The organism is Brevundimonas sp. Root1423 (assembly GCF_001426805.1).
Map to the genome: position 1 here is coordinate 71,892 of NZ_LMFL01000056.1, position 55,444 is coordinate 127,335.

55 protein-coding genes, 1 other RNA gene and 2 pseudogenes (2 of these 58 only partly in view) are annotated in these 55,444 nt (G+C 69.4%); 27 read left to right on the plus strand and 31 right to left on the minus strand.

Annotated elements, in window-relative coordinates; all coding sequences use genetic code 11:
* The 5 genes from ASD25_RS25795 to ASD25_RS25815 form a co-directional block, all read left to right on the plus strand.
* On the plus strand, nt 1-127 hold the end of the coding sequence (locus ASD25_RS25795; RefSeq protein ID WP_055828283.1) for a glycoside hydrolase/phage tail family protein. Its footprint begins 3,599 nt before the window's first position; only the last 127 of its 3,726 coding nucleotides appear in the window; its start codon lies beyond the left edge, outside the window; the stop codon is at nt 125-127.
* Between the two features lie 127 nt (nt 128-254).
* Nucleotides 255-1,196, plus strand: a complete 942-nt coding sequence (locus tag ASD25_RS25800; RefSeq protein ID WP_055829671.1) for a DnaJ C-terminal domain-containing protein — start codon at nt 255-257, stop codon at nt 1,194-1,196.
* Complete coding sequence (locus tag ASD25_RS25805) at nt 1,196-2,347, plus strand: phosphoserine transaminase (protein WP_055828286.1); 1,152 nt, start codon at nt 1,196-1,198, stop codon at nt 2,345-2,347. Before ASD25_RS25800 ends, ASD25_RS25805 begins: the two co-directional genes overlap by 1 nt.
* Before the next feature lie 82 nt (nt 2,348-2,429).
* A complete protein-coding gene (locus ASD25_RS25810; protein ID WP_055828289.1) occupies nt 2,430-3,725 on the plus strand; it encodes an adenylosuccinate synthase in 1,296 nt (431 codons plus the stop codon).
* A gap of 104 nt (nt 3,726-3,829) precedes the next feature.
* Entirely contained in the window at nt 3,830-4,603 is a 774-nt protein-coding gene (locus ASD25_RS25815) for a two-component system response regulator (RefSeq protein WP_235562886.1), read from the plus strand.
* A 19-nt stretch (nt 4,604-4,622) separates the two neighbouring features.
* On the opposite strand, the gene ASD25_RS25820 is transcribed toward ASD25_RS25815, so the two are convergent.
* Nucleotides 4,623-5,543: a S9 family peptidase gene (locus ASD25_RS25820; protein WP_200943725.1), complete on the minus strand. Its 921-nt coding sequence runs from the start codon at nt 5,541-5,543 to the stop codon at nt 4,623-4,625.
* 88 nt (nt 5,544-5,631) lie between these two features.
* On the opposite strand from ASD25_RS25820, the gene kynU reads away from it, so the two are divergent.
* The gene (kynU, locus tag ASD25_RS25825) at nt 5,632-6,867 is read left to right on the plus strand and encodes a kynureninase (protein WP_055828296.1); all 1,236 of its coding nucleotides are present in this window, start codon (nt 5,632-5,634) and stop codon (nt 6,865-6,867) included.
* A gap of 33 nt (nt 6,868-6,900) precedes the next feature.
* Here the strand turns inward: kynU and rpoH are convergent.
* Nucleotides 6,901-7,799 (minus strand): annotated as a pseudogene (rpoH, locus tag ASD25_RS25830) (RNA polymerase sigma factor RpoH).
* Nucleotides 7,800-8,006: 207 nt separating this feature from the next.
* Nucleotides 8,007-9,035, minus strand: a complete 1,029-nt coding sequence (locus tag ASD25_RS25835) for an RluA family pseudouridine synthase (protein WP_055828302.1) — start codon at nt 9,033-9,035, stop codon at nt 8,007-8,009.
* 125 nt (nt 9,036-9,160) lie between these two features.
* Here ASD25_RS25835 and ASD25_RS25840 point away from each other — a divergent pair, with 125 nt between their 5' ends.
* A complete protein-coding gene (locus ASD25_RS25840; protein ID WP_055828305.1) occupies nt 9,161-9,799 on the plus strand; it encodes a DUF2799 domain-containing protein in 639 nt (212 codons plus the stop codon).
* Between the two features lie 27 nt (nt 9,800-9,826).
* Here the strand turns inward: ASD25_RS25840 and fba are convergent, their stop codons facing one another.
* The 5 genes from fba to ASD25_RS25865 all read right to left on the minus strand — a co-directional run bounded on the left by fba (nt 9,827) and on the right by ASD25_RS25865 (nt 15,848).
* On the minus strand, nt 9,827-10,912 hold the full coding sequence (fba, locus tag ASD25_RS25845) for a class II fructose-bisphosphate aldolase (protein WP_055828309.1): 1,086 nt from the start codon (nt 10,910-10,912) through the stop codon (nt 9,827-9,829).
* Nucleotides 10,913-10,995: 83 nt separating this feature from the next.
* A complete protein-coding gene (pgk, locus tag ASD25_RS25850; RefSeq protein ID WP_055828312.1) occupies nt 10,996-12,192 on the minus strand; it encodes a phosphoglycerate kinase in 1,197 nt (398 codons plus the stop codon).
* Nucleotides 12,193-12,344: 152 nt separating this feature from the next.
* Nucleotides 12,345-13,352, minus strand: coding sequence for a type I glyceraldehyde-3-phosphate dehydrogenase (gene gap, locus ASD25_RS25855; RefSeq protein WP_055828315.1), 1,008 nt, complete (start codon nt 13,350-13,352; stop codon nt 12,345-12,347).
* A 184-nt stretch (nt 13,353-13,536) separates the two neighbouring features.
* Nucleotides 13,537-15,111 (minus strand): ATP-binding protein, encoded by a 1,575-nt coding sequence (locus ASD25_RS25860; protein ID WP_055828318.1) that lies wholly within the window; start codon nt 15,109-15,111, stop codon nt 13,537-13,539.
* Entirely contained in the window at nt 15,108-15,848 is a 741-nt protein-coding gene (locus tag ASD25_RS25865; protein WP_055828322.1) for a response regulator, read from the minus strand. Before ASD25_RS25865 ends, ASD25_RS25860 begins: the two co-directional genes overlap by 4 nt.
* 119 nt (nt 15,849-15,967) lie before the next feature.
* Between ASD25_RS25865 and ASD25_RS25870 the strand changes: the two genes are divergently transcribed.
* The 3 genes from ASD25_RS25870 to ASD25_RS25880 are packed head-to-tail and all read left to right on the plus strand — an operon-like array spanning nt 15,968 to nt 19,214.
* Nucleotides 15,968-16,639 (plus strand): EF-hand domain-containing protein, encoded by a 672-nt coding sequence (locus ASD25_RS25870; protein ID WP_055828325.1) that lies wholly within the window; start codon nt 15,968-15,970, stop codon nt 16,637-16,639.
* Between the two features lie 55 nt (nt 16,640-16,694).
* Nucleotides 16,695-17,984 carry a S41 family peptidase gene (locus ASD25_RS25875; RefSeq protein ID WP_055828328.1) on the plus strand — a complete coding sequence of 430 codons (1,290 nt, stop codon included), beginning with the start codon at nt 16,695-16,697 and terminating at the stop codon, nt 17,982-17,984.
* A 9-nt stretch (nt 17,985-17,993) separates the two neighbouring features.
* Nucleotides 17,994-19,214, plus strand: coding sequence for a S41 family peptidase (locus tag ASD25_RS25880; RefSeq protein WP_055828330.1), 1,221 nt, complete (start codon nt 17,994-17,996; stop codon nt 19,212-19,214).
* Here the strand turns inward: ASD25_RS25880 and purT are convergent.
* From purT to tkt, 3 genes are read right to left on the minus strand one after another with little or no spacing between them, the layout of a single operon-like run.
* Nucleotides 19,211-20,410, minus strand: coding sequence for a formate-dependent phosphoribosylglycinamide formyltransferase (gene purT / locus ASD25_RS25885; RefSeq protein WP_200943731.1), 1,200 nt, complete (start codon nt 20,408-20,410; stop codon nt 19,211-19,213). The two genes, ASD25_RS25880 and purT, sit on opposite strands and share 4 nt — an antisense overlap.
* Entirely contained in the window at nt 20,407-20,799 is a 393-nt protein-coding gene (locus tag ASD25_RS25890; protein ID WP_055828335.1) for a VOC family protein, read from the minus strand. Before ASD25_RS25890 ends, purT begins: the two co-directional genes overlap by 4 nt.
* Complete coding sequence (gene tkt / locus ASD25_RS25895; RefSeq protein WP_055829675.1) at nt 20,799-22,754, minus strand: transketolase; 1,956 nt, start codon at nt 22,752-22,754, stop codon at nt 20,799-20,801. The genes ASD25_RS25890 and tkt overlap by 1 nt, the downstream gene beginning before the upstream one ends.
* Before the next feature lie 143 nt (nt 22,755-22,897).
* On the opposite strand from tkt, the gene ASD25_RS25900 reads away from it, so the two are divergent.
* The 5 genes from ASD25_RS25900 (at nt 22,898) to ASD25_RS25915 (ending at nt 25,180) form a co-directional block, all read left to right on the plus strand.
* Entirely contained in the window at nt 22,898-23,155 is a 258-nt protein-coding gene (locus tag ASD25_RS25900) for a hypothetical protein (RefSeq protein ID WP_055828338.1), read from the plus strand.
* Nucleotides 23,155-23,466, plus strand: a complete 312-nt coding sequence (locus ASD25_RS25905) for a cell division protein ZapA (protein WP_055828342.1) — start codon at nt 23,155-23,157, stop codon at nt 23,464-23,466. The genes ASD25_RS25900 and ASD25_RS25905 overlap by 1 nt, the downstream gene beginning before the upstream one ends.
* A gap of 51 nt (nt 23,467-23,517) precedes the next feature.
* Nucleotides 23,518-23,678: non-coding RNA, 6S RNA (gene ssrS / locus ASD25_RS29850), on the plus strand.
* A gap of 135 nt (nt 23,679-23,813) precedes the next feature.
* On the plus strand, nt 23,814-24,359 hold the full coding sequence (locus ASD25_RS25910; protein WP_055828350.1) for a 5-formyltetrahydrofolate cyclo-ligase: 546 nt from the start codon (nt 23,814-23,816) through the stop codon (nt 24,357-24,359).
* Entirely contained in the window at nt 24,356-25,180 is an 825-nt protein-coding gene (locus tag ASD25_RS25915; protein WP_055828353.1) for a TIGR00282 family metallophosphoesterase, read from the plus strand. Before ASD25_RS25910 ends, ASD25_RS25915 begins: the two co-directional genes overlap by 4 nt.
* 106 nt (nt 25,181-25,286) lie before the next feature.
* On the opposite strand, the gene ASD25_RS25920 is transcribed toward ASD25_RS25915, so the two are convergent.
* From ASD25_RS25920 to purL, 3 genes are all read right to left on the minus strand, one after another.
* Nucleotides 25,287-26,855 carry an alkaline phosphatase gene (locus ASD25_RS25920; RefSeq protein ID WP_055828356.1) on the minus strand — a complete coding sequence of 523 codons (1,569 nt, stop codon included), beginning with the start codon at nt 26,853-26,855 and terminating at the stop codon, nt 25,287-25,289.
* A 62-nt stretch (nt 26,856-26,917) separates the two neighbouring features.
* Nucleotides 26,918-27,262, minus strand: coding sequence for a DUF305 domain-containing protein (locus tag ASD25_RS25925; protein ID WP_055828359.1), 345 nt, complete (start codon nt 27,260-27,262; stop codon nt 26,918-26,920).
* Complete coding sequence (purL, locus tag ASD25_RS25930; protein WP_055828362.1) at nt 27,259-29,469, minus strand: phosphoribosylformylglycinamidine synthase subunit PurL; 2,211 nt, start codon at nt 29,467-29,469, stop codon at nt 27,259-27,261. Before purL ends, ASD25_RS25925 begins: the two co-directional genes overlap by 4 nt.
* A gap of 101 nt (nt 29,470-29,570) precedes the next feature.
* Here purL and ASD25_RS30820 point away from each other — a divergent pair, with 101 nt between their 5' ends.
* Nucleotides 29,571-29,714 (plus strand): hypothetical protein, encoded by a 144-nt coding sequence (locus tag ASD25_RS30820; protein WP_156376909.1) that lies wholly within the window; start codon nt 29,571-29,573, stop codon nt 29,712-29,714.
* On the opposite strand, the gene ASD25_RS25935 is transcribed toward ASD25_RS30820, so the two are convergent.
* On the minus strand, nt 29,711-30,520 hold the full coding sequence (locus tag ASD25_RS25935) for a hypothetical protein (RefSeq protein WP_055828364.1): 810 nt from the start codon (nt 30,518-30,520) through the stop codon (nt 29,711-29,713). The genes ASD25_RS30820 and ASD25_RS25935 overlap by 4 nt on opposite strands.
* 158 nt (nt 30,521-30,678) lie before the next feature.
* On the opposite strand from ASD25_RS25935, the gene ASD25_RS25940 reads away from it, so the two are divergent.
* On the plus strand, nt 30,679-31,713 hold the full coding sequence (locus ASD25_RS25940) for an aspartyl/asparaginyl beta-hydroxylase domain-containing protein (RefSeq protein WP_055828367.1): 1,035 nt from the start codon (nt 30,679-30,681) through the stop codon (nt 31,711-31,713).
* Between the two features lie 25 nt (nt 31,714-31,738).
* Here the strand turns inward: ASD25_RS25940 and ASD25_RS25945 are convergent, their stop codons facing one another.
* From ASD25_RS25945 to purC, 9 genes are all read right to left on the minus strand, one after another.
* On the minus strand, nt 31,739-32,389 hold the full coding sequence (locus ASD25_RS25945) for a hypothetical protein (protein ID WP_055828370.1): 651 nt from the start codon (nt 32,387-32,389) through the stop codon (nt 31,739-31,741).
* A gap of 9 nt (nt 32,390-32,398) precedes the next feature.
* Entirely contained in the window at nt 32,399-33,100 is a 702-nt protein-coding gene (locus tag ASD25_RS25950; RefSeq protein ID WP_156376910.1) for a hypothetical protein, read from the minus strand.
* Nucleotides 33,101-33,191: 91 nt separating this feature from the next.
* The gene (gene purQ, locus ASD25_RS25955; RefSeq protein ID WP_055828377.1) at nt 33,192-33,854 is read right to left on the minus strand and encodes a phosphoribosylformylglycinamidine synthase subunit PurQ; all 663 of its coding nucleotides are present in this window, start codon (nt 33,852-33,854) and stop codon (nt 33,192-33,194) included.
* A gap of 33 nt (nt 33,855-33,887) precedes the next feature.
* Nucleotides 33,888-34,601, minus strand: coding sequence for an HD domain-containing protein (locus ASD25_RS25960; RefSeq protein ID WP_055828380.1), 714 nt, complete (start codon nt 34,599-34,601; stop codon nt 33,888-33,890).
* A gap of 14 nt (nt 34,602-34,615) precedes the next feature.
* Nucleotides 34,616-35,080 carry a YbhB/YbcL family Raf kinase inhibitor-like protein gene (locus tag ASD25_RS25965; RefSeq protein ID WP_055828382.1) on the minus strand — a complete coding sequence of 155 codons (465 nt, stop codon included), beginning with the start codon at nt 35,078-35,080 and terminating at the stop codon, nt 34,616-34,618.
* Between the two features lie 52 nt (nt 35,081-35,132).
* Nucleotides 35,133-35,537, minus strand: a complete 405-nt coding sequence (locus tag ASD25_RS25970; protein WP_055828385.1) for a YkvA family protein — start codon at nt 35,535-35,537, stop codon at nt 35,133-35,135.
* Nucleotides 35,538-35,544: 7 nt separating this feature from the next.
* A complete protein-coding gene (locus ASD25_RS32905; protein WP_255356198.1) occupies nt 35,545-35,676 on the minus strand; it encodes a hypothetical protein in 132 nt (43 codons plus the stop codon).
* A complete protein-coding gene (purS, locus tag ASD25_RS25975) occupies nt 35,673-35,909 on the minus strand; it encodes a phosphoribosylformylglycinamidine synthase subunit PurS (protein ID WP_055828387.1) in 237 nt (78 codons plus the stop codon). The genes ASD25_RS32905 and purS overlap by 4 nt, the downstream gene beginning before the upstream one ends.
* A gap of 1 nt (nt 35,910) precedes the next feature.
* Nucleotides 35,911-36,663, minus strand: a complete 753-nt coding sequence (gene purC, locus ASD25_RS25980) for a phosphoribosylaminoimidazolesuccinocarboxamide synthase (protein ID WP_056621473.1) — start codon at nt 36,661-36,663, stop codon at nt 35,911-35,913.
* A 271-nt stretch (nt 36,664-36,934) separates the two neighbouring features.
* Here purC and ASD25_RS25985 point away from each other — a divergent pair, with 271 nt between their 5' ends.
* Nucleotides 36,935-37,258, plus strand: coding sequence for a DUF1476 domain-containing protein (locus ASD25_RS25985; protein ID WP_055828390.1), 324 nt, complete (start codon nt 36,935-36,937; stop codon nt 37,256-37,258).
* Nucleotides 37,259-37,334: 76 nt separating this feature from the next.
* Here the strand turns inward: ASD25_RS25985 and ASD25_RS25990 are convergent, their stop codons facing one another.
* The 3 genes from ASD25_RS25990 to purB form a co-directional block, all read right to left on the minus strand.
* A complete protein-coding gene (locus tag ASD25_RS25990; protein ID WP_055828392.1) occupies nt 37,335-37,955 on the minus strand; it encodes a fasciclin domain-containing protein in 621 nt (206 codons plus the stop codon).
* A 112-nt stretch (nt 37,956-38,067) separates the two neighbouring features.
* Nucleotides 38,068-38,562: a DNA-deoxyinosine glycosylase gene (locus tag ASD25_RS25995; RefSeq protein ID WP_055828395.1), complete on the minus strand. Its 495-nt coding sequence runs from the start codon at nt 38,560-38,562 to the stop codon at nt 38,068-38,070.
* Nucleotides 38,559-39,860 (minus strand): adenylosuccinate lyase, encoded by a 1,302-nt coding sequence (gene purB / locus ASD25_RS26000; protein ID WP_055828398.1) that lies wholly within the window; start codon nt 39,858-39,860, stop codon nt 38,559-38,561. Before purB ends, ASD25_RS25995 begins: the two co-directional genes overlap by 4 nt.
* Nucleotides 39,861-39,997: 137 nt before the next feature.
* On the opposite strand from purB, the gene ASD25_RS26005 reads away from it, so the two are divergent.
* On the plus strand, nt 39,998-40,648 hold the full coding sequence (locus ASD25_RS26005) for a glutathione S-transferase (protein WP_055828402.1): 651 nt from the start codon (nt 39,998-40,000) through the stop codon (nt 40,646-40,648).
* A gap of 448 nt (nt 40,649-41,096) precedes the next feature.
* Here ASD25_RS26005 and ASD25_RS26010 read toward each other — a convergent pair whose 3' ends face one another.
* Complete coding sequence (locus ASD25_RS26010; RefSeq protein WP_055828405.1) at nt 41,097-42,767, minus strand: lytic transglycosylase domain-containing protein; 1,671 nt, start codon at nt 42,765-42,767, stop codon at nt 41,097-41,099.
* Nucleotides 42,768-42,929: 162 nt separating this feature from the next.
* On the minus strand, nt 42,930-43,715 hold the full coding sequence (locus ASD25_RS26015; protein ID WP_055829678.1) for a uracil-DNA glycosylase family protein: 786 nt from the start codon (nt 43,713-43,715) through the stop codon (nt 42,930-42,932).
* A gap of 98 nt (nt 43,716-43,813) precedes the next feature.
* Here ASD25_RS26015 and ASD25_RS32495 point away from each other — a divergent pair.
* The 6 genes and pseudogenes from ASD25_RS32495 to ASD25_RS26040 all read left to right on the plus strand — a co-directional run.
* A partial coding sequence (locus ASD25_RS32495; protein ID WP_235562887.1) for an NAD(P)/FAD-dependent oxidoreductase occupies nt 43,814-44,506 on the plus strand: 693 nt, incomplete at its 3' end.
* A gap of 1 nt (nt 44,507) precedes the next feature.
* Nucleotides 44,508-45,545: pseudogene (locus tag ASD25_RS32500) on the plus strand (electron transfer flavoprotein-ubiquinone oxidoreductase); the annotation flags it as partial.
* Between the two features lie 1,070 nt (nt 45,546-46,615).
* A complete protein-coding gene (locus ASD25_RS32505; protein ID WP_235562888.1) occupies nt 46,616-47,407 on the plus strand; it encodes a M48 family metallopeptidase in 792 nt (263 codons plus the stop codon).
* A 3-nt stretch (nt 47,408-47,410) separates the two neighbouring features.
* A complete protein-coding gene (locus ASD25_RS26030; protein WP_055828412.1) occupies nt 47,411-48,277 on the plus strand; it encodes a 4-(cytidine 5'-diphospho)-2-C-methyl-D-erythritol kinase in 867 nt (288 codons plus the stop codon).
* Nucleotides 48,278-48,426: 149 nt separating this feature from the next.
* Nucleotides 48,427-49,443: a fasciclin domain-containing protein gene (locus tag ASD25_RS32510; RefSeq protein WP_156376912.1), complete on the plus strand. Its 1,017-nt coding sequence runs from the start codon at nt 48,427-48,429 to the stop codon at nt 49,441-49,443.
* Nucleotides 49,444-49,547: 104 nt separating this feature from the next.
* Entirely contained in the window at nt 49,548-50,471 is a 924-nt protein-coding gene (locus tag ASD25_RS26040; RefSeq protein WP_055828416.1) for a hypothetical protein, read from the plus strand.
* 143 nt (nt 50,472-50,614) lie between these two features.
* On the opposite strand, the gene ASD25_RS26045 is transcribed toward ASD25_RS26040, so the two are convergent.
* The gene (locus ASD25_RS26045) at nt 50,615-51,352 is read right to left on the minus strand and encodes a polysaccharide deacetylase family protein (protein ID WP_055828418.1); all 738 of its coding nucleotides are present in this window, start codon (nt 51,350-51,352) and stop codon (nt 50,615-50,617) included.
* 242 nt (nt 51,353-51,594) lie between these two features.
* Between ASD25_RS26045 and ASD25_RS26050 the strand changes: the two genes are divergently transcribed.
* The gene (locus ASD25_RS26050; protein WP_055828420.1) at nt 51,595-52,482 is read left to right on the plus strand and encodes a glycine--tRNA ligase subunit alpha; all 888 of its coding nucleotides are present in this window, start codon (nt 51,595-51,597) and stop codon (nt 52,480-52,482) included.
* Nucleotides 52,482-54,779, plus strand: a complete 2,298-nt coding sequence (gene glyS, locus ASD25_RS26055) for a glycine--tRNA ligase subunit beta (protein WP_055828422.1) — start codon at nt 52,482-52,484, stop codon at nt 54,777-54,779. The genes ASD25_RS26050 and glyS overlap by 1 nt, the downstream gene beginning before the upstream one ends.
* A gap of 132 nt (nt 54,780-54,911) precedes the next feature.
* On the opposite strand, the gene ASD25_RS26060 is transcribed toward glyS, so the two are convergent.
* Nucleotides 54,912-55,444, minus strand: partial view of a glycerophosphodiester phosphodiesterase family protein gene (locus ASD25_RS26060; RefSeq protein ID WP_055828425.1) — the 3' portion only. The gene runs 436 nt beyond the window's last position; only the last 533 of its 969 coding nucleotides appear in the window; the start codon falls outside the window, past its right edge; the stop codon is at nt 54,912-54,914.

A 55,444-nucleotide genomic window follows, 5' to 3' on the forward strand; every position in this document is an offset into this window, starting at 1 on the left:
GCTCTATCCGGCGGCGGACGTCGCGATCGATTTTCCCGCCGGGCCCGGCCCGGGAGCGACGATCGCCGTGGCGCAGTGGGGGGATGGCTACGGCTGGGGCGTCGAGGCGAGGGCGGCGCTCGGCTGATCGCCACGCCAGAGATTTCGACCGCGCGCCTTTCGGGAATCCCCTCGATGGCCTAACTGATCGTTTCGGTATTGGTGGGCTGATGCGCTTCGCGCTGCTTGAGCCCGGCGCAGGAGCGGTTTCGAACGTGGCGGGCGATCCCTACAAGGAACTGGGCGTTTCGAGGGGCGCGAGCGCTGACGAGATCAAGAAGGCGTTCCGAAAGCTCGCCAAGGAACTGCATCCCGACAAGAACCCCGGCAACACCGTGGCCGATGAGCGGTTCAAGCGGATCACGGCTGCGTTCGACCTGCTGGGCGACAAGGAGAAGCGCGCCAAATTCGATCGCGGCGAGATCGACGCCGACGGCCGTGAGCAGTTCCGCGGCTTCGGCGCGGGTGGACCGACCCGCGGCGGTTCGGGCGGCAATCCGTTCGGCCAGGGCGGGGCGCGGCAACAGGGCTTCGAGAACATCGATCTGGACGAGCTGTTCGGTGGCATGTTCGGCGGCGGGACGAGGCCGGGCGGAGCGAGGGGCGGCGGCTTCTCCAATGCGGGTCTGGGTCGCGGAGCCGACGTAAAGGCGACGTTGGAGATCAGCCTTGAGGATTCGATCTCGGGCGCGACGCGGCGAATCCAGTTCTCGGATGGACGAACCCTGGACGTTACCATCCCCAAGGGCGCGGCGGACGGCCAGACGATCCGGCTGAGGGGTCAGGGCGCGCCCGGTGCCTCGGGCCGCAGCGAGGCGGGCGACGCCCTGATCACGCTGAAGATCGCGCGGCATCCGGTGTTCACGCGGGACGGGGCGGACCTGACGATGGACTTGCCGGTATCCCTGACCGACGCCGTTCTGGGCGGCAAGATCCCGGTGCGGACACCCGAGGGGACGGTTTCGATGACCATTCCCAAGGGGTCGAGCTCAGGCAAGGTGCTGCGGCTCAAAGGGCGAGGCGCGTTCGCCGACGGCAAGCGCGGCGACCTTCTGGCCAGGCTGATGGTCATGCTGCCCGAGGAGGAAAACGCGGCGCTGACCAAGTTGGCGCAGGCGATGCGCGACGCGGGCCCCTACAAGCCGTGGCGCGATTGATGGCCAATCGGCCGAACGTGAAACCGGCGCGGCCGTGGTTCTCGTCCGGGCCGACGGCGAAGCGGCCGGGATGGTCGTCGCAGGCGATTCCTCATGAGCTGCTGGGCCGAGGCATCCGCGCGCCGGAGGTGGTGGAGCGGTTCGCGCACGGCCTGAGACTGACGCGGGAACTGCTGGAGGTCCCGGCGGACTGGGTGCTGGTCTATGTGCCAGGGTCCGACACCGCGGCGGTCGAGGCGGCCATGTGGTCGATGCTGGGCGAGCGGCCCGTCCAGGTCCTGGCGTTCGAGAATTTCGGCAAGGTCTGGGCGAGCGACGCCGTCGAGCATCTGAGACTGGACCCGGAGGTGTTGACGGCGCCGTGGGGCGGGTGGCCCGATACCTCGAAGGTCGATCCGAAGAAGGACCTGGTGTTTCCCTGGAACGGCACGACCTCCGGCGTGTGCGCCCCGAACGGAACCTTCATCGCCGACGACCGCGAAGGCGTGGTGATCTGCGACGCGACCTCGGCGGCGTTCGCCATGCCCTTGCCGTGGGGCAAGCTGGACGTGGTGACGTTCAGCTTCCAGAAGGCGCTGGGCGGCGAGGCGGGCCTGGGGGTAGCGGCGTTGTCGCCACGGGCGGTGGCGCGGCTGGACCGCTATGAACCGCCGCGCAGCGTGCCCAAGGTGCTGCGGCTGCGGGATGCGAACGGCTTCGACCGGATGCTGGCCAACGGGTCGATGCTGAATACCTTCTCGGTGTGGACGATCGAGGACTGGATCGACGCGGTCCAGTGGGGGCTGGCGGCGGGCGGTCTGGACAGCCTGATCGCGCGGACGGCCGCCAACGCGGCGACGCTCGACGCGTGGGTCCGGCGGACGGACTGGGTCGACTATCTGGCGCGAGACCCGGCGACGCGCTCGACGACTTCGGTGTGCCTGAAGTTCGTGGATGCGCGCGTGGCGGCCATGGACGACGATGCGCGCCGGGCGCTGGTCATGCGGATGAAGGCGCTGGTCGAGGATGCGGGCGCGGCCTTCGACATCGAGAGCCACCGCAACGCCCCCGCGGGTCTGCGGATCTGGTGCGGCTGCACCGTGGAGACGGCGGATATCGAGGCGCTGACGCCCTGGCTGGACTGGGCGTTTGAGACGGCGCTGGCGGAATAATCGCTCCGCGGCGGGACACCCGCCGATTCCCCCGCTATAGGCTGCGCCCGCATTCCGAAATCCCGGACAGCGGAGAACAGTCTTGGCGAACGTCGCGGTGGTCGGCGCCCAGTGGGGTGACGAGGGCAAGGGCAAGATCGTCGACTGGCTGTCGAACCGGGCCGACATGGTCGTCAGGTTCCAGGGCGGGCACAACGCCGGTCATACGCTGGTCGTGGACGGCAAGGTTTACAAGCTGGCGCTGCTGCCGTCCGGCGTGGTGCAGGGCAAGCCCTCGATCATCGGCAACGGCGTGGTCGTCGACCCCTGGCACCTGGTCGGCGAGATCGGGAAAATCGAGGCGCAGGGAATCCACATCAGCCCCGAGGTGCTGATCGTGGCCGACAACGCCTGTCTGATCCTGCCCATCCACCCGGCGCTGGATGTGGCGCGCGAGGCAGCGGCGAGCGCACCGGGCGCGCGGATCGGCACTACCGGGCGGGGCATCGGTCCGGCCTACGAGGACAAGGTGGGGCGGCGCGCGATCCGGGTCTGCGACCTGGCCAATGTGGAAGACCTCAAGGTCAAGATCGACCGCCTGCGCTCGCACCATGATCCGCTGCGGGCGGGGCTGGGGCTCGAGCCGATCGATCCGGAGGCGCTGCTGGCGCAGCTGCTGGAGATTGCGCCCAAGATCCTGCCCTATGTGCAACCGGCCTGGCGGGTGCTGGATCAGGCGCGGCGGGACGGCAAACGGGTGCTGTTCGAGGGAGCCCAAGGCGCCTTCCTGGACGTGGACCACGGCACCTATCCCTATGTGACCAGCTCGAACACCGTGGCCGGACAGGCGGCGGCGGGATCGGGCATCGGGCCGCGCGGGGTCGGCTATGTGCTGGGGATCGTAAAGGCCTATACGACCCGGGTGGGCGAGGGGCCGTTCGCCTGCGAGCTGAATGACGAGGTGGGGATCCATCTCGCGACGGTGGGGCGCGAGATCGGGGTCAATACCGGCCGGGCGCGCCGCTGTGGCTGGTTCGACGCCGTGCTGGTCCGCCAGTCGGTGGCGATCAACGGGATTGACGGTATCGCCCTGACCAAGCTGGACGTGCTGGACGGGCTGAAGATGCTCAAAATCTGCACGGGCTACCGCATCGACGGTGAGGTGCTGGACTATCTGCCGTCCAGCCTGAAGGCCCAGGCCGCGGCCGAACCGGTGTTCGAGGAACTTGAAGGCTGGAGCGAAAGCACAGCCGGCGCGCGCAGCTTCCGGGATCTGAATGCGAATGCGGTCAAGTATGTCCGGCGGATCGAGGAGTTGATCGGCGCCCCGGTGGCCCTGCTGTCGACGAGTCCCGAACGCGACGACACCATCATGATGCACGATCCCTTCCGGGGCTGAGGGCGGCCGGGCATTCAACCGGCCTTAACCGGCGCCGGTTAAGGATGACCGTCCCTGAGGAGAGTTGCGTCTTGTTTGCTGCCGATCGTCGAGTGCTGGCAAGAATGGCCCCGATGCTGAGGCGGGTTCTGATCGTCGATCCGAACCCCCATTCCGCACGCATACTGAGCGAGATCATCAAGGGACTGGGCGCCGCCCGGATCCTGGTCGAGCCAACCGAGGATCGCGCGCTTCAGAGGGCGGCGGAACTCGAGCCCGGCATAGTGTTCACTGAGCGGACCGGCGACAAGCTGGACGGAGAATCGTTGGCGCGGAAGCTGAGGCGGTCGCATCTGGGATGCCGCCGCGCGCCGATCATCATGGTGACGACCGAGGCTACGGCGACCACGATCCTGGGCGCGCGCGACGCGGGGGTGCACGAATTCCTGCGCAAGCCCTTCACCAGCGCCGACCTGTTCAAGCGGGTCGAGAACGTCGCGCTTAAGCCCCGGGACTGGGTTGAGGCGGTCGGCTATATCGGACCGGACCGTCGGCGGTTCAATTCGGGCGAGTTTTCGGGGCCAGGCAAGAGAAAAGCGGACGAGGCCCCCACCGGAGCCGAGGCGACCGCGGCTACCAAGGATCAGGCCATGCGCATTCTGGCGGCGGCGCTGGACAAGTTCGACAGCGATCCGATGCAGGCGGTGCGCGCCGTGCGGGAACAGGCGTCCCAGCTCAAGGCGCTGGCCCTCAAGGCGTCGGATTCACGGCTCGTGGTGGCGGTCGGCGCGCTGGAGGTCACCCTGGCGTCGGGACCCGTGACCAAGGCGACCCTTGCGGCCCCGATCGGGACGCTGCTGGCCATGGCGCCGATCACGCCGATGCAGCGCGCGGGCTGAGACTCCCGCACCCGGCAGTCTACCCAAGCAGGCCGGCATAGGCCGCCACGATGCGCGGCCAGACGGCCGAGGTCGGGTCGACAAGCTCGAAATGCCCGGCTCCTTCCAACACCACGGACGTCGCGGGATCGCCCGCCGATACGGCCGCGGCCGCATAGTCCTGGCCAAACCGCGGCGGCACGATGTGGTCGAGCGCGCCCGACACCAAGATCTGCCGGTCGCCCAACGGCAGCAGGGCGGGGGGCGAGGTGTCGGCGAAGATGTTGGGGGCGTCCCTTCCCTGAACACCCACCAGCGCGTCGATGGTCGAGGGGCCGCCGCAGGCGTCTGGTCCCGTCTCGCGATAGGCGGTCAGATCCGCGATGCCGGCCAGCGTTACGACCCCCCGCACCGGAAGGGGGCCGACGATGCGAAGCGGGCTGGTCGACGGAAGACGGTCTCGAGCCGCACCCCATAGCGCCAGATGGCCGCCGGCGGAATGACCGGAGACCGCGACCCTGCGCAGGTCCAGGCCGTACTGCGGCCCTAGGGCGCGCAGATGATCCAGGCCGGCGGCGATGTCCTGAAACGTCCCGGGATAGCCGCCGCCTGCGTGGCCGATGCGGCGATATTCAAGATTCCAGACGGCGTAGCCCCGGTCCCGGAGGTCGGCGGCCATGTAGTCCATCAGTTCGACGCCGGGCAGATCCGCGCGCCAGCAGCCGCCGTGGATCAGGACGATGACGGGATGGCGACGGCCGCTCTTCGGAATCCACAGCTCGCCGAACTGGAGTGGGTCGGCGCCATAGGCGATGCGGAAGTCCGCGCTCGCGCGAGGCTGGCTCAGAAGCTGGCTGAAGGTGATAGGCGTTCGGGTCTCGACCGGATCGACAGGCGCGGGAGAGGACATGCAGGCGGCGACGGACAGGGATGCGGCCAAGACGGTCAAGGGCGGGCGCATTCCGGGCGATCCTGTCGATGTCGCCGTTTCACCGGCGTGGCGGCTCACTGTAGAGAGCGATAGCCGCCCGGCAACAGGAGCCTCCCGAATGACGACCCGCCAGACTTGTCTTGATCGGGATGCCGCTGATCCGCTGGGCGGCGTTCGGAACCGGTTCAGTCTGCCGGACGGGGTCGTCTATCTGGACGGGAATTCCCTGGGCGCCCTGACGCTGGCGGCGGCGACGCGGGTGCGTGAGACGACCGAGCAACAGTGGGGCCGGGACCTGATCTCCAGCTGGAACCGCCATGGGTGGATTGACCTGCCCCGACAGGTGGGAGGCAAGATCGCCCGGCTGATTGGCGCGGAGGCGGACGAGGTCACGGCGGCGGATTCGGTGTCGGTGAACCTGTTCAAACTGGCCGCGGGGGCCGTTCGGGCCCGGGGGCCGGAGCGGCGGGCCGTCGTCATCGAGCGGGGCGACTTCCCGACCGATCTCTACATCCTGCAGGGTCTCGCCGGGGCCATGCCGGAGATCGACCTGCGGGTCGTCGAGCCGGGGGCGTTCGAGACGGCGCTGGACGACCGGACGGCCCTGGTCCTGCTCAGTCACGTTCACTACCGAAGCGGCGCCGTGCGCGACATGGCGGCGCAAAGCGCGGCGGTGCGGGCCGCCGGGGCCCTGAGTCTCTGGGACCTGAGCCACAGCGCGGGGGTGCTGGACGTCGACCTCAACCGGGACGGGGCGGATCTGGCGGCGGGCTGCGGCTACAAATATCTCAACGGCGGGCCCGGCGCACCGGCGTATCTGTTCGTGGCGAGGCGGCATCAGGCGGCGTTGCGCAATCCTCTGTCGGGCTGGATGGGTCACGCCCGGCCGTTCGATTTCGTGGACGATTACGAGCCGGCCGCCGGGATCGACCGCTGGCTGTGCGGGACACCGCCCATCCTCAGCCTGGCGGCGCTGGATGCGGCGCTGGATGCCTTCGACGGCGTGGATATGGCCCAGGCGCGGTCCAAGGCGGCGGCGCTGGGCGATCTGTTCATCGAAAGGGTGGAGGCGCGATGCGCGGCGCATGGGTTGATGCTGGTCGGGCCGCGCGACGCAGCGGCCCGTGGCGGTCAGGTCTCGTTCGCGCATCCAGGCGGTTGGGCCGTGATGCAGAACCTGATCGCGCGCGGGGTGGTCGGGGATTTCCGGCGCCCGGACGTCATCCGCTTCGGCTTCGCGCCGCTGTACGTGCGTCACGTTGATGTATGGGATGCGGTCGAGGTGCTGGGAGACATTTTCGACAGCGGGAGCTGGCGGGACGAAAGGTTCCAGGCCCTTTCGGCCGTGACCTGAGTCCCTCCCCGCGATGCGGGGAGGGAGGGTTCATCAGGCGTCGACCAGGTTCCGCTCGTCAGCCGCCGCGCGCATGGCCTTCTGAAGCTTCTCGAAGGCCCGGACTTCGATCTGGCGGACGCGTTCGCGCGAGACTCCGTACTGGCCGGCCAGCTCTTCCAGCGTCACCGGATCGTCCTTGAGACGACGCTCGGTCAGAATATGCTTCTCGCGGTCGGTCAGCTCCTGCATCGCTTCCTCGAGCAGGCCCATGCGGATCGACTTCTCTTCGCTCTCGGCCAGGGCGGTTTCCTGCGACACTGCGGTGTCATCGGCCAGCCAGTCCTGCCACTCGCTTTCGCCGTCCGATCGGATTGGAGCGTTCAGCGAGGAGTCGCCGCCGAGACGGCGGTTCATGTTGGTGACCTCTTCCTCGGACACGCCCAGCTTGGTGGCGATGGCGGAGAGGTGTTCCGGACGCAGATCGCCCTCCTCGAAGGCAGAGATCTGGCTCTTGGCCTTGCGCAGGTTGAAGAACAGCTTCTTCTGCGCGGCGGTGGTGCCCATTTTCACGAGCGACCAGCTGCGCAGGATGTATTCCTGGATCGAGGCGCGGATCCACCACATGGCGTAGGTCGCGAGACGGAAGCCCTTGTCCGGGTCGAATTTCTTGACGGCCTGTTGACGGCCTGCATCAGGCCGACGTTGCCCTCGGAGATCACCTCGCCGATCGGCAGGCCGTAGCCGCGATAACCCATGGCGATCTTGGCCACGAGACGCAGGTGCGAGGTCACCAGACGGTGGGCGGCCTCGGGGTCCTGGTGCTCGGTCCAGCGCTTGGCGAGCATGAACTCCTCGTCCTTCGCCAGCATCGGAAATTTGCGGATTTCCGTCAGGTATCGCGAAAGCCCCTGTTCAGGCGACATCACCGCGAGTGATCTAGCTACAGCCATATGGTCCCTCCGACCGTCAAAACGAGCGGGCTCTCCGGAAGCGGCCACCCGATGTGCGCCGTCGCCTCACCCCTCAACCGATGAAATAGGGTCGGGTTTCCGCCTTTGTCAGAGGCGGATCGTCACACCGCGGCGTGACCGTTGCCCCGGCGCCACGGCACCGAATGACGGACGTATACCGGATAGTGCGTCCTTAATCAAGACGGACTAGAGCCGGGCCAGGCCTTCTTCGAGCACCCGCATGTCTTCGGGAGGCGGGGTTTCGAAACGCAGGGCCTCTCCCGTGATCGGATGGACGAAGCCGAGGATCGCCGCGTGGAGGGCCTGGCGGGTCAGGCCAGCCGCGGCGATCGCGGCGCGCACGAGGTTGGCGGGACTGCCGGTGCCATAGACCGGGTCGCCCAGCAGGGGCGCGCCCTTCGAGGCCATGTGGACCCGGATCTGGTGGGTGCGGCCGGTGTGCAGGGTGCAGGCCACGCGGGCGGCGAGGGGCGGGGCGGCGGGGCGGCTGCCCTTCTGGGGCGCGGCGCCGAAGAGCCGCTCGACGACATAGTCGGTGATGGCTTCGCGTCCGCCGGTTCTCAGCACCGCCATCTTCTTGCGGTCGCCAGTCGAGCGGCCGAGGTTGGAGACGATGCGGCCCTTCTCCGGCTGTGGCGCGCCGCGGGTCAGGGCGATGTAGGTCCGTTCGATGTCGTGGGCGGCGAACAGGGCCGAGAGACCGGCATGGGCCGCGTCGGACTTGGCGGCGACCATCACGCCGGATGTGTGCTTGTCCAGCCGGTGTACGATGCCCGGGCGGGCGACGCCGCCGATGCCGGACAGGGACGTCGCGCAATGGTGAAGCAGGGCGTTGACCAGGGTGCCGGTTTCACTACCGGGCGCCGGATGGACGGCCATGCCAGCCGGTTTGTCGACGACGATCAGGTGGGCGTCCTCGTACAGCACCGTGAGGGCGATCGCTTCGGGTTGCGGAATGGCGGAGACGACGGCTGGCAGGGCGATGGCGTAGAGGCCAGGCTGGGCCTTTCCGGAGGCCACGGATACGGGCTCGCCGTCACGGCTGACGACGCCTTCGGCTAGGAGGGCCTGCAGCCGCGCGCGCGACAATGTGGGGAAGATGTCGGTCAGGGCCTTGTCGAGACGGACCCCGCCCGTCTCGAGGCGCGCCTCTAGGATGGTGGCGCTTTCCTCATCGGCGAGGAGGTCTTCAGAAAGGAGAGGTTCGTCGGACAAGGGCGGCTCCGCCGCTCAGCGGGCGGTCGCTGATCTAGCACGGCGGGCAGCCTGAAATACAAGGCGCGCTTGGCGGCTCTCCCGTTCTGAGTCATGGTTAAGCTTGGCTTTACGGAGGGAGGGTCATGCGATCGTGGATTCTCGCGGCTGCCGCAGGCGGCGCGGTCATGGTTCTGGGCAGTTGCGCGACGATGAGCGCGGAGCAGTGCATGGCCGGGGACTGGTCCGGACAGGGCTTTGCGGACGGCGCGGCGGGCCTGACCATGAGCCGCCTCAACGACCATGCCGAGGCCTGCGCCAAACACGGGATCACGCCCGACGCCGCCGTCTATGGCGCGGGACGCGAGCAGGGCCTCGTCCAGTATTGCAGGCCGGATCGCGGGTTCAGGGAGGGCCGCGCCGGTTCCAGCTACGGCGGGGTCTGTCCATCGTATCTGGAAGCGGACTTCCTTCCCGCCTATCGCGACGGACAGATCGTTCATCAGGTCGAGCAGGCCCTGGTCAACGTTCGCAGCCAGGCGGACTCGCTGGGGAACCGGCTGGAGGAATTGGACGACAAGATCACGGCCAAACAGGCCGAGGCGCGGGCCGAGGGGCTGACCGACCAGCAGCGCGAGACGATCCGCAACCGCATTCAGGAGATCCGGCGCGAGCGCGCGGACACCGAGCGGGAATGGCGCCGGGCCCAGGATGCGATCGACGACGCCGAGCGCGACGTCCGGGACGTGCGCTGGCGTTTCCAGGGTCAATACGGCGGCTGGTAGGGCGTCGGGGCGCCGCGATCAGGCGCGTCAGGCGGCCTTGGACGTGGTCGAGCCGAAATGCGGGTTCAGCTCGCCCCTGGCGTAGCGCTGGGCCATCTGGGCCGTCGACAAGGGGCGGATCTTTGACGCCTGGCCTTCGCAGCCGAACTGGACGAAGCGCTCCTGGCAGAGTTTGCGCATCGCCTCCTTGGCCGGTTTCAGATAGGCGCGCGGGTCGAACTCGCCGGGCTTCTCGGCGAGGATCTTCCGGATCGCGCCGGTCATGGCCATGCGGTTGTCGGTGTCGATATTGATCTTGCGCACGCCGTGCTTGATGCCGCGCTGGATTTCCTCGACCGGCACGCCCCAGGTCTGGGGCATCTCGCCGCCGTACTGGTTGATGATGTCCTGGAGGTCCTGCGGAACCGACGATGATCCGTGCATGACCAGATGGGTGTCGGGCAGGCGGCGGTGGATTTCCTCGATCACATTCATGGCCAGGACGTCGCCGTCGGGCTTGCGCGTGAACTTGTAGGCGCCGTGGCTGGTGCCCATGGCGATGGCCAGGGCGTCGACCTGGGTCTCGCGCACGAAGTCCACGGCCTGATCCGGGTCGGTCAGCAACTGCGAGTGATCCAGCTTGCCCTCGAAGCCGTGGCCGTCCTCGGCCTCGCCCATGCCGGTTTCCAGCGAACCCAGCACGCCCAGTTCGCCTTCGACCGAGACGCCGCAGCTGTGGGCCATCTGGACCACCCGACGGGTGACGTCGACGTTGTACTCGTAGCTGGCGGGAGTCTTGGCGTCCTCCTCCAGGGAGCCGTCCATCATCACCGAGGTGAAGCCGTACTGGATGGCCGTGGCGCAGGTCGCCGGGCCGTTGCCGTGGTCCTGGTGCATGCACACCGGGATGTGCGGATACAGCTCCGCGAGGGCGTCGATCAGCTTGGCCAGGACGATGTCGTTGGCGTAGTTCCGGGCGCCGCGGCTGGCCTGGATGATGACGGGGGCGTTGACCGCCTCGGCCGCCTCCATGATGGCCAGCCCCTGCTCCATGTTGTTGATGTTGTAGGCCGGCAGGCCGTAGCCATTCTCGGCCGCGTGATCGAGAAGCTGTCGCAGCGTGATGCGCGCCATGGGGTGTCTCCTGAGCCCGTATGTTTTGCCGGTGGTTTAGCCGCACCGCGCCTTGAAGTCACGCAATGTAACAACGCAAACCGTCAGGTCCGGAGCGCCTCGACGCCGGGCAGGGGCTTGCCTTCCATCCATTCCAGGAAGGCGCCGCCGGCGGTGGAGACGAAGGTCATGTCGTCGGCCACGCCTGCGTGGTGCAGGGCCGCGACCGTGTCGCCGCCGCCGCCGACCGCGGTCAGGACGCCGGCCTTGGCCAGGGCGGCCGCATGGTGGGCGACCGCGACGGTGGCCGCATCGAACGGCGGCACTTCGAACACGCCCAGCGGCCCGTTCCAGATCAGCGTCTTCGAGGCGGTCAGGGCGTCGACCAGGCGGGCGACGCTGGCCGGGCCGGCGTCGAGGATCTTGTCGTCGGCCGACAGCGGCTGGCCGGCGACAACGGGGCGGGCGGCCGCGCCGGGCTTGACCTCGGTCGCCACGACGAAGTCGACGGGGAGCAGTATCTGGCACCCCCGGGCCTCGGCCTCGGCCAGAATTTCGCGGGCCGTGTCGGCCATGTCGCGCTCGGCCAGCGATCCGCCGATGTCGATCCCCTGGGCGAAAAGGAAGGTGTTGGCCATGCCGCCGCCGATGGCGAGGCGGTCCAGCTTGCCGACCAGGTTCTTCAGCAGGTCCAGCTTGGTCGAGACTTTGGCCCCGCCGACAATGCCCATGACCGGCTTTCGCGGCTTGCCCAGGGCCGCGTCGAGGGCGTCCAGCTCGCGGCGCATCGACTCGCCGGCATAGGCCGGCAGCAGATGCGCCAGGCCCTCGGTCGAGGCGTGGGCGCGGTGGGCGGCGGAGAAGGCGTCGTTGACATAGACGTCGCCGAGCTCGGCCAGTTGTTTCGCAAAGGCCGGGTCGTTGGCTTCCTCGCCGGCGTGAAAGCGGACGTTCTCGAGCAGAACCACCCCGCCGAGCGGCACATCGGCGATCATGGCCTTCGCCTCGTCGCCGACGCAGTCGGTGGCGAACCGGACCGGGGCGCCGAGCAGATGCTCGAGGTCGTCGACCACCGGCTGCAGGCTCATCGACGGGACGACCTTGCCCTTGGGTCGGTCGAAATGGGCCAGCAGGGCGACCTTGGCCCCCGCATCGCGCAGCCTGTTGATGGTCGGCAGGGCGACGCGCAGGCGGGTGTCCTCGGTCACCTTGCCGTCCTCCATCGGAACGTTGAAGTCCACCCGGACGAGGGCGGTCTTGCCGGCGAGGGAGGGGGCGTCGTCGAGGGTGCGGAAGGTCATGCTTTTTCTCCTCCGCTCATCCCGGCGAAAGCCGGGACCCAGTGCTTTCGAGAGGCACAACGACCGGGATCACGAGCGGTGCGAAACTGGACGCGGTCATCGCCCAAAGGACTGGATCCCGGCTTTCGCCGGGATGAGCGGATCGTTTGGTGCTAGATCAGCTTGCTCATCACCAGCGCCGTATCGGCCATCCGCGTCGCGAAGCCCCATTCGTTGTCGTACCAGGTCAGGACGCGGGCCAGCTTGCCGTCGACGACCTGGGTCTGGGGCAGGGCGGCGGTGCTCGAGGCGGCGATGTGGTTCAGGTCGGTGGACACCAGCGGCTCGATCGTGGTCGCCAGCACGCCCTTCATGGGGCCGTCGGCGGCGGCCTGGAGGGCGGCGTTGATCTCTTCCACCGTCACCTCGCGGCCGGCGACGACCTTGAGGTCGACGACCGAGACGTTCGGGGTCGGGACGCGGATCGAGGAGCCGTCCAGCTTGCCCTTCAGGGCCGGCAGCACGAGGCCGAGGGCCTTGGCGGCGCCGGTCGAGGTCGGGATCATCGACAGGGCGGCGGCGCGACCCCGGTAGAGGTCCTTGTGCATTGTATCCAGCGTCGGCTGGTCGCCGGTGTAGGCGTGGATGGTGGTCATATAGCCGCGCTCGATCCCGAACAGGTCGTGCAGGACCTTGGCGACGGGGGCCAGCGCGTTGGTGGTGCACGAGCCGTTGGATACGATGATGTCGTCGGCCGTCAGCGTCTCATGATTGACCTTGAAGACGATGGTCTTGTCGGCGCCGTCGCAGGGAGCCGAGACCAGCACGCGCTTCGCGCCGGCGGTCAGGTGAGCGGAGGCCTTCTCCTTCGTCGTGAACAGGCCGGTGCATTCGAAGGCGATGTCGACGTTCAGCTCCTTGTGCGGGAGCTTGGACGGATCGCGCTCGGCCGTGACCTTGATCTTGCCGAGGCCGACGTCGATCCAGTCCGCGCCGGTCTCGACCGGGCCCGGGAACCGGCCGTGCACCGAATCGTAGCGCAGCAGGTGGGCGTTGGTCTCGACCGGGCCCAGGTCGTTGATCGCCACCACCTCGATGTCGCGACGGCCGTGCTCGACGATCGAGCGCAGGACGAGGCGGCCGATGCGGCCGAAACCATTGATGGCGACGCGGACGGTCATGGGGCGGTCTCCGAAGAAGGGCTGAATGTCGGCGCTTCAATGGAACCGGCGGGCGCGAGGATCAACCCCGCGCCCGTAACAAGGCGTGATCAACTGTAACGCTTCCGGTCAGTCGGTGCGTCGCGCGGGCGGGCCGGGACCGCCGAGGCCGAGCGAGTCCATGGTCGCGACCTGGCCGGCGACGTCAGGGCGTCTCAATCGCGGGATTGACAAGGGGAAGGTTCAGCCGAGCGGTCAGGCCGCCGCCGGAACGGCTGGTCAGGGTCACGTCGCCGCCAAAGGCCCGCGCCGCCTGTCGGGCCACGGTCAGGCCCAGTCCGGCTCCGCCCGTTTCGCGACTGCGCGAGCGTTCGGCGCGCTGGAAGGGTTCGAACACGGTCTCCAGCTCGCTTTCGGGCAGGCCGGGGCCGTCGTCCTCGACCCGGATCACCGCCTGGCCCCCTTCCGTCAGCGCCGTCACCCGGGCCGCGTCGCCGAATTTGACGGCGTTGGCGATCAGGTTGGCGAGGGCGCGGCGCAGGGCGGCGGGACCGGCCTCGACGGGCAGGACGGCCCCGTTGGAGAAGGTGACGTCCGCGCCGGTTTCGGAGAAGCCGCCGGCGCAGTCCTTCGCGAGCTCGGCCAGGTCGAATCGTTCGCGCCGCTCGGGCGTCGCCTCGCCGCGGACATAGGCCATGGCCTGGGCGATCAGGGCGTCCATCTCCTCGATATCGGCGGCCATGCGGTCTCGCACCGCCTCGGGGGCCTGTTCGGCCCGGAACCTCAGCCGGGTCAGGGGCGTGCGCAGATCATGGGCGATGGCGGCGACGGTCTGGGTGCGCCGGCGCATGTGGTCGCGCAGGGACGCCTGCATGTCGTTGAATGCCTGGATGGCGGTGCGAACTTCGGAAGGGCCGGACGGCGTCAGCGGCTCGGCGTCGGGGTCCGCGCCCAGTCGCTCGGCGGCATCGGCGAAGACCCGGATCGGCCGGGTCAGTCGCCGCGCCATGAACCAGACCAGCGGCGCCAGCAGCAGCATGGATATGGCCAAGGCCAGCAGCACCCGCTGCTGCCACGGCGACAACAGGCCGCGCGGCGGCTCGACCGTGGCCCAGCGCCCGTCGGGCTGCAGCACCGAGGCGGCGAAGGGCGCGAAGGTCAATCGGTCGGCCAGGACCGTGAACTGCCGTGTCTCGCGGTCGATGATGAAGGCGCCGCCCGAACTGTGCGGCATGACGTGACGCATGTTCAGCTGGGCCCGGATCTCGGCGCCTTGCCGCATCACCGTCACCTCGCGCGGCACAGCCGGAGCGGGCGGGGCGGGCGGCGGGGGCGGAGACGGAGGGGCCGGCGGAGGCGGCGTGCGGCGTGGGCCATGCACGAAGACGAAGTTGAGATGATCCCTTACGGCGGCGTCCGACGGTTCGCCCCCGCGTTTCCTCGGCCGGTCGTGATCGACCCGGACCCGCACGGTCTCCTGCTCGACGCCCAGCCGCTGGGCCAGACCCGCCGTAATGGCCATGGCCATGGGGTCGATCTGCTCGTCCGGGCCTACCGTGGTCGGTCTGTCGGTGAAGCGTCGCCGCAGCGCCCGGCCGTCCGAGGTTTCGGCCGGTTCGCCTTTCAGCGCATTGGCCGCGGCCTCGATGCTGAAGCCCGCGGGGCGGGGCTCCGGGGCCAGCACCACGACCCCGAAAGCCACCGCCTGGGACATGACGACAGCCAGAACCGCCAGCGCCGCCACCTGGACCAGGACGGGAAAGGACGAGGGCCGCCTCACGCGGCGCCCCGGACGCCGGCCAGCCGCTCGACCTTGACGTCGAACATGTATCCTTCGCCGCGCAGCGTCTGGATCATCTCGAGGCCCGAACCGTCGTCCAGCTTCTTCCGCAGCCGGCTGATCTGCACGTCCATGGCCCGGTCGAAGACGTCGGCGTCCGCTCCGCGCGCCCGTTCCAGCAACTGGTCCCGGGTCAGCACCCGGCCCGGCCGCTCGGCGAAGGCCCGCAACAGGGCGAATTCTCCCGCCGACAGGGCGACGGCGCGCCCGTCGGGCCGCGTCAGCTCCCGCCGCAGCAGATCCAGCCGCCAGCCGGCGAAGGCCAGCGCCGGACCCTCGGCTGCGGTTTCTTCGCGCGGACGGCGCAGAACGGCGCGGACGCGGGCCAGCAGTTCGCGCGGATTGCAGGGCTTGGCCAGATAGTCGTCGGCCCCCAGTTCCAGCCCGATGATCCGGTCGGTGTCCTCGCCCATGGCCGACAGCATCACGATCGGCGGTCCCCCCTTGCCCGACAGGCGGCGGCAGACCGACAGCCCGTCCTCGCCGGGCATCATCAGGTCCAGCACGATCAGGTCGGGCGCCTGGCGCGCGACGGCCCGGTCCATCTCTGCGGCCGAGGCGGCGCCGGTCGCGTCATAGCCGTGCTGGCTCAGATAGTCGCACAACACCTCGCGGATGCCGGGATCGTCGTCGACGACGAGAATGCGGGGGGCGGCCTCGGCTTGCATGACGGCCATTGTGGCGGACCGGGCGCTCGCCGTCATTTCAGCGTTGAAACATTTCTCCGCCGGCCTGAAACACGGGCGAAAGGGCGGCATGGTCGAACTGCGTCGCTCCACAACGGGAACCAACGCCCATGCTGACCCTGATCGCCCTGTCCGCCCTCCTGATGCAGGACCATCCCGCCCCGCCGGCTCCACCCGCGCCCCCGGCCCCGCCCGAGGTCCACACCCGCTTCATGATGATGGGCGACGGGCCCGGCGCCCTGGACAAGGATGGCGACGGCCAGGTTTCGCGCGAAGAGTTCGCCGCGCCGATGAACGACCATTTCGCCCGCATGGACAAGGACCGCGACGGCCGCCTGTCGACCGAGGAAATGTCGGCCGGCCATGGCGCGGGCGGGCACATGTTCCTGCGCGGTCCGGGCGGCGAGGGCAGCCCGGGCGCGCGCCACGTCGAAGTCCGGCGCTCCGGAGCGCCGGGCGGGCATATGGAGCACGAGATCGTCATTCGCGGTCCCGGCGGTGAGGGCGGTCCCCACATCCTCCATCTGCCGCGCGGCGCCGACGGCCCCGGCGAGCACAATGTCATCGTCCGCCGGCTCGGCGGCCCGGACGGCGAGCACAGGATGGACGCCGACAATGACGGCCGCATCAGCGAGGCCGAGTTCACCGGGCCGCTTCGTGAAGCCTTCGCCCGCATGGACGCCGACCACTCGGGCTTCATCGAGGAAGGCGAACGCGGTCAGGGCCACGACATGCAGGTCTTCACCCACCGGATCGAAACGCGACAGGGCGATGACGAGTGATCCGTTCAGCGACTTCGTGATTTGAAACTCGGCGAAGGCGCCCTCTAATGGCGCCATGATCTTCCGTCGCCTGTTTGAACGACTGGCCGTGTCAGCCGCGATGAGCCTTGCGCTCTTCGCGGCCCCGGCGTTCGCGGGCGATCCCGCGATCGCTCCGGCGGCCTCGGTCGCCGCCCCTGTCACGCCCAGCCGCGAACGCGTCCGGATGAACCAGAGGGTCTTCGACCATATCTGGAACGAGGTGCGGCGCGAATACTATGACCCGCACCTGCACGGGGTGGACTGGAACGCCGCGCGCCGGACGTGGCGGCCCGTGGCGCTGGCGGCGCGGGATGACCGGACCCTGTACCGGTCGTTGCGCGGGATGCTGGACCTCCTGGACGACGAACACGCCGGCGCCGCCCCGCCGGCGGTGGCCCGGCGTCAGGATCAGCTGCGCGGACGCCGCGCCGCGATCGGTCTGTCCATGCGCGCTGACCGGGACAATCAGGACATCTATGTGGTCGAGGAGGTCCGCGAGGGATCGCCCGCGGCCGAAGCGGGCGTCGGCGTCGGCTGGCGGCTGATCGCCGACGGCGTGGCGGGATGGACCCCTGAACAGGATGTGATCGAGGGCCGACCCGTGGTCCTGGCGCTGGTCGACGCTGACGGAGCCGCCCGCCCGACCGTTCTGAACCCCCGGGTGATGGAGCCGCGCCCGGCCTTCGTCGCCGACCGCACCCGCCCCGGCTTGCTGGTTCTCAAGGTCGAGGCCTTCGAGCAGGGCCTGGGCCGCTGGATGGGCGAGCAGCTGGCCGGTGTGACGCCGGACATCGACCTGGTCCTGGACCTGCGGGGCAATCCCGGCGGACGGTTGATGGAGGCGGACGCCGTGCTGAGCTGCTTCCTGCCGACAAACCGGGCGTGGGCGACCCGCACGTCACGGACGGGCCGGAGGGTCGAAATGAGGACGACCGGCGGATGCGGCGAACTGACGGCCCCCGTCGCCAACGATGTGGCGGTGCTGGTCGACAACCAGAGCCGCAGCGCCGCCGAACTGACGCCGGCCGCCCTGCAGGAAGCCCGCCGCGCCGTCGTCGTCGGAGCGCCGACAGCCGGGGCCGTGCTGATCTCGCGGGAGACGCAACTGCCCGACGGCGGCCGGCTGACGCTCAGCCGGGCCGATTTCGTGACCTCGGGGGGCGTGCGGCTTGAGAGGCGCGGGGTGAAGCCCGACGTGACGGCTTCCGGGACTGCCGAGGACCGGCGGGTGGGACGCGATCCGGTCCTTGAGGCGGCCGTGGCGGCGCTGGCCGGCGCGGCCCCTGAAGAACGGGCCCTGTCGATCCGCGCCGCGCCGCTCTAGCCTCGGCGGATGATCTCCTTTCCACGGGCGACAACGCCCGCGGTCTTACTGATCGTCGTCCTGTGCGGCTGCCAGTCCCTTCCGTATGCGGACGACCGCGCGATCCCTTCGCCCGTGGTGGTCGCCGATGGATCGACCGAGCGAACCGCGCTCAATACGGCGGTCTATGACGCAGCCGTGGCCCTGGTCACCCGCAGATTCTATCGCCGGGACTTCGGTGGCCTGGACTGGCCGTCGCAGGCGGCCGGGCTCCGCGAGACGGCGATCGCCCGGCCCGACGAGACGGAGTTTTACCGGGCCCTCAATACGACTCTTGCGTTGCTCGATGATCCGCACACCAACGCCCTCGCCCCGACGGCTCACCTGCGCCGGCAACAGGCCCGGCTGGCGGAGGGGCCGCAGCTTGGTCTGACCCTCACGCGATCCGGGGAGAGGTTCATCGTCACCCGCATTCGTCCCGACGGGCCGGCGGCGGAAGCCGGCGTGCGGCTGGGCTGGCGGGTCGAGACAGTGGACGGGGCGGCGTTCGAGCCCGGCCGCGCCCATCTCGAGGCTCCCGGCGTATGGCGCTTCACGGACGCCGATGACGCCGTCCATGAACTCGCCCTCGCGGCCCGCCCGATGCCGCGGGCCGCGCCCCTGGTCCATCGGCGGCCGGATGGAGTGCTCCTCGTCCAGTTCGACGAGTTCGATCGGGTCACGCGCGAGGCCGTGCTGGATCGGCTGAAAGCCGAGCTCGTCGACACCCCCTCCGCGGTCATCATTGATCTGCGCTACAACGGCGGCGGGCTCGACTCGGAAGTCGGACGTCTGTTGTCCCCGTTCTTTGACGCCGGCCTGACGTACGGCGTCGCCGAGTTCGGCTGGCTGCCGGACCGACGCCTTCGCACGCGCGCCGCGCCCGTACATTTCGAGGGACCGATTTCGGTTCTGACCTCGCGTCAGTCCGCGAGCGGGGCGGAGCTGTTCGCCGCCTTCGTGCAGGAGCAGCGAAGAGGCCCCGTCGTCGGCGGCGCGACAGCGGGCGCGGTGGTGGGGTCGCGCCTTTTCGCCCTGCCGGACGGGGGCCGATTGAGCGTCGGCGTCGTCGCTTTCCGCACCGGATCGGGGACTGTGCTTGAACGGGTCGGCGTGACGCCGGACGTGCCTGTCGAGCCCTCGGATGCTGATCTCAGGTCCGGACGCGATCCCGTGCTGGAGCGCGCAGTCGAGGTGTTGCAGCGACCCTAGGCCGGAACCACCCGCACCCTGGACGCGGCCTCTCGCGCACGCTCGCGCGCCTCGTCGGTCGTCGCCCCGCGCGCGGTCGCCACGCCCATGCGGCGGCGCTCATAGCTTTCCGGCTTGCCGAACAGGCGCAGGTCGGCGGTCGGCACGGACAGGGCCCCGGCGACACCCTCGAAGGCGACGCCGACGGCGTCCATGCCGCCGTAGATCACCGCACTGGCGCCGATGTCGCGCTGGCTGACGTCGACGGGCAGGCCCAGGATGGCGCGGGCATGCAGCGCGAACTCGCTCATCGTCTGGGTCGCCAGCGTCACCAGTCCGGTGTCGTGCGGGCGCGGCGACACCTCCGAGAACCAGACCTGGTCGCCCTTCACGAACAGCTCGACCCCGAACACGCCCAGGCCGCCCAGCGAATCCGTGACCTTGCCGGCGATGTCCTGCGCCGCGGCCAGCGCGGCCGGCGTCATCGCCTGCGGCTGCCAGCTCTCGACATAGTCACCCTTGACCTGCCGGTGGCCGATCGGAGCGCAGAAGTCCGTCCGCACGGCGCCGTCCCGCATCGAGCGGACCGTCAGCAGGGTGATCTCGAAATCGAAGTCGATGCGGCCCTCGACGATGACCGTCGCCGTCTCGACCCGACCGCCGGACTGGGCGTAGGCCCAGGCGTCGGCGACCTGATCAGGGGACTCGACGAAGGACTGGCCCTTGCCCGAGGACGACATCACGGGCTTGACGAAGACCGGCAGTCCGATGCGCTCGGCGGCGTCCGCCAACTCGTCAGCCGATGAGGCGAAGGCGTAGGGCGATGTCGGCAGGCCCAATTCTTCCCCCGCCAGCCGCCGGATGCCTTCCCGGTTCATGGTCAGTTGGGTGGCGCGAGCCGTCGGGATGACCACCGCATGTCCCGCCGCCTCGATCTCGGCCAGGACGTCGGTGGCGATGGCCTCGATCTCGGGCACGATGATGTGGGGCGCCTCCGCCGCGATGACTCCGGCGAGGATGTGCGGGTCGGTCATCGGAATGACGTGGCTGCGGTGCGCCACCTGCATGGCGGGGGCGTTGGCGTAGCGATCGACGGCGATGACCTCGACGCCGAGCCGCTGCAGTTCGATCGCGACCTCCTTGCCGAGCTCCCCCGCCCCCAGAAGCATGACGCGGATGGCGGTGTCGGACAGCGGGGTTCCGATACGCATGGTCAGTCTCCGGTGCTGGCGGGTTCGATCAGGTCCCAGGCGTTGCCGTACAGGTCCTCGAACACCACCACCTTGCCATAGGGCTCGTGGCGCGGCGTCTCGCGGAAGGCGACGCCCGCGGCCGACCAGGCCACGTGGTCGCGCGTCAGGTCGTCGGTCTCGAGAAACAGCCAGACGCGATCGCCCGCCTGTCGCCCGACAGCCTCGCGCTGGGCGTCGGTCGTCGCCCGCGCCAGCAGCAGCGAGGTCTGGCCGCCGGGCGTGACCCGCACCCAGCGCTTGCCGCCGCCCATGTCCGTATCCTCGCTCAGCGCGAAGCCGAGTTTGCCGACAAAGAAGGCGATGGCCTCGTCGTAGTCGCGGACCAGCAGGGTGACGGCGCCGAGATGGGCCATCAGCCCTGCAGCCGCGCCTTGACCGCCGCGACCACGGCGTCGGTCGTGATGCCGAATTTTTCGTACAGGACCTCGGCCGGGGCGCTCGCCCCGAAGCCGGTCATGCCGACGAAGCCGCCGTCCTCGCCGATGAACCGCTCCCAGCCTTGCTGGATCGCGGCCTCGACAGCGACCCGGACCGTGCCGCGGCCAATGACGCTGTCCTGATATTTCTTCGGCTGCTGGAAGAAGAGCTCGAAGCACGGGACGGAGACGACCCGCGTCGGCGTGCCTTCGGCCTCCAGTGCATCGGCGGCGGCCAGCGCCAGCGCCAGTTCCGTGCCCGTGCCGAACAGGGTGACCTTCGCTGCGCCCCTGGCGGCGCGGATTTCATAGGCGCCGCGGGCCGACAGGTTCTCCGACGCCGAGACGGTGCGGACCGCCGGCGTCTTCTGCCGCGACAGGGCCATGGCCGACGGAGCGGCCTTGTGCTCCAGCGCCGCCTGCCAGCATTCCATGGCCTCGACAGTATCGGCCGGGCGGAAGACCAGCAGGTTGGGGATGGCGCGCAGGGCGGCCAGATGCTCGACCGGCTGGTGCGTGGGGCCGTCCTCGCCCAGTCCGATGCTGTCGTGGGTCAGGACGTGGATGGCCCGCACCCCCATCAGGGCGCCGAGGCGGATGGCCGGGCGGCTGTAGTCCGAGAACACCATGAAGGTGCCGCCGTAGGGAATGACCCCGCCGTGCAGGGCCATGCCGTTCATGGCTGCGGCCATGCCGAACTCGCGGATGCCCCAGTTGACGTAGCGACCCTCATAGGTCGGCGCGTCAAAGATCGGCGTACCCTTGACGAAGGTGTTGTTCGAGCCGGTCAGGTCGGCCGAGCCGCCGATCAGCTCGGGGATGGCGGCGAACAGTTCGTCCAGTGCGGCGCCCGAGGACTGGCGCGTGGCCTGGGCCGGCTTCGTCTCCACCAGTTCGGCGATCCGGGCGTGCAACTTGTCGAAGGCGCCGGCGGGCAGGTCACCCTTCATGGCGCGGGTGAAGTCCGCGGCCTGCGACGAATCGTTCAGGCGGGCTTCCCACGCCTTGCGCGCCTTGGCGCCGCGGCGTCCGACCTTCTTCCACGCCTTGTCGACGGCCTCGGGCAGTTCGAACGGCTCATGCGTCCACGACAGGCCCAGGCGCGTGGCGGCGATCTCGGCTGCGCCCAAGGCTGCGCCGTGGGTCTTGTGGCTGCCTTCCATGGTGGCGGCGCCGCGGCCGATCTTCGTCTTGCAGGCGATCAGGGTCGGCCGATCCTGTTTCGTCGCCCACTGCAGCGCTGACTTGATGGCCTTCATGTCATGGCCGTCGACGGCCTTCACGGCCCAGCCCGCGGCCTTGAAGCGCGCCTTCTGGTCGGTGGCGTCAGACAGCGACACCGCGCCGTCGATGGTGATCGAATTGTCGTCCCACAGAACGGTCAGCTTGTTCAGTCGGTAGCGGCCAGCGAGGGCGATCGCCTCCTGCGACACGCCTTCCATCAGGCAGCCGTCGCCGGCGATGACCCAGGTGCGGTGGTCGACCAGATCGTCGCCGAACCGCGCCGCCAGATGGCGCTCGGCCATGGCGAAACCGACGCTGTTGGCCAGGCCCTGACCCAGCGGGCCGGTGGTGGTCTCGACGCCGGGCATATGGCCGAACTCGGGGTGACCCGCCGTCTTCGAGCCCCACTGGCGGAAGTTGGACAGTTCCTCCTTCGTCGCGGCCTTGTAGCCGGTCAGGTGAAGCAGGGAGTAGATCAGCATCGACCCGTGCCCGGCCGACAGGATGAAGCGGTCGCGGTCGGCCCAGTCGGGACGGCTCGCGTCGAACTTCAGAAATTTCGAGAACAGCACCGTCGCCACGTCGGCCATGCCCATCGGCATGCCGGGGTGGCCGCTCTTCGCCTTTTCGACCCCGTCCATGGAAAGCACCCGGATGGCGTCGGCCATCTGTCTCGGGGTGGCCTTTTCGGATGCGTTTTTGGCGTCGGTCACGGGGAGGACCTTTCGTCGGGAGGCGGAAAAAAGGAAGCGCGCCGCTTTACCCCGGCGTGCGCGCGGGTTCTATACGGATTCTGGAGGATGTGACCCGAATGGATGCTGCTTCGGCCGCCAAGGACCGTGTCGACCGCGCGCTGGCTCTGCTCGAGCGCCGGCTGCTGGAGCTCAAGGGTCGCGCGGCCGGATCCAGCCGCGTGCCGGACGACGATCTGTTCGCGCCCGAGCCCTCGACCGAAACCGACCGCGCCCGCATCCATGATCTGGAAGCCGCCGGCCGCGACGCCGCCGAGGCCCTGTCCCGCGCCGCCGACGCCATCCGCGCCAGCCTGTCCGAACAGGAGGCCCGCTGATGGCGACAGTGACCGTCGAGATCAACGGCCGCCCCTACGCCGTCGGTTGCGCTGACGGCCAGGAGGACCGCGTCCGCACCCTGGCCGGCCAGTTCGACGGCCATGTGCGCCAGGTGGCGGGCGAGGTCGGCCATGTCGGCGACATCCGCCTGTTCCTGATGGCCGGCCTGATGCTGGCCGACGAACTGCATGAGGCGCGCGCCAACGGCGGGGCCGCGCCTGCGGCCTCGGGGGCCGCCAACACCGACGGCGTGGCCGAGGCGTTGAACGCCGTCGCCGCCCGGCTCGAGAAAATCGCCCAGGGCCTTTGACGTCCGGCCATTGTTCCGCCCCGGCGGAACGACTATCTTGTCCGACGGCGGGTCTTGCTGCGGCCCTCGTCGAAGGCAACATTTCCTTGCGACCTTAATTCACTCGAAGGGAGCTGTCCCTGACCAGGCTCGTGGGCTTGGGCACACGGCGCCCACCTGGCTACCCAGGTCGAGAGGATTTAAACGTCCTTCACGGTTCTTGCGGCGCCGCCAACCTCTCCTCCTTTTTGCGCCATCTCTCGGCTCGCGGAGCCTCGCTGCCTGAGCGCGTGCGGCGACGCTTGAGCCGCCAGGGTCCGCGCGCTAGGGCTGCCGGGCGTGTTCGACGCGGCCGGGCGGTGTCTTCCATGACCGACAAGCATCAGCTGCGCGCCGCGATGCGGGCCACGCGCAAGCGTCTGGCCGGACTGGACGCGGGCGCGGCCGGCCGCGCCGCCGAACAGGCCGGCGCCCTGCCGCCGGGACGGATCGTCGCCGTCTACCGCGCCATCGGCTCTGAACTGGACGTTGACGCCCTGTCCCTCGCCCTCAGCCGGGCGGGGCGGGAACTCTGCCTGCCGGTGGTCATGGAGCGGGACGCCCCCATGATCTTCCGCCGCTGGTCGCCGGGCGAACCGCTCGAGCTCGACGAGGCCGGCGTTCCGGCGCCGTTCCCGCTGGCCGAGATCGTGGACCCGGACCTGATCCTGACCCCGCTGCTGGCCTTCGACGCCGAGGGCGGACGGCTGGGGCAGGGGGGCGGCTACTATGACCGGACCTTCGCCGCGCGTCCGGATGTCCTGCGCATCGGCTTCGCCTACGCCGGCCAGGAGGTCGAGCGTCTGCCGGTCGAGGCGCACGACATTCGTCTGCATGGCGTTCTGACCGAGACCGGCTATAGACCCTTCGCATGAGACTGGCTTTTTTCGGTGATGTCGTCGGCAAGTCCGGACGCGATGGCCTGAGCGACCACCTGCCCGGCCTGAAGCGCGACCTGAAACTCGATTTCGTGGTGGTCAACGCCGAGAACGCCGCCGGCGGTTTCGGCATCACCGAGAACACGGCGCGCGATCTGTTCATGGCCGGCGCCGACTGCCTGACCCTGGGCAACCACAGCTGGGATCAGCGCGAGGCGCTGACCTACATCGTCCGCGAGCCGCGCCTGATCCGCCCGCTGAACTATCCGCGCCTGATGGACGCGCCTGGAGCCGGCGCCAATCTGTTCGAGACCCACAGCGGCAAGACCGTGCTGGTCATGAACGTGCTGGGCCGCATCCACATGGACCCGATGGACTGCCCGTTCAGCGCCGTCGAGAAGGAACTTGCCGCCTGTCCGATGGGTATGGCGGCAGACGCCATCATCGTCGACATGCATTGCGAGGCCACCTCGGAGAAGATGGCCATGGGTCATTTCTGTGACGGCCGCGCCTCGCTGGTGGTCGGCACCCACACCCATGTCCCGACCGCCGACTGTCAGATACTGCCCGGCGGCACGGCCTACCAGACCGACGCCGGCGGCTGCTGCGACTACGACAGCGTCATCGGCAACGAGAAGGAAGAGCCCCTGCGGCGGTTCACCACCCGCCTCTCGGGGGGGCGCTATGTTCCCGCCCATGGCCCGGCCACGGTCTGCGGCGTCTATGTCGAGACGGACGACAGGACCGGGCTGGCCACGCGGGTCGAACCGATCCGGGTCGGCGGGCGGTTGAGTCAGGCGATTCCCGTCCTGGCTTGACGCAAGAACGCCGCCGCGGCCGTCGCCTTAGTCGCTCAAGTCTTCAAACCGGGTCGTCGAAATCCCACCAAATCCGTCGTCGAATTCCCCGTCGTCCGCGGACGCCTCAGGCCGGGACGATCCGGGCGTCGCCGCTGGCCACGGCCAACTTCGCCCGGGTCGTCAGCACGCCGCCCTTTTCCGACACCTTGTCCAGCACCTTGAACTCGGTCTGCCAGCGCTCGGGCGTGACATCGCAGACGACATAGCCGCGCTGGGCGTTGTTGAATTTCAGGAACGGATTGTCGGCCAGATAGCGGCGTCCGTCGGCCCGCTGGTCCTGACCGTCGCCCGATGAGCTGATCGATGTGGTGACGAACTCCGAGGCGATCGGCGCGCCCTCGGGGTTGCGGCTGTCGCGGTGCAGTTCACCGGCATAGTTCTGGTGCTCGTCGCCGGTCAGGACGACGGTGTTGCCGATACGGCGTTCGCGCAGCCGGTCCAGCAGCCGCTGGCGCGGGATCGAATAGCCGGCCCAGGTGTCCAGGTTGTAGCCCGGCTCGGGGCCTTCCTTGCGGTCCAGGTCCATCACCATGATCTGCTGCGCCAGCACTCTCCAGTGCGCCCGCGACTGGTCGAGGTTGCGGTACAGCCAGGCCTCCTGGGCCTCGCCCAGTACCTGCGCGTCCCGCGCGGCGACCCCCGCGCAGGTCGTCGCCCAGGCGTCGTCGCAGGGCTGGTTCGAGCGGTGGGAGCGGGTGTCGAGGAAGTTCAGGTCGAGCAGGTCGCCCCATGACGAGCGCCGGTACAACTGCATCTCCGACCCGCGCGGGAAGGCCGACCGGCGCAGCGGCATATGCTCGTAAAAGGCCTGGGCCGCAGCCTGACGCCGCAGCAGGAAGACCTCGGGTGGCACCCCGTCGTCCATGTCCGAAACCCAGTTGTTGGCGATCTCGTGATCGTCCCAGGTCACATACCAGGCCGTCGCCGCGTGGCTGGCCTGCAGGTCCGTGTCCATCTTGTACTGGGCGTAGCGGCGCCGGTAGTCCTCCAGGCTGTAGGTCTCGCCGCCGAAATGCTGGCGCGGGTTCTCCATCGTCCCGCCCGACCCCGAATAGGTCCGGCTGCCGCGCCCCTCGTAGATGTAATCGCCATAGCAGTAGACGAAGTCGAGATCTTCGGCCGCCGCCTTGCGGTGAGCGGTGTAGAAGCCCTGCTCGTAGGCTTGGCAGCCCAGCACGCCGAAGCGGGCCCGGGCGACGGCCGAACCGGCCGCCGGCGCGGTTCTGGCCCGGCCCGTGGCCGTGCGCTCGGTTCCGGCGCTGAAGCGATAGAAATAGTCCCGGCCGGGCTCCAGTCCCTCGACCTCGACATGAACTGCATGGCCCATCTCGGGCCGGGCGACGGCCTCACCGTTCCGCACGACGCCGGAGAAGCCGCGATCCGTCGCGACCTCCCATTTCACCGCCACGGGCTGGGACGGCATGCCATGGCCGATCTCCAGCGGTCGGGGCGCGAGCCGGGTCCAGATGACAAAGCCGTCCGGTGCGGGGTCGCCGGCGGCGATTCCGAGCTGGAACGGATATTCGGAGAACACCGGATCGGCGAGGGCCTGACGGCCGGCGCCGGCCAGGGCGCCGCCGGACCCGAGGCCCAGCAGCAGTCCGCGACGGGACAGGGAATCGAATACCGACATAAGACCTCCGGAACGCGCTTGTCCCGACCTAGCCCGGAAATGTGACGGTCGTCACGGCCCCGTTACGGGCGCGGTGCGGCGGCGGGCTCCCACGCCTGCATTTCCGCGATCTCGCGAGTCCGGGCCGTCTTGATCTCCTGCGCCATTCGCCGGACCTGCGGGTCCCGGGAGCGAACCAGGGCGGCGTCCGCCATGGCCACGCCGTTGCGATGGTGTTCGATGACTCCGGCGACCCAGGTCCGGTCCATCTGGGCGGGATCGATCGCGGACGTCGTCGCGGTTTCCCGCACCGTCGCCGACTGGTTCGCCGCCGCCGTCTCGCGCAGGGCCTGCTGGACGGGATCGCCGCCGCCGTCGCAGGCGGTCACGGCCAGGGCCGCGAGCAGGATCGGGAGGCGCGGCGTCAACCCTCGATCCAGTTCGGCATCCACCCCTCGTGCATCTCGCGCAGGTGCTCCAGCGGCAGGCGGAACAGGTCGCCGTCCGCACTTCCGGAAGCGAAGTCCCGCCCCTTGGCCCGGCCGACCACCGAGGCGTGCAAGCCGGCTGTCTGGGCCGCCGCGATGATCCCGGTCGCGTCCGGCGTGGCGACCAGATAGCGCGCCTGGTCCTCGCCGAAGAGCAGGATGTGGGCGTGGGTCGCCGAGGTGGCGTCCAGCTCGATGCCGCAGTCCGAGGCCAGGGCGATGTCCGCCGCGGCCCCGATCAGGCCGCCGTCCGACAGGTCATGCACGCAGGTCAGGTCGCCGGCCTCGATCAGACCGCGCACGAAGTCGCCGGTCTTGCGCTCCAGCGCCAGATCGACCGGCGGCGGCGCGCCGTCCTCGCGGCCCAGCACCTCGCGGAGATAGATCGAGGAGCCCAGTTCCCCGACCGTCTCGCCGATCAGGACCAGTACGTCGCCCTCGACCATGCCGCCGAAGCCGACGACGACGTCATAGTTGGTCAGCAGGCCCACGGCCCCGACCGTCGGGGTCGGCGGAATGGCCGCGCCGTTGGTCTCGTTGTAGAGGCTGACGTTGCCGCTCACGACCGGGAAATCGAGCACCCGGCAGGCCTCGGCCATGCCGTCGATGGCGCGGACGATCTGGCCCATGATCTCGGGCCGCTGCGGATTGCCGAAATTGAGGTTGTCGGTGATGGCGATGGGCCGGCTGCCGACCGCGGTCAGGTTGCGCCACGCCTCGGCCACGGCCTGTTTGCCGCCCTCATAGGGATCGGCCTGGACGTAGCGGGGCGTGCAGTCCGAGGTCATGGCCAGACCCTTGTCGGTGCCATGCACCCGCACCACGCCGGCGTCGGCGGCGGTGGCCGAGTCCTGCAGGGTGTCGGCCATGACGTGGCGGTCGTACTGCTCCCAGATCCAGCGCTTGGAGGCCATGTCCGGGCAGCACACCACTTTGATCACCGCATCCACCCAGCTGTCCGGCGCCGGGATCGTCTTGGCGTCCAGCCGCGGCTGCAGCTCGGGCTGGACCCAGGGCCGGTCATACAGGGGCGCGTCATCGAACAGCGGGGCAAGAGGCACGTCGCAGACCGTCTCGCCGTGATGCTTGAGCACCAGCCGGCCGGTGTCCGTGGTCACCCCGATGACGGCGGCGTCCAGTCCCCACTTCTTGAAGATGCGGTGGCCGTCTTCCTCGCGGCCGGGCTTCAGCACCGCCAGCATCCGCTCCTGGCTTTCCGACAGCATCATCTCATAGGCCGTCATGCCCTCTTCGCGCTGGGGCACGGCGTCCATGTTCAGCTCGATGCCGACGGCGCCCTTGCCCGCCATTTCGACCGAGGACGAGGTCAGGCCCGCCGCGCCCATGTCCTGGATCGCCGCCACGGCGCCCGAGGCCATCAGCTCCAGCGTCGCCTCGATCAGCAGCTTCTCGGCGAACGGATCGCCGACCTGCACCGTGGGCCGCTTCTCGTCCGAGTCCTCGTCGAACTCGGCCGAGGCCATGGTCGCGCCGTGGATGCCGTCGCGGCCGGTCTTCGATCCGAAATAGACCACCGACAGGCCCGGAGCCGGCGCGGCCGAATAGAAGAGGGCGTCGGCCTTGGCCACGCCCACGCACATGGCGTTGACCAGGATGTTGCCGTTGTAGCCGGCGTGGAAATTGGTCTCGCCCGCCACCGTCGGCACGCCGACGCAGTTGCCGTAGCCGCCGATCCCCGAGACCACGCCCTTGACCAACCGCTTGGTCTTCTCATGCGACGGGTCGCCGAAGCGCAGGGCGTTCAGCAGGGCCACGGGCCGCGCGCCCATGGTGAAGACGTCGCGCATGATGCCGCCCACGCCCGTCGCCGCGCCCTGGTAGGGCTCGATGTAGGAGGGGTGGTTGTGGCTCTCCATCTTGAAGATGCAGGCGTCGCCGTCGTCGATGTCGATGACGCCGGCGTTCTCGCCGGGGCCGCAGATGACGCGCGGCCCCTTGGTCGGGAATTTGCCGAGGTGGATCTTCGACGACTTGTACGAGCAGTGCTCGGACCACATCACCGAGAAGACGCCCAGCTCGACGTTGTTGGGCTCTCGCCCCAGGCGGTCGAGGACGACCTGATATTCGTTCGGGGCCAGGCCGTATTCGGCGGCCAGTTCGGCCATGGTCTTCTGCGGAGCGCTCATGGGCGCGCCTTCTAGCCGTTCATGGAGCGGGTGTCAGCCGCCGCCGAGCGGAACATCGCGCGCGGCCGCCCATTGATCCCGGGAAGTCGAAGGAGGCTGCCATGACCGACCAACCGATCGATCCCGCCGCGACGCCCGAAGATCCCGACGCGCCGGAGATCGCCGCCGACGACGCCGGAGCCTCCGCCGCCGCCGAGCGGGCCTCCAGAAACGCCGCCAACGACGATCAGACGGACGGCGACTAGGCCGGGGGCGCTTCGCGCCGTTCGACGCCTTGACGCAGGCCAAGGCTCAGCACGATCGCCCCGACCAGCACGGCGACAGCCGCCCCTAGCGCGACATAGGCCAGGGGCGCGTTGCGCGGCTGTTCGGCGACAAAGGCGCCCAGCAGACCCCAGGCGATCGGAATGGCGTAGGCGAGAGTCCGGACCCGCTGGGTCACGGCAAGGGCGACGACGGCGACCACTACGATGGCGGTCGCCGCCCAGACGGTCGGCGACAGGACCGCTGGCAGGTCGCCGTTGCCGGTGGCCACGGTGATAAGGTTCAGGGGCGCCGCAACCGTCAGCCAACCCGCCAGGAGCGCCAGCGGCCAGACCACCATCCAGCGATCACGCTCGCGGATCGGCAGGGCGCGAATGGCGCCGGCGTTCTGCAACAGCGGAATCAGCAGCACCGCCAGCGAGCCGAAGATCAGCACGATGGTGGCGACCTCCGCATCCAGGGCCGCGGCGACGATCCACAGGCCGATGCCCGCGAACGCCAACGCCGACGGCCAGCCGAATCGATGGATCAGCAGACTTTCACCCGTCCGCGGCAGCACCTGCCGCACCGCATAGATCAGCAGGCCCAGATAGATGACACCCCAGATGGCGAAGGCGTAGCCGGCGACCTTCAGGGTCGCATCGCTGTCGGCCGAGAACTCGGCGGCCGTCTGGCCCCAGCCGAGGGCCATCTGCGCCTGGCCGACGATCACGGCGAAAAGCGCGGCCCCCAGAACGATCAGGCGACGTGTCATCTGGGCGGGGGTGGCGCGGACGATGGACGACATCGGGTTCTCCTCAGGACGCTTGCCCCTAGGTACGTCACGACGCGGCCAAGGTTGCACTGCGGGCCGGGAATGGAGACCCGGCGGTTTCGCAGGCAGACAATCCCCGCCGCCTGACGTTTCGCCTTGACGGAGGCCGCTCGCCGACCTCCGATCAGCGCATGGGTGAAGGTGATCAGCGAACGTTCGAATCCCGGCTGGCCGAGGCCGACCGGGCCCTGTCCGTCAATCCCCGGGATCTCCGCGCCCTGATCGCCAAGGGCGACGCCCTGGTCGGACTGGGGGATGCGCGGGCCGGGGCCAGCTTCTACAGCTCGGCCTTGCGTGGCGCCGCGGGCGGGGTCCCCGTCCCCCCCGATCTCGTGGAGGACCTGCGACGGGCGCAGACGGCGGTTCAGGATCAGAGCGCCCGCTTCCAGAATTATCTGACCGACAGCCTCGCCCGCTCCGGATTCGACGTCGCCACGTCCAGCGACCGTTTCGCCCTGTCGCTGGACCTGATGGCGGGCCGCAAGCGGTTGTATCTGCAGGAACCGCGCTTCTATCTGTTTCCCGGCCTGCCTCAGGTCCAGTTCCAGCCCCGCGAAACCCTGCCCTGGCTGGCGGCGGTGGAGGCGGCGGCCCCGGACATCCGGGCCGAGCTCGAGGCGCTTCTGGCCGAGCCGGACCTGTTCCGCCCCTATGTCGAGCCGCGCGCCGACCGGCCCAACACCGATGCGAAAGGCATGGCGTCGAATGCCGACTGGAGCGCCCTGTTTCTGTGGAAGGACGGTGAGGAGCAGCCGGAGATGGCGCGCCGCTGTCCCCGGACGCTCGAGGCCCTGGCCGGGGTTCCGCTGTGCCGCGTCCCGGGCCGGACGCCGTCGATCCTGTTCTCCCGTCTCAAGGCCGGCGCTCGCATCCCGCCGCACCATGGCCTGATCAACACCCGCCTGATCTGCCACCTGCCGCTGATCGCGCCGCCCGGATCGCGGTTCCGGGTCGGAAACGACATCCGTGAATGGAAGGAAGGGCAGGCCTGGGCTTTCGACGACACCATCGAGCACGAGGCCGCCAACGACAGCGGCCAGGAGCGCACCATCCTGATCTTCGACGTCTGGAAGCCCGAGTTGACGGAGGAGGAACGGGCCCTGGTGTCCGCAATGTTCCGGGCCATCGACGGCTATGGCGCCGGCGGCGACGCCTGGGGAGTCTAGGGCGCCGTCCTGCGAAGCGAACGGCTCAGGGTTCGCCGTCCTCTTTCGTGTCCGTGTCGTAGACGATGACCTGAATGGCCCCCTCGTGGGAGAACATCCGGCTGGTTGAGGCCTCCACGCCGGTGGTGAAGTTGGCGGTGCCGAAGCCGGTGTAGACCGTGGTGGTGCTGGTGCCCACGTTGATGGCCTCATAGCGGCGCCCCACCCGGGCAGGATCGCTCGTCACCAGAACGAAGGCCTCGCCGTCGCGGGGCCTGAACTGCACGGAATAGACCGGTCCCCGGTGGAAATAGTCCGAGGGCGCAAAGGTGCGCGTCACCCGGCCGCGCGCGTCCAGAACCGAAACCTCGGGCGACAGGATGCGCATCGCCTCCAGCAGGCCCCCCACGGCCAGGGTCTTGTCGCCGAGGTCGGCTGGCAGGGCATAGACGACATAGGGCGTCGCCATGCCCGCCCGCGTCAGGCAGGGAGTCTGCGGGCCGACGACGGTCGTCACCAGATAGCCGTTGGTCTCCTTCTCCGGCGTCAGGCTGACGGCTGCCGAAACGTCCGGCGACGCATGACAATCCTGTCGGACGTAGTCCAGCACCGGCGGCAGGGGCGGCGGCGTCGTGGCGCAGCTCGCCGTCAGCGCCGCTCCGGCGACAACGGCGAGGGCGGATTTTGGAACACCCATCGCGCTCGCCTAGCGCAGCAGCTGGATGGCGGTGTCGGCCACCTGGTTCAGGGCGTCCTCGATGCCGGCCGCCAGCCGGGCCGGGTCGGCCAGCAGGTCGCTGCGGTTGCGGAAAGCGTACTCCGGGTTGGGCGCGATGGTGATGATCCCCTGCATCGTGTTCAGCGGATTGTAGACGATCTGGTTCTCCATCAGGGTCGATCCGTCGGACACCTTGACCAGCCTCACCTTGGCCCCGACGGTCGGTCGGAACGGCTGGCCCGCGCCGGACGACATATAGCCGTAATGCACGACCGCGATGTCCAGCCAGGCGTCCGTGCCCGCCGGCGCGGTCGGATAGGTTCCCAGCCAGTCCCGCTTCTTGCGCGCCTCTCCGGGCAGAGGCGCCACCCGATAGCCCTCGGCGCTGAGCGCCGACATCAGCCGGGTTTCCAGCTCGCCTTCAGCGTCGAACTGGATGCCGGCGAGGGCGTCGTTGACGGCGTCCTGCCGTTCCAGCTGGATCCCCGTGTCGATCAGGGCCCCGATCAGGCCGAAATTCGATCCGACCGAGGCGACCTCATAGGCGATGGCCTTTTCGGGCAGGGAGTCCTCCACCAGGGCCACCCCTGTCACCCCCGCCGAGGCGCGGTCATACGGCGTCGCCACATAGGGCGAGGCGCACGCGCCAAGAGACAACGCGGCCACGAGGCCGGCAAGCTTACGATACATGGAAACCCCCCGATTACAGGGAGATATGGCCCCACCCCGTCCACACTTGTCAATCGACCGTGTGCGACATTTTCCCGGAAAGCGCGTGTGGTCAGGCCGCCGCGAACACGCTGCGGAACAGGACGGCGCCGTCAGCGGAGCCGAGCTCTTCCTCGAAGGCACGATCCGGGTGGGGCATCATGCCCATCACATTGCCGCGCGCGTTCTGGACGGCGGCGATGTCGTTCACCGAGCCGTTGGGATTGTCGACATAGCGGAATACGACCTGGCCCTCGCCCTCGAGCCGGGCCAGGTCCTCGGGGCCGGCGAAATAGTTTCCGTCGCCATTGCCCTGGGTCATGATTACCTCGCGCTGGCCCTGATAGCCGGCGGTGAAGCGGGTCTGGCCGTTGGCCACGGTCAGGCTGATCGGCTTGCAGACGTATTTCAGGCCGGCGTTGCGCAGCAGGGCGCCCGGCAGCATTCCGGCCTCGCACAGGATCTGGAAACCGTTGCAGATGCCCAGGACGGCCACGCCGTCGTCGGCGGCCTTCTTGACCGCCTGCATGACCGGCGACTGCGCCGCCATGGCCCCGCAGCGCAGATAGTCGCCGTAGGAAAACCCGCCCGGCAGGACAATCAGGTCCAGTCCCGACGGCAGTTCCGTCTCCTGGTGCCAGACCATCTGGACCTGTTCGCCCGTGGAGCGTTCGACGGCGACCTTGCAGTCGCGGTCACAGTTGGACCCCGGGAAGACGATGACGGCTGCGCTCATGGCGCGGGCCTTTAGCAGCGTTTGCCGCCCGTGTCAGGGTCTGGCGCGGTCCGGCGTCTCGCGCCGCACGCCGGCGAGGAATTCGCTCATCGCCGCCACGCGAGGCCCGGCCATCCGGCGGGCCGCCGCGGTCTTCAGGCGCGGCGGGATGTCGGTCGAGAACCGCTCGATTCGTCCCAGCGCCTGATCGTAGTCGGGCCGGTCGCCCGTCGCCGCCAGCAACCGCGCCGCGCCAAGCAGACCCAGAAAATCGAGCGCGTCGGCGTCGTGGAGGACCACCGCCTCAGGCCCTTGCGGCTCCTTGTCGTACATATGGCCGAGGATGGCGGCGCGGACGGCGGGGAATTTCTCCATCGGGAAGCCGGCCTCCGTCAGGAAGGGCTCGGCCAGCTGGACCGAGCGGGCGGCGTGATCCACTCCGGCCGCGGCGAACGGCTCGATCCCGCCCCAGTCGTGCAGGAAGGCCGCGGCGAACAGGACGTCGGCGTCCACCGTCAGACCCTCCGCCTCGGCGAGCGCCATGCCCAGCACGTAGTTCCGCTCGGAATGACGCCAGCCCCAGCTCGGGTGCTGGAAATGGTCCGTCGCCTGGGCGTAGACGGCGCGCCGCCAAGGGCTGTCCAGCGAGATGCCGGCCGAGGTCGCGATCGGGGCCGCCTCGACGGCCGGAGCGTCCTGAGCCGCGGATATGCCCGCGGGGCTCAGCAGCAGCGCGCCCGCCGCGATGGCCAGAAACAGAGTGTTCATGCCGCCCCTCCCGATCAGCCCTTGTTCTCGTACACGCCCGTGATCGAGGCCTTGGCCAGGGTGTGGAAATGCACATTGAAACCGAACACGGCGCCCGAGTTTTCGGGCGTCACGTCCAAGCGCTCCGCGTCCACGGCGAAGACGGTGAAGATATAGCGGTGCGGGCCATGTCCCGGAGGCGGCGCGGCGCCGCCGAAGCCGGGCTCGCCGAAGTCGGTGCGGCCCTCGACCGCGCCCGCCGGCACGGCGGCGCCTTCGGCCAGTTCAGTCACATCGGCGGGGATGTTGGCGACGGTCCAGTGCCAGAAGCCGGAGCCGGTCGGCGCGTCGGGGTCGTAGCAGGTGACGGCGAAGCTCTTCGCGCCCTCGGGCGCGCCGGACCATTTCAGATGCGGCGACCGGTTGCCCTTCGCATGGACCTGGGCGTCGGGCAGGGCGCCGCCGTCGGTGAAGCCGTTCGAGGTCAGGGTGAAGGTCATTCCGCAGCTCCGTGATGCCGACGACCGTAACGCGGAAGCCGCACGTTCGTCTCTAGCTTCGGAACAATGCGACCATCTGCGCCATCCCGCCCGATCGCCGGATCAGCACGCCGACGAGGACGGCCGCCAGAAGCCAAAGCCCGACCACGATTACCGCGGCGGTCGGGGAGGCGGGCCGGGCCTGCGCCGAGGCGCTCTCGCGCAACTCTGCCATCAGGGCTGGCGGAATCAGCCTGATCGCGACCCAGATCCCTAGCGGGACCAGCAGCAGGTCGTCCAGATAGCCGAGCACCGGGATGAAATCGGGGATCAGGTCAATGGGCGACAGCGCATAGGCGGCGACGCAGCCGGCGACGATCTTGGCCAGCACCGGAGTCCGGCGGTCCCGCGCTCCGAGCCACAGCGCGATGATGTCCCGCTTCAAGGCTTTCGCCCACCGTCTCAGGGCGTTGATCATCCGGATGTCAGTGCGCCGCGTCCTTCGCCGCCGGGGTGAAGGCCGAATCGTCCGTCAGCCCGCCGGCCAGGGCCGCGGCGAAGATCAGCACGCAGACGAGCACGAAGGCCGCGACCGAGAACTGGATCAGCCGCTTCACGCGACCTCGATGCGGTAGCCTTCGATCACGGTGTTGGCCAGCAGCTGCTCGCACATCTTCTTCGCCTCTGCGGCCGGGTCGGCGACGCCGTCCAGATCGAATTCGATCAGCTTGCCGACGCGGGCGTGGGCGACGCCGGCCCAGCCCAGACCGTGCAGGGCTTGCTCGACGGCCTTGCCCTGGACGTCCAGGACGCCGGGCTTGAGAAACACGTGAACCTTGACCTTGGCCATTCTAGTGCAATCCACCCTGAATCACGGTCGGCATGTCCTTCATGATGCCGAGGCGGCGGGCCACCTCGGTGTAGCTTTCGATGACATTGCCCAGATCGCGGCGGAAGCGGTCCTTGTCCAGCTTCTCGCCCGTGTTGGTGTCCCACAGGCGGCACGAATCGGGGCTGATCTCGTCGGCCAGGCGGCTGAAGTCGTTCTCCCACACCCGGCCGAACTCGATCTTGAAGTCCACCAGGGTGATGCCGACGGCGCCGAACATGCCCGACAGATAGTCGTTCACCCGCACGGTCATGGCGAGGATGTCGTCCAGCTCCTGGGTCGTGGCCCAGTTGAAGGCGGTGATGTGCTCCTCGGTCACCATCGGGTCGTTGAGTTCATCCTTCTTGAGGTAGAATTCGATGATCGAGCGCGGCAGGGGCGTGCCCTCGTCGATGCCGAGCCGCTGGCTCATCGAGCCGGCGACGACGTTGCGGCAGACGACCTCAAGCGGGATGATCTCGACTTCGCGGATCAGCTGCTCGCGCAGATTCAGCCGCTTGATGAAGTGGTTGGTCACGCCGATGCCGTTCAGGCGCGACATGATGAATTCGCTGATGCGGTTGTTGATCACGCCCTTGCCCTCGAGCTGGGCCTTCTTCTCGCCGTTGAAGGCGGTGGCGTCGTCCTTGAAATACTGGATCAGGGTGCCCGGCTCGGGACCCTCGTAGAGGATCTTGGCCTTGCCCTCGTAAATCTTCTTGCGCTTGACGTTCATCATGACGGGTCCGGGCGGGGCCCGCCGGAAACGCAAATCGCGCGGCCAGACGGGGTCTGGGCGGCTTGATCCGGAATCGCGGGCGGGCGGGAAAAAGTCGCGGAACCCTTAGCGGATGCGGCGCCGCGATACAAACCAGCGGCGTTTTGGCGCGCCCCGTGGCCGTGTCGCCGCAACCCCGTCAGTTCCGGTTGCGTTCGTGCATGGGGTGGATATAGACCACCTCGACGCGGCCCTGCTTTCGGCCGCCAGACGGAGCCTCGCGACGCGCATGACCACCTTCGACGATCGGGAAAAGGGCTTCGAGTCCAAATTCGCCCTCGATCAGGAACAGGAATTCAAGGCGGTCGCCCGGCGCAACAAGCTCCTGGGCCTGTGGGCGGCCGGGAAAATGGGCCTCAACGCCGCGGGCGCCGAAGAATATGGCCGCGCTATCGTCAAGGCTGACTTCGAGCAGCCGGGCGAGGAAGACGTCTTCCGCAAGATCGCCCAGGATCTGGAAGGAGCCGGCCTGACGGTGTCGGAAGGCGAGATCCGCCGCAAGATGGACGAGCTGTCGTCCGTGGCCCGCGACCAGATCCGCAACGGCGAATAGGGTCCTCCCAACCAGATCGAAAAAGGGCCGCTCCAGCGATGGAGCGGCCCTTCTCGTTTCAACAGCAGCGCCGTGATTACGGCATCAGAACCGTATCGACGACGTGCACGACGCCGTTGGATTGCATCACATCCGCCTGGCTGATGGTCGACTTGCCGCCCTTGGCGTCGGTGATGACCCAGGTGTTGTTGGGGCCGGCCGAGACCTTCAGTTCCTCGCCCTGGACCGTGGTCAGGGTCGCCGTGCCGCTATTGGCCTGGGCCTGCGAGGCGATGTCGGCGGCGGTCAGCCGGCCGGGGACCACGTGGTAGGTCAGGATCTTCGTCAGGTCGGCCTTGCCCGCCGGGGCCAGCAGGGCTCCGCGGGTGGCCGCGGGAATCTTCTCGAAGGCGGCGTTGTCGGGCGCGAAGACCGTGAACGGACCCGCGCCGGACAGGGTCTCGCCGAGGCCGGCGGCGGTGACGGCGCTGACCAGGGTGGTCAGGTTCGAGGCCTTGGCGGCGTTGGCGACGATGGTCTCGTTCGGGCTCATGGCGGCGCCGCCGACCATCGGGTCGGTCGAGGCCGGAGCCGTGGCCGAGGCGTCGGTCGCCGCGGCCTCGGCGGGAGCCGCGTCCTCGGCGCTGTTGCAGGCGGCCAGCGTCAGCAGGGCGGCGGCGGATACGGTGGCGAGCGTGGCCAGGCGGGTCGGTTTCATCGGGCGTCTCCTGATACGCGCCGCCCTCGGCGGCGTCGGTGCAGGTACTGGCCGGGGCGGGAAAAGATGCGCCGTGATCACGATATCCGGCGCGACATGTGACCGCAGGGCGTCAGGGCGCGACGAACGGTTTCAGGACGCTCCACGCCTCGGCCTTGGAGGCGGGCGATCGGGTGTGCGCGGGGCTGGAGGACGGCAGGTCGATGAGGCGAAGGTGCGGTCCGGCGCGCAGGGTGCGTCGGCCGATTCTGGCGGCCGTCGCGCCGTTGAAGGCCACGGCGCGGAGCCGCGGCAGCCGCTCGATCAGCAGGTTCAGATCCGCCGCCTCCGCGTCACGGATGGCCCCGTCCAGGCTGCCCGGCCGGACGGCGCGGGCGATGACGTCCCACAGGCCGACGCCTGCGGCCTGCAAGGCGACAAGCCGGTCGGGATAGGGCAGGGCCGCCAGATCGACCTCGACGACCCCGCCGACCAGCCGCCAGAAGGCGTTCTGCGGATGGGCGTAATACTGCGCCGCCCTCAGCGAGGCGTCGCCGGGCAGGCTGCCGAGGATCAGGAGGCGAGTGTCCGCATCGACGACCGGGTCGAAGGCGCGCTTGAGGCTCACGCCGCGCCGAACACCCGCGCGAACACCGTGTCCACGTGTTTGGTGTGATAGCCGAGGTCGAACAGGGCCTCGAGCTGTTCGGCGGGAAGGGTCACCCGCGCGTCCGCCTTGAGAAAGTCGAGGAACCGGCCCTCGCCGCGCCAGACCTTCATGGCGTTCTCCTGCACCGCGGCATAGGCGTCCTCGCGGCTGACGCCGGCCTGGGTCAGGGCCAGCATGACGCGCTGGGAATGCACCAGCCCGCCCAGCAGGTTCAGGTTCTTCTCCATATTGGCCGGATAGACCTGCAGCCGCTCGACCACCCCCGCCAGACGATGCAGGGCGAAGTCCAGGTGGATGGTGGCGTCCGGCCCGATGCCGCGCTCGACCGAGGAATGGCTGATGTCCCGCTCGTGCCAGAGGGCGACGTTCTCCATCGCCGGGACCACGGCAGAGCGGACCAGGCGGGCGAGGCCGGTCAGGTTCTCCGTCAGGATCGGGTTGCGCTTGTGCGGCATGGCCGACGAACCCTTCTGGCCCGGATCGAACGGCTCTTCCGCCTCCAGCACCTCGGTGCGCTGCAGGTGGCGGATCTCGATCGCCAGCCGCTCCACGGAGCTGGCGACGACGCCCAGGGCCGCGAAGAAGGCGGCGTGGCGGTCGCGCGGGATGACCTGGGTCGAGACCGGCTCGACGGCCAGGCCCATCCTGTCAGCGACGTATTGCTCGACCGCGGGATCGACGTTGGCGAAGGTGCCGACCGCGCCGGAGATGGCGCAGGTGGCGATTTCTGCCCGGGCGGTCAGCAGGCGTCGCTTCGCCCGCTGGAATTCGGCGTGATAGCCGGCCAGCTTGAGGCCGAAGGTCACAGGCTCGGCGTGGATGCCGTGGCTGCGGCCGACGCAGGGCGTGAATTTGTGTTCCTGCGCCCGCTTTTCCAGCGCCGCGAGAACGCGGTCGACGCCGTCAACCAGCAGGTCCGAGGCCCGCGCCAGCTGCACCGCGAAACAGGTGTCCAGCACGTCCGAGGAGGTCATGCCCTGGTGCAGGAAGCGCGCCTCCTCGCCCACCAGCTCCGACACATGGGTTAGGAAGGCGATGACGTCGTGTTTGGTGGTGCGTTCGATCTCGTCGATGCGGTCGGCGTCGAAGATCACATCCCTGCCCTTGGCCCAGATCGCCTCGGCGGCCTCGGTCGGGATCACGCCCAGCTCGGCCATCCGGGTGGCGGCGTGCGCCTCGATCTCGAACCAGATCCGGTATTTGGTCTCCTGCGACCAGATGGCGACGGCGGCGGGGCGGGAATAGCGGCTGATCATGGGCCGGTCGTGTCGGTCCCGCGACCGGTTGAGTCAAGCGCCGCTTGTGGGTGGGGGCCCCGAACTCGGCCATCCGGCGCTGGCGGCGGGCCCGCCCGGGCTCTATTGGCTGAAAGCCGGATATCGGGAGAGGCTTCATGGAACTGATCATCGGACCGCGTCTGTACTCGACCTGGTCGCTGCGTCCCTGGCTGGTGCTGAAGCGCTGCAAGGCGGATTTCACCGTGCGGGAAATGGATATCTATTCCGACGCCGGCCGCGCGGAGCTGGAGGCCGTTTCGCCGTCCCGCCTCGTGCCCGTGCTGAAGGTCGAGGGCGAGACGATCTGGGATTCCATGGCCATCTCGGTCTGGTGCGCCGAACGTTATCCCGAGGCCCGTCTGTGGCCCGCCGATGACCACCCCCGCTGGCTGGCCCGGTCGGCGGCCTGCGAGATGCATGGCGGCTTCATGGGCCTGCGGACCGACTGCGGCATGGGGCCGGATCACACCATGGTCGGCCCGGACCGCTCGCCGCCGCCGACCGGCGAGGCCGTCGCCAGGGACATCCGCCGCATCGTCGCCCTGTGGCGCGAGATGCGGACACGTTTCGGCGCCGGCGGGCCTTACCTGTTCGGTGAATGGTCCGTGCCCGACGCCTTCTTCACTCCGGTGGCGGCGCGGTTCCGGCATTTCCAGATCGATCTGGCCGCCCATGGCGACGACGGGACCGCAGCCGCCTACCGGGACGCGCTGCTGGCCCAGCCCGATTTCCTGGAGTGGACGGCGGAGGCGTTGGCCGGGCGTTAACCGATCCGCGGAACCCGCCCTTAAGACAACGGCGGTATTCCGGATGGTTCAGAGCGCGGAAGCGTTCGGAGGCCCTCATGCCCATGCCCGTCCAGCAGTCCGGAACGCGCCGTCCCAGCCTGATGGTCTATGGGCTGATGATCGTCATCGCCTGTTGCCTGCCGGCCCTGCTGCTGGTCAGCGTCATCTAGGTCGCGGGTCTCCGCATTCCTGCGGCGCGGGGTCCGCAAGCCGAGCGGCAGGGCGGTCGAAAACACAGTCTCACCCGTCTCACCCGTCTCATGCGTCTCGGAGCGCGGCGGCTGCACCGCGTCCGTGAGGGTGGGGGAATCCCGCTGAATTCGGTTGTCAAAGACCGGAAGGCGCCGGTCAGTGAAGCATGGGCCTGCGTCAGATTCGGACGCAGGGACCGACCGAGGGCTTCCGACAGGTCGCTGACCGGGGTCGGCTAGTTGGTCCCGGCCATTAGCGGGGCGGACGCCAGATCAATCGCCTGCACCGGAGCGGGCGGCGGCGCGACGTAATCCAGAGCGATGGGCACCCGCGACGCGCCTGACGCCACCGCGTCCAGCGTATGCAGCGGCCGGCCGTTCATGCGCTGGTAGATCCAGTAGGCCGCCACGACCTTTTCGACATATTCGCGCGCCTGGGGCACGTCGATCATCTCGATCAGCAGCAGCGGATCCGCGTCGGGACCCAGTTTGCGCACCGCCATCACCATCGGGCCGGGGCCGGCGTTGTACGAGGCCGCCGCCCGCAGCAGATCGCCGTTGATCGCCGGCAGGGCCAGAACCCGGTTCACATAGGCCTGACCGAGGCGGGCGTTGACGTTGGGCTGGAACAGCCGTTCCGGCTCGCTGACGAAGCCCCGGTCGCCGGTCAGTTCGGCGGCGGTCGTCGGCATGACCTGCATCAGGCCATAGGCCCCGGCGCCGGACCGGGCGCGGGCGTTGAAGTCGGTTTCCTTGCGGGCGATGGCGTAGACCAGCGACCGTTCGACGGTGAAGCCGCCGTCAGGCTCGATCACCGGCTGGGGATAGCGGTCGGCGTCGATGCGGCGGACGTCGTCGCCCGACCCGGTCACCCGGGGGCCGAGGGCCCGGCCCAGGGCGGCCCACAGCTGGCGGCCCCGGTCGGTGGCGGCGGCGCGAATGCCGGTCTTCAATTCCTCGCGCGCGTCGCCGCGGCGTCCAACTTCGAAGAAGGCGACGGTGCGCAGGGCGCGGGGCTCGGACCGGACGAACTCCTCCAGCTCGCGGGCGTCGACGCCGATCGGTTCCTCGACCTGATACGACGCGCGTTCCACCCGGGCGGCGCCGTAGGGCGTCGGGCCCAGGTTCTCGATCGTCGGCTCCTCGCCCAGCTGACGCAGGGCGATCTGGCCATAGAAGGTCGCGGGCCAGGCGCCCGCGCGGCGCAGCAGCGGCTGGACGCGATCCTGCTGGCCGGACCGCGCCGCCGAACGCGCGGCCCAGAAGGCGGCCCCCGAGCGGACCCATCCGTCCTCGGTCGGATCGTCCAGCACGCGCTCGAACGCGACCTTGGCCTGGCCGAATTCGCCCAGCCGGTATTGAGCTAGGCCGACCGTCCACCAGTCGCCCAACTGGTCGCCGAGGGCGACCGCGCCGGTCAGGTCGTCGCGGTTCAGGGCGACGCGGGCCGCCTTCATCGGATCGCCCTCGGTGTTGCCGCCGGCGGCGGCGATGCTGTTCCAGTTCCTGCCGCCGCCCATGCGGGAGGGCTGGCGGGGCTCCGGGGCGCCGTCCGGACGGCGGCGCATGGCGAGGGTGTAGGCGCGGTCCGCGGACGGCAGGTCGGCATACTCCGCCAGCCAGGCCGACAGTTCCTCATAGGTGGCCGTGTAGTCGGCGTGGAACAGACGTTCGAACTCCACCTGACCCAGCAGGACGCGGTCGTTGGCCTGACGCGCGGAATCCCGCGCGGCGTCCAGATCCCCACGTCGAAGGGCGTCGAAGGCGGTGGTGTAGCTGAGGCGGTCCGCGGCGCTCAGGGCCGTGGGCGCGCGTCGGACTTCCTCGGCCTGGCCGGCGGTCGCCAGGGCGCACAACGCCAGGGCCAACGTCGGCGCGATGATCGCGCGGCGGAAATCAAACGGCACTGAGGCGGCCCCCTTGAAGCGTTCAGCAAGCCCGTCTCGACCCGGGCTGTTTCGCGCTGTTCATTCGGTCGTCAGGCGTAAAGGGCGCCACCGCCCCCGGCCCATGTCAAGATTTCTCCCCATTTTGGGGCAGTTTTGAGTCTGAAGAATGAACGCGTCCGGTTATTCAACCGTATCCAGCCGCGCGGCGAGGGACAGCATGTCCGCCCAGGCCTGACGTTTCGCCATCGGCTGCCGCAGCAGGAAGGCGGGATGCAGGGTGGGCAGCACCGGCGCCGAAACCGCGCCCTCGGGCAGCCGCCATTCCCGCCACTGGCCCCGCAGCCGCATGATGCCCTCGTCGGTGGCCAGCACCGATTTGGCCGCCGCCGCGCCCAGCAGCAGCACCGCCCTCGGCTTCAGCAGCGCGAAGGCTCGCTCGACGAACGGCGCGCACACGGCCTGTTCGGCCGGCGTCGGCGTACGGTTGCCCGGCGGACGCCAGAAGACGGTGTTGGTGATGAACACCCGGCCCTCCAGCCCGGCCTCGGCCAGCATCCGGTCCAGCAGCTTGCCGGCCTTGCCGATGAAGGGCTGGCCGCGCTGATCCTCTTCCGCGCCGGGTCCCTCGCCGATGACCAGAACCGGCGCCTCGGGATTGCCCCGGCTGAACACCGACTGCGTGGCCCCCATGCCCCTGAGGGGACAGCCCTCGAAGGCCGCGATGGCCTGACCCAGTTCCTCCAGCGTCGAGGCGGCGCTGGCCAGTCGGCGCGCTTCGGACAGGGCGTCGCCCGCGTCGGGCGCGGCCATGACCGAGGCCGTGGCCCTGGCCACCGCCTTGACGGCCGGCGGCGGGACGACATGGGTGCGGTCGACCGGCGCGTCCTCGAAACAGGCGTCGACCCCCGCGTCGCGCCAGAAGGCGAGCAGGCTTTCGGTCGCGGCGGCGTCGAGGGGCTGGGTCATCATGACGGTCCACACAGGGATAGTCCTTGACCACCCTTGCGTCACCTTCCGATAAGCGGAAAACACCAAGACCACACCGACGACGAGGAAATCAGGGCATGGCCGAGGACGCGATCGAGGGCGGCGCGACAGACGCCTGGCAGGAAGCCGTGATCGACAAGCTGCCGCCTGCCGAGGCCCTGGCCGGGGTCGAGCGCGAGGTGATGGAGTACGACGTCGTCATCGTCGGCGGCGGCCCCGCCGGCCTGGCGGCCGCCATCCGCCTTAAGCAGCGGGCGGAAAAGGACGGCAAGGACATCACCGTCGCCGTGCTGGAAAAGAGCGCCGAGATCGGCGGCCATATCCTGTCGGGCGCCGTCATCGATCCGCGCGCCCTGACCGAGCTCTTCCCCGACTGGAAGGAACGCGGCGCGCCGCTGGAGACGCCGGTGACCGAGGACCGGTTCATGGTGCTGGGGCCTATGGGCCAGGTCTCCCTGCCCATGCCCCTGCTGCCGCCGATGATGCACAACGACGGCTGCTACATCGCCTCCCTCGGCAATGTCGCACGCTGGCTGGGTGAACAGGCCGAGGCGCTGGGGGTCGAGGTCTATCCCGGCATGGCCGCCAGCCATGTGGTCTGGGACGAGCCGTCGGGAACGGTGAAGGGCGTGGTCGCCGGCGTCTTCGGCATCGACCGCCACGGCAAGCCGACCGACGACTTCCAGCCCGGCATCGAACTGCACGGCAAATACGTCTTCATCGCCGAGGGCGTGCGCGGCTCGCTGGCCAAGACCATCATGGCCCGCCACNCCGCAGAAATACGGCATCGGCCTGAAGGAGCTGTGGCAGGTCCCGGCCGACAGGCACCGCCCCGGCCTGGCCCAGCACACCACCGGCTGGCCGCTGGACGAATTCACCGGCGGCGGCAGCTTCCTGTACCATTTCGGCGACCGCTACGTGGCCATCGGCTATGTCGTGCACCTGAACTACAAGAACCCCTTCCTGTCGCCGTTCGACGAGTTCCAGCGCTTCAAGCACCACCCGGCGATCAGCGAGCATCTGGAGGGCGGAACGCGCATCTCCTACGGCGCCCGCGCCATCACCGAGGGCGGCTTCCAGTCGGTGCCGAAGCTCAGCTTCCCCGGCGGCGTCCTGATCGGCTGCTCGGCCGGATTCGTGAACGTGCCGCGCATCAAGGGCAGCCACAACGCCATGAAGACCGGCATGCTGGCCGCCGACGCCGCCTATGACGCGGTCATGGCGGGACGCTCGGGCGACCGGCTGGTCGAATACCAGGCCGCCTACGAGAAGAGCTGGGTCTACAAGGAGCTGAAACAGGTCCGGAACGCCAAACCCTATCTGTCGAAATTCGGTACGACGCTGGGCGGGGCGGCGGGCCTGATCGACATGTGGTTCTCGTCGCTCTTCGGCGTGAACCTTCCGTGGACGCTGAAGCACGGCAAGACCGACGCCGGCTCGACCGAAAAGGCCGCCAAGCACAAGCCCATCGCCTATCCGAAGCCGGACGGAAAGCTGTCGTTCGACAAGCTGTCCTCGGTCTTCGTCTCCAACACCAACCACGCCGAGGAACAGCCCGCCCACCTGAAGCTGCTGGACGCTTCCGTGCCGATCCGGGTCAACCTGCCGCTCTACGGCGAGCCGGCGCGGCTCTACTGTCCGGCGGGGGTGTATGAGGTGCTGTACGACGAGGCCGGGAACAATCCGCGCTTCCAGATCAACGCCCAGAACTGCGTCCACTGCAAAACCTGCGACATCAAGGACCCGTCCCAGAACATCGTCTGGACCACGCCCGAGGGCGGCGGCGGGCCGAACTATCCGAATATGTGACGCCGAGGAGGCGAGGGGGCCTTGTCGCCGCCGCATAATGCGGTGAGGGTTCCGGCATGCGCATTTCTCGCCTCGCCCTTCTGCTGACCGGTTGCGCCCTGACGGCGCTGGCTTCACCGGCCTGGGCGCAGGATCCGCCGGCGGTCGGACTCCGTGCTCCGGTGGAGGCTGCCCCCGTTCCGGAGGCCCCGGCGATTATCGTCGAAGCCGCACCGGAAGCCGCGCCGGCGGCGGAATCCCCGGCGCCGCCCATCCCCGCGATCTGGGCCCCGGTGCCGATCGACGCCGCAGGCCAGTCGGCCTACGGCCTCTATCTGGCCGGCCGCCTGGCCAGCATTCGCGGCGACCGCGCGGCGGGCTCGGAATTGCTGAGGGAAGCCCATGCCCTCGCCCCGGAGCAACCCGTGCTGGGCGAAGAGGCATTCAGGTCGGGCCTGTTCTCGGGCGATCTGGGCTCTGTGGCCCGTCTGACGCCGACCGTCGCCGATACGCCGCAACTGGCCGAGGTCGGCCGGCTGATCGAGGTCGTCGAGACCCTGCGGGTCGGAAACGCCCGCCAGAGCCTCGCCCTGCTGACCGCCGGCCCGTTCGAGATTTTCGCCCCGGCCGCCCGCTATCTGACCCCGACCATCGCGGCGGCCGCGGACGACTGGGAGACGGCGTTGAAGGTCGTGGATGCGCCGCCCGCCGATCCCGCCGGCCTCATCCTGCACCAGCAGCGGGCCAGCCTGCTGGAAAGCCGCGGCCGCGTCGCCGACGCCGACGCCGAATACAGGATTCTGATGGCGGCGCCCGCGGGCGCGATGCTTTATGCGCTCGACTATGCTGAATTTCTTGAGCGGCAGGGACGGCGCGACGAGGCGCTGGCCGTCTACGATGCGGCCCTGACCGGCGGAAATCCGGAGTCCAGGGCCGCCAGCGGGCGGGCGCGCGTGCTGGCTCNCGGCACGCCGCGCCGCGCCTCGGACGCCCTCGTCTTCGCCGCCCTGCAGACCACCGCGGGCGAGAACCATGAGGTTTCAGCGATCTATCTGCGTCTCGCAGACAGCCTGCACCCCGACGATCTGACCGTGCTGCAACTGGCCCAGAGCCTCAGCAACAACCAGCCCCTCCTGGCCCAGGCGGCGTTCTCGCGCGTCGGCCGGGCCGATCCCATCACCTACGCGCGGGCCCAGGTCGGCCTGGCGATGTCGCTGAGCGCACAGGGCGACGACGAGGCGGCGCTGGAGGCCTTCCGGCGCGCGGACGCGGCAGCGCCGAACCAGGCGGCGTTCGCCTTCACGCTCGCCACCCATCTCGACGGTATGAACCGGCAGGGTGAAGCGCTCGAGATATTGAACCGGCCCACGCTCAACGTCTCCGGACAACCGCCGCAGTTCCGCTTCCTGCGAGGCGCGGTGCTGGAGAAACTGGGTCGGATCGACGAGGCCGAGGCCGAACTCTGGGCCGCGCTGCAGGCCCAGCCCAACGACCCGACCATTCTGAACTATCTCGGCTATCTGTGGGTCGATAGCGGCCGGCGCGTGTCCGAGGGCGCCGAGATGCTGGCCCGGGCCCATGCCGCCCGGCCCGAGGACGGCAATATCCAGGACTCCCTGGGCTGGGCCCAGTTCCGCCAGGGCCAGTACGATATTGCGGTCCAGACCCTGGAAGAGGCCGTCGGCAAACAGCCCGGCAACGCCGAGATCGTCGATCATCTCGGCGACGCCTACTGGCAGGTGGGCCGTCGCCGCGAGGCCGAATGGCAATGGAACCGGGTGCTGACGCTGGAGCCCGACGCGGAACGCCGCACCGGGGTGGAGCAGAAGCTGCTCCGGGGACTGCCCGAGCCGACGCCCCTGTCCAGCGGCGGCCAGCCCTGAGGCATGGCGCCGGTTCGTCTTCTGGCCCCCGCCAAGGTCAATCTGTTCCTGCACGTCGGGCCCGTGGCCGCCGACGGCTATCACCCGCTCTCCAGTCTGGTCGCCTTCGCCGACGTCGGCGACGGGGTGACGGTCGAACGGGCGGAGCGGCTGTCGCTGACCGTCATCGGCCCGTTCGGCGCGGGGCTGGGCGACGGGGGCGATAACCTGATCCTCAAGGCTTTGCGGGCTCTGGGCCAGGCGACGGGTGCCGGCGACCCGCCCGTGGCCGTGACCCTGGACAAGCGGCTGCCGATCGCCGCCGGACTGGGGGGCGGCTCGTCCGACGCGGGCGCCGCCCTCAAGGGCGCGCGGGACGCGCTGGGCCTCACGCTCGACGATGCCGCCCTGGCCGAGGTCGCCGCCGGGATCGGTGCCGACGGTCCCATGTGCCTGCACGCCCGCGCCGCCTGGGCCGAGGGGCGGGGGGACCGGCTGACCTTCGAGCCGCGCCTGCCGCCGCTGCCGGCCGTTCTGATCAACCCCGGCGAGCCGTCGCCGACGGGGGCTGTCTACCGCGCCTTTGACGGGCGCGGGGCGGGATCGCCCGACCGCCCGGCGGCTCCCGCAGACTGGCGCCCGACCACCGTCGCCGACTGGCTGACGGCGCAACGAAACGATCTCGAGGCGTCGGCCGTCGCACTGCAACCCGCCATCGGCGAGGCCCTGACGGAAGCGGCGCGACTGCCCGGCGTACGTCTGGTCCGGATGTCAGGCTCCGGGGCCACGGTCTTCGCCCTGTTCGACACGGCCGAGGCCGCCGCCGCGGCCGCCCGGAGCCCGATCCTGGCCCGTCCCGGCTGGTGGGTGCGGTCGACCACGCTGCGCTAGATCGGGCGCCGGCAGGTCGACAGGCGGGCCGTGGACGACCCCCGGAATGGAACTGAGGCCCCGCCCAGGTCTTTCACGCTGCAGGTTCCGTTACGGACGGCCGCGCCCTCCCTCCCTTTGCGACCGTCCGCACCAGAAGGGATGAATTCATGCTCCGCCTCCGATTGCTGACCGCCGCCGCCGCGACCGCCCTGCTCGCCGCGCCCGCCGCCTTCGCCCAGACGGCTCCCGTACCGCCCGCCCCCACGCCGGTTCCGGCGACCCCGGCCACCCCGGCGACGCCCGCGGTCGCCGCCACGCCGGCCACGCCAGCTCCCCGGCCGGCCGAACCGGCCGACGAGGCCGCGCCTCCGGCCCAGGCCGCGCCAGCCCGGCCTGCCACACCCGCCACGCCCGCCGCGCCCGCCCAGGCCGCGACTCCGGCGGCCGCCGGCAATGTCATCGATGTCCTGACCGCCCAGGGCGATTTCACCACCCTCCTGGCCGCCCTGAATCAGGCTCAGCTCACTGAAATCCTCAAGTCGCGCCCGGCCGTCACCATCTTCGCCCCAACGGACGCCGCCTTCGCGGCCGTGCCCGAGGCGGAACGTACGCGGCTGATGGACCCCGCCAACGCCGCGGAGCTGCGGACCCTGCTGCTCTATCATGTGATCGTCGCCGACGTTTCCTCGTCGCAGATCACCGGCGCCAGGGGCGGCGTCGAAACCGCCAGCCGCACCCAGGTCCTGCTGGACGGCACCGGCGAGGCGCTGCGCATCGACGGCGCGACCATCACCCGGGCCGACATCGATGCCTCCAACGGCGCGATCTTCGCCATCGACAAGGTCCTGAACCCGGCCCGGTCCATGGCGACGCCGGCCGCCCCCGCTCCGGCCGCGACGCCGGCGCCGCCCGCGGCCACCCCCGCCGCAACGCCCGCCCCCGCGGCGGCGACGGCGCCGGGGGTTACAGCCACGACGCGTCCGGCGGCTCCCGGCACGGTGGCTCCGAACGGCCAGCCGGCCGCGACCACCACGACCATCGCCGCCCCGCCGGTGCCCAATCCGACCGACGGACAGGTGGACGCCCAGCCGGACCCCTCGCGTCCGACTCCGCCGGTCGATACGCCCGATCCGGCGGATGACGACGACGACACCCCCGCGCCCACGCCGTCGCCCGGCGGCTGATCCGGCCTTGAACCCCGAACGGCGGCGGACCCGCGTCCGCCGCCGTCTTGCCGTGCGCCGCCGGCCTTAACCGCCGGACAACCGGTGTTTGCTACCCTGCGGCCATGGAAACGCTCTCCCGGTCCCAGATCGCCGCCTTCGAGGCCGTGCTCAACCGGATCCCGGCGGAAGACCGCGCCCGGATTCATGCGCTGAAGGCCGCCGCCGCCGCCGCAGCCGAGGCGTCCGCCCCGCACTGGGATTTCGACCAGCCCGGCCATCGCGCCGAAGCGGCCTTGGCCGAGGCCTTCGGCTCCACCCTGACCGACGATCACCGCCGCGCCCTGATCGCCGTCTGGGCGCTGGAACTGCCGGCGCGGGTGCCCGCCGCCGACCTGCCGCCCGCCGTGCTGGAGCTGTATCCGGAATGGATCCAGCGTTTGGCCGACTTCCTCACCGCCGCCGCCGATCCCTATGACCGCGACTACTGGGCCAAGGACGTGCGCATCTCGCTGGTCCTCAGCGTGCCCGGGGCCCGCACCCAGATGATCGACCTGTCGTCGCCGATGGGGCCCGGACAGGTGCTGCGCCACGCCCGCGAGGGCTGGGGCTGGTCGGTGATCCCGGCCTATGCCGCCGCAAAGGCCTGGAAGCCGTGGCTGGAGGTGCACACCGAGGCCCGCGAACTGTCCGATTTCAACGAGGCCGGCTGGGACCGCGCCTGGGCGACGGCGGCCGAAATCTGCAAGCGCCGGCCCGAGATGGCCGGCATGCTGGGCTCCAGCTGGTTCTACGATCCGCCGCTGGAGCGGATCAGCCCGCGCCTCGCCTATCTGCGCGTCAACCCGCTGAAGCACGGCGCCTTCCTGCTGCATCAGGGCCCGGGCGACATCCACACCCAGCGCGCCGCGACATCGTCGCCGACCCGCGCCGCCCTGATCGAGAAGGGCGAATACACCGCCCGATCGTGGATCGTGGCCTGGCCGAGAGCCGCGCTGATCAAGTGGGCGGATGCGCGCAAGGCGCAGGGGTTGGCGGAAGCGGCCTGATTTTATCTCCGATCATCCCGGCGACAGCCGGGACCCGGTGCTTTGGGTGATGCGGCGGAACCGGTGATCCGCGCCCGCCAATCCTGAAACGCCAGCGTCAAACTGGACAGGACTGGGTCCCGGCTTTCGCCGGGATGCACGGATTATGAGCGCACCACGCCCCAGGCCGCCCCGACCGGCAGCACCTCCAGCCCCGCCGCCTTCGCCGCGCGCAGCACCCGGTCCAGATCGTCCGGGGTGCAGCCATAGTCCGTCGGCCGGTCCGACACGTCATGGCCATAGGCGTTCAGCCAGCCTTTCGACGCCCCCGTCTCGGCCATCAGCGCCTCGAGGTCGTAGTGCGGCAGGCGACGGCTCTCCAGCCCGATCGACTTGATCAGCGCCCGGTCCTCGCGGCCGGCGTTGACCCCGTCGCGCACCCCGCGCGCCATGGCGAACCGTTCGCGCACCACCCGCTTGGCCCCGAGCGTCGCGTCCCCGAAGGGCCAGGCGAAGGTCGTCATCCGGTGGCCGTCCAGCCGCTCGGCCACCCAGGCCGCATTGGCGTCCAGACTCAGTCCCAGCGCCTCGGCATCCATGCGCAGCACGCTGGTGTGACCGAACGTATGGCAGCCGACCTCATGCCCCGCCGCGTGCAGCGCCTGCAGGTGCGCCGCCGTGAACTGGTCGCGGTCCATGTTGCGCCCGCCGGCCAGACCGCCGCAGACATAGTAGGTCGCCTTGACGCCGTGCTGGGCCAGCACCGGTCCGGCCTCGGTCCAGGCGCTGGCGGGTATGTCGTCGAAGCTCAGCGAGAAGACCCCGCGCGGCGAGGCGATCGTCACCGGGTCGATGTCGAGATAGCGCGCGGCGCGGCGGCGCATCTGGTCGATCAGCTTCATGGCCCGGTTGATACCAAATCCCGCTTAACACTCCCCTTCCCCTCGAGGGGGAAGGGGCGGGGGATGGGGTGGGCGTACGTCTTCCGCTGTGGCGCACGAAGACTCCGACCGGGTCTCCCGGACCTATCGGCGTCGTCGTGCCTTCACCCCTCCCAACCGTCCCCCTCGAGGGGAGGGCTTTTCCGTGCGGGTCTGGCCGTCTAGGGTCCGCCGCCTTCTTCCCCGGACGAAAAAGCCCGCCTGTGACCACCGAACCGCTCGCCTTCCAGGACCTGATCCTGACGCTCCACAAATACTGGGGCGATCAGGGCTGCGCCATCCTGCAGCCCTATGACATCGAGGTCGGCGCCGGGACCCTGCACCCCGCGACGGTGCTGCGCGCCCTCGGACCGCGCCCGTGGAAGGCCGCCTATGTCCAGCCCAGCCGTCGCCCCGGTGACGGCCGTTACGGCGAAAATCCCAATAGATTACAGCACTATTACCAGTATCAGGTGATCCTGAAACCGAACCCCGAGAACCTGCAGCAGCTGTATCTCGGCTCGCTGGCGGCGATCGGCATCGATCCGAAGCTGCACGACATCCGCTTCGTCGAGGACGACTGGGAGAACCCCACCGTGGGCGCCTGGGGTCTGGGCTGGGAGGTCTGGTGCGACGGCATGGAGGTGACGCAGTTCACCTATTTCCAGGGCGTCGGCGGGATCGAGGTCGACGTGGTCTCGGGCGAGCTGACCTACGGGCTGGAGCGTCTGGCCATGTACGTCCAGGGCGTCGACAACGTCTATGATCTGAAGTTCACCAGGGAGGGCCTGACCTACGGCGAGGTCTTCCTCGAGAACGAGCGCCAGCAGTCGGAAGCCAATTTCCACGGCTATGACGTCGACGGCCTGAAGCGCCGGTTCGAGGACATGGTGGTCGAGGTGTCGCGCTTCCTCGAGATGAAGGGGCCGCAGGACCAGGCGCTGGTGCTGCCGGCCTATGACCAGGTGCTGAAGGCCAGCCATCTGTTCAACCTGATGGACGCCCGCGGGGCCATCGCCGTCGCCGAACGCCAGAGCTACATCGGGCGTATCCGGGACCTGTGTAAGGCCTGCGCTGTCGAATGGGTCGAGCAGGAAAGGGGGCGCGCGTAATGGCCCAGCTCCTTCTCGAACTGTTCTCGGAAGAGATCCCCGCCCGCATGCAGCAGGGCGCCGCGCGCGACCTCGAACGCATGGCGGCCGAGCGGCTGAAGGCGGCCGGGCTGACGTATGAGGCGCTGACGACCTTCGCCGGGCCGCGGCGGCTGACGCTGGTTGTCGAGGGCCTGCCGGCCGCGACGCCGGACCGGGAAGAGGAGCTGAAGGGCCCCCGCACCTCGGCGCCGGAACAGGCGCTGGACGGCTTCCTGCGCAAGACGGGCCTGACGAAGGACCAGCTGAGCGAACGCGACGGCGTCTGGTTCGCGGTGCTGAGCCAGAAGGGGCGGGCGACCACGGTGCTGATCCCGGAGATGGTCGACGGCATCGTCCGCGGCTTCCCATGGCCCAAGTCGATGCGCTGGGGCTCGGGGACGCTGCGATGGATCCGGCCGCTGAAGCGGATCACGGCCCTGTTCGACGGCCATGTGGTCCCGTTCGAGATTGACGGCATCCAAAGCGGCGACCTGACCGAGGGGCATCGCTTCCTCGGCTGTGGCCGGCCGTTCGCGGTCAGGGATTTCGCCGACTACCGGGCGAAGCTGGAGAGCGATTTCGTCCTGCTGGACGTCGTCGACCGCAAGCTTCGCATCCTCGAGGGCGCCCAGGCGGCCTGCGCGGCCCGGGGGCTGGCGCTGGTCGACGACGACGGCCTGCTGGACGAGGTGGCGGGGCTGGCCGAGTGGCCGACGCCGATCCTGGGCGACATGGACCCGCAATTCCTGACCCTGCCGCCGGAGGTGATCCGGCTGTCGATGAAGGTCCACCAGAAATATTTCGCCGTCCGCGACCCCGCGACCCACGGCCTGGCCCCGCATTTCGTCGTGGTCGCCAATGTGGAGGCGACCGACGGCGGCAAGGCCCTGTCCGCCGGCAACAGCCGCGTCCTGTCGGCCCGCCTGGACGACGCCCGCTTCTTCTGGGACGAGGACCTGAAGACCGGCTTCGACGCCTGGTTGAAGAAGCTGGAAGGCGTGACGTTCCACGCCAGGCTGGGCAAGCTGTCTGATCGTGTCGACCGCATCGCCGCCCTGGCCCGCGGGATCGCGCCGCTGATCGGCGCCGACCCGGATCAGGCCGACCAAGCCGCGCGTCTGGCCAAGGCCGATCTGTCCTCCGGCATGGTTGGGGAGTTCCCCGAGCTTCAGGGCGTCATGGGCGGCTACTACGCCCGCGCCTTCGATCATCCCGACGTCGTCGCTGACGCGGTGCGCGACCACTACAAGCCGCAGGGGCCCGCAGACTCGGTGCCGACGGCGCCGCTGACGGTGGCCGTGGCGCTTGCGGAGAAGCTGGACACGCTGGTTGGGTTCTTCGCAATCGACGAGAAGCCTACGGGTTCGAAGGATCCGTACGCTCTCCGCCGGGCAGCGCTGGGCGTTATCAGGTTGATCTTGGAGAACGGCATCCGGGTCGAATTGACGGACCTTTACCGGAACAGCTTGCCTTGGATCGTTTTCTGGGGAGCCGAGGCATCGCTGTCCAAAGGAGACGAGAAGTCTTCGACCTCAATTCCCACGAAGTTCGTGAATGACTCTGTCCTGAAAAACGTCCTTCACGACCTTCAAAAGCACGGTCGATTGACGCCTTCGATTGAAGCCGAGCTTGTTGAGGACTTTCGGAAGCAGAACGAGGCAGTCAAGAGCCACGTTCTAGGCCTTTGGAAGCATCTGGATGACGGCTTTGCCCTTCGAATTGGCAAACAGCGCACGACGCCGGATGAAATCCTCTCGGGCTGGCTGACCTTCTTCGCCGACCGCCTGAAGGTCCTTCTCCGCGATCAGGGCAAGCGCCACGATCTCGTCGACGCCGTCTTCGCGCTGGGCGACGACGATCTCGTCCGCATCGTGCGGCGGGTCGAGGCGCTGGACGCCTTCCTCGCCACCGAGGACGGGGCCAATCTGCTGGCCGGGTACAAGCGGGCGTCCAACATCCTCAAGGCCGAGGAGAAGAAGGGCCCGCTGCCCGAAGGCATGGTCAACACCGGCCTGCCGAACCAGCCCGAGGCCGAAACGACCCTGGCCTTCGCCGTGGCGGCGGCATCGACCGCCGTCGACGCGGCGCTGGAGACCGAGGACTTCGCCGCCGCCATGACGGCCCTGTCGCGCCTGCGGGCTCCGGTGGACGCCTTCTTCGACACGGTGATGGTCAATTCCGACGTAGCCGCGGAACGCGACAACCGCCTCAAATTGCTGGGACAGGTCCGCGCGGTGATGGGCCGGGTGGCGGACTTCGGACAGATCGCGGGGTAACTCTCCGATTCCTTCTCCCTTTGCGGGGGAAGGTGGCTCGCGGAGCGAGACGGATGGGGGCTCTCCAGTTGGCTTCAGGCTGCGCGGGTCGGAAGGTTTGGCGGACTACCGGGGCGCCGCAGCCCCCATCCGTCAGGCTTCGCCTGCCACCTTCCCCCGTAAAGGGGGAAGGGAATATCGGGGCTGGTCCATGAAGGCCGCGTCCAGCCCGTAGCCCGCGAACCGGGCCAGCCGCTCCCGCAGTCGCCCGTGCCCGGCCGGCGCGTCGCCGATCCGGTCGCCCTCCGGCAGGAAGGCGTTCTCGGCGCGGAAGGTCCAGCCGGCGACCTTCAGGCCCGCGGCGTGGGCCTCGGCGATCAGGCGGGTCGGGGCGCCGGGCGTCGGCTCGATCAGGGCCGTGTCGGCGCCGATCCAGTCGGCGTATGCCGCGACGTCGGCGAGGCCCTCGGGCGTCGTCATGGCGGCGTAGTCCAGCTCCGTCCGGTCGAACGGCCCGCCCGAGGCGGCGACCAGCTGCAGCAGCGGCGCGGCGATGCGGGTCCGGAGGCGCTGCAGGGCGCCGACCTCGAAACACTGGGTGATGACGGGGGCGTCCGCGCCAGTCAGGCCGCGCCGTTCCAGCGCGGCCACGAACGCCTCCTCCATCGGCAGGCCGAGGGCGGCGA

Excerpts from the sequence above, each read along its gene's own strand:
- ASD25_RS25805 (WP_055828286.1), top strand. The coding sequence starts at position 1,196 with ATGGCCAATCGGCCGAACGTGAAACCGGCGCGGCCGTGGTTCTCGTCC.
- ASD25_RS25815 (WP_235562886.1), top strand. The coding sequence starts at position 3,830 with ATGGCCCCGATGCTGAGGCGGGTTCTGATCGTCGATCCGAACCCCCAT.
- ASD25_RS25820 (WP_200943725.1), bottom strand. The coding sequence starts at position 5,543 with ATGCGCCCGCCCTTGACCGTCTTGGCCGCATCCCTGTCCGTCGCCGCC.
- kynU (WP_055828296.1), top strand. The coding sequence starts at position 5,632 with ATGACGACCCGCCAGACTTGTCTTGATCGGGATGCCGCTGATCCGCTG.
- ASD25_RS25840 (WP_055828305.1), top strand. The coding sequence starts at position 9,161 with ATGCGATCGTGGATTCTCGCGGCTGCCGCAGGCGGCGCGGTCATGGTT.
- fba (WP_055828309.1), bottom strand. The coding sequence starts at position 10,912 with ATGGCGCGCATCACGCTGCGACAGCTTCTCGATCACGCGGCCGAGAAT.
- pgk (WP_055828312.1), bottom strand. The coding sequence starts at position 12,192 with ATGACCTTCCGCACCCTCGACGACGCCCCCTCCCTCGCCGGCAAGACC.
- gap (WP_055828315.1), bottom strand. The coding sequence starts at position 13,352 with ATGACCGTCCGCGTCGCCATCAATGGTTTCGGCCGCATCGGCCGCCTC.
- ASD25_RS25865 (WP_055828322.1), bottom strand. The coding sequence starts at position 15,848 with ATGGCCGTCATGCAAGCCGAGGCCGCCCCCCGCATTCTCGTCGTCGAC.
- ASD25_RS25870 (WP_055828325.1), top strand. The coding sequence starts at position 15,968 with ATGCTGACCCTGATCGCCCTGTCCGCCCTCCTGATGCAGGACCATCCC.
- ASD25_RS25875 (WP_055828328.1), top strand. The coding sequence starts at position 16,695 with ATGATCTTCCGTCGCCTGTTTGAACGACTGGCCGTGTCAGCCGCGATG.
- ASD25_RS25880 (WP_055828330.1), top strand. The coding sequence starts at position 17,994 with ATGATCTCCTTTCCACGGGCGACAACGCCCGCGGTCTTACTGATCGTC.
- ASD25_RS25890 (WP_055828335.1), bottom strand. The coding sequence starts at position 20,799 with ATGGCCCATCTCGGCGCCGTCACCCTGCTGGTCCGCGACTACGACGAG.
- tkt (WP_055829675.1), bottom strand. The coding sequence starts at position 22,754 with ATGGCCGACGCCATCCGGGTGCTTTCCATGGACGGGGTCGAAAAGGCG.
- ASD25_RS25900 (WP_055828338.1), top strand. The coding sequence starts at position 22,898 with ATGGATGCTGCTTCGGCCGCCAAGGACCGTGTCGACCGCGCGCTGGCT.
- ASD25_RS25905 (WP_055828342.1), top strand. The coding sequence starts at position 23,155 with ATGGCGACAGTGACCGTCGAGATCAACGGCCGCCCCTACGCCGTCGGT.
- ASD25_RS25910 (WP_055828350.1), top strand. The coding sequence starts at position 23,814 with ATGACCGACAAGCATCAGCTGCGCGCCGCGATGCGGGCCACGCGCAAG.
- ASD25_RS25915 (WP_055828353.1), top strand. The coding sequence starts at position 24,356 with ATGAGACTGGCTTTTTTCGGTGATGTCGTCGGCAAGTCCGGACGCGAT.
- ASD25_RS25920 (WP_055828356.1), bottom strand. The coding sequence starts at position 26,855 with ATGTCGGTATTCGATTCCCTGTCCCGTCGCGGACTGCTGCTGGGCCTC.
- purL (WP_055828362.1), bottom strand. The coding sequence starts at position 29,469 with ATGAGCGCTCCGCAGAAGACCATGGCCGAACTGGCCGCCGAATACGGC.
- ASD25_RS30820 (WP_156376909.1), top strand. The coding sequence starts at position 29,571 with ATGACCGACCAACCGATCGATCCCGCCGCGACGCCCGAAGATCCCGAC.
- ASD25_RS25935 (WP_055828364.1), bottom strand. The coding sequence starts at position 30,520 with ATGTCGTCCATCGTCCGCGCCACCCCCGCCCAGATGACACGTCGCCTG.
- ASD25_RS25940 (WP_055828367.1), top strand. The coding sequence starts at position 30,679 with ATGGGTGAAGGTGATCAGCGAACGTTCGAATCCCGGCTGGCCGAGGCC.
- ASD25_RS25945 (WP_055828370.1), bottom strand. The coding sequence starts at position 32,389 with ATGGGTGTTCCAAAATCCGCCCTCGCCGTTGTCGCCGGAGCGGCGCTG.
- ASD25_RS25950 (WP_156376910.1), bottom strand. The coding sequence starts at position 33,100 with ATGTATCGTAAGCTTGCCGGCCTCGTGGCCGCGTTGTCTCTTGGCGCG.
- purQ (WP_055828377.1), bottom strand. The coding sequence starts at position 33,854 with ATGAGCGCAGCCGTCATCGTCTTCCCGGGGTCCAACTGTGACCGCGAC.
- ASD25_RS25960 (WP_055828380.1), bottom strand. The coding sequence starts at position 34,601 with ATGAACACTCTGTTTCTGGCCATCGCGGCGGGCGCGCTGCTGCTGAGC.
- ASD25_RS25965 (WP_055828382.1), bottom strand. The coding sequence starts at position 35,080 with ATGACCTTCACCCTGACCTCGAACGGCTTCACCGACGGCGGCGCCCTG.
- ASD25_RS25970 (WP_055828385.1), bottom strand. The coding sequence starts at position 35,537 with ATGATCAACGCCCTGAGACGGTGGGCGAAAGCCTTGAAGCGGGACATC.
- purS (WP_055828387.1), bottom strand. The coding sequence starts at position 35,909 with ATGGCCAAGGTCAAGGTTCACGTGTTTCTCAAGCCCGGCGTCCTGGAC.
- purC (WP_056621473.1), bottom strand. The coding sequence starts at position 36,663 with ATGAACGTCAAGCGCAAGAAGATTTACGAGGGCAAGGCCAAGATCCTC.
- ASD25_RS25985 (WP_055828390.1), top strand. The coding sequence starts at position 36,935 with ATGACCACCTTCGACGATCGGGAAAAGGGCTTCGAGTCCAAATTCGCC.
- ASD25_RS25990 (WP_055828392.1), bottom strand. The coding sequence starts at position 37,955 with ATGAAACCGACCCGCCTGGCCACGCTCGCCACCGTATCCGCCGCCGCC.
- purB (WP_055828398.1), bottom strand. The coding sequence starts at position 39,860 with ATGATCAGCCGCTATTCCCGCCCCGCCGCCGTCGCCATCTGGTCGCAG.
- ASD25_RS26005 (WP_055828402.1), top strand. The coding sequence starts at position 39,998 with ATGGAACTGATCATCGGACCGCGTCTGTACTCGACCTGGTCGCTGCGT.
- ASD25_RS26015 (WP_055829678.1), bottom strand. The coding sequence starts at position 43,715 with ATGACCCAGCCCCTCGACGCCGCCGCGACCGAAAGCCTGCTCGCCTTC.
- ASD25_RS26030 (WP_055828412.1), top strand. The coding sequence starts at position 47,411 with ATGGCGCCGGTTCGTCTTCTGGCCCCCGCCAAGGTCAATCTGTTCCTG.
- ASD25_RS32510 (WP_156376912.1), top strand. The coding sequence starts at position 48,427 with ATGCTCCGCCTCCGATTGCTGACCGCCGCCGCCGCGACCGCCCTGCTC.
- ASD25_RS26040 (WP_055828416.1), top strand. The coding sequence starts at position 49,548 with ATGGAAACGCTCTCCCGGTCCCAGATCGCCGCCTTCGAGGCCGTGCTC.
- ASD25_RS26045 (WP_055828418.1), bottom strand. The coding sequence starts at position 51,352 with ATGAAGCTGATCGACCAGATGCGCCGCCGCGCCGCGCGCTATCTCGAC.
- glyS (WP_055828422.1), top strand. The coding sequence starts at position 52,482 with ATGGCCCAGCTCCTTCTCGAACTGTTCTCGGAAGAGATCCCCGCCCGC.